We start from the raw sequence: 57,671 nt of genomic DNA, 5'->3' as shown, positions 1-57,671 counted from the left end.
GACAACGATCCGCAATCGGACGACATCCATTCCGAATTCACCACCGACATCGATGTCGGCGGCGCGGCCAAGGGCTGGTACTACGGACTGGATGGGCGCACGCCAAAAGGCCAAACCAATTTCCTCGACGTCGTCACCCACGAAATCGGGCACGGCCTGGGTTTTGCAGGCAACAGCGCGACCGACCGCGCAGCCGCCGACCCCAGCAACATCTACAATCGCTTTGTCCGCAGCGCTGGCGGCGCCGACTGGATTGCGATGAGCAACGCCGAACGGGCCGCAGCCCGGATTGGCGACCATCTGGTGTGGACCGGCCCTCAGGTTACCGCCGAGGTGCCGATCAAGCTGAAACCCGAACCGGCCTTTCAGATAACGGCGCCGGCAGCGGCGGCCGGCTATAGCGCATTCGTCATCGCCGATTTCGGTTCGCCGGCAACCGCCGCCGCCTTCACTGGCGCTGTGGTGCAGGCTGTCTACACGGACGCCGGCAATGTAGTGCATACCGACGGCTGCCAGCCCTTCACCAACGCCGCCGCGCTGACGCAGCGGATAGCGCTGATTGATCGCGGCTCATGCAATTTTTCGCAAAAAGCCCTGTATGCCCAGCAAGCCGGCGCAGTGGCGGCGATCATCGCCGACAACGGCGGCTCGACTGTCGGCCTGATGGGCACCGGCAATGGCTCGGACCAGGTCACCATCCCTTCGATACTGGTGCCGCAGGCGTTCGGCAAGCAGCTCCGCGCCAACCTGCAAGGCTTGGCGGCCAGCGGCATCGGCCCTTATGCGGACCGCCATCTGGCCGGCGTACTTGCGGACGGCGTGGATCCTGCCGGCGCGGCGATCCGGCGCGCCAAGATCAATGCGCCGCCAGGATTCCTGCCGGGATCGACCTTCTCGCATTTCGATCAGAATCTCTTGCCGACGCCGTTGATGGCGCCGAGCGCCAGTTCCACCGTGATCGCCCAAGCCGACCTCGACCTGACGCCCGCACTGTTCATGGATATCGGCTGGGGCGTCAACCGCGGCAACCTGAGCCTGCTGGACTGCAATACCAGCGTACCGGTCTCCTCTCCGGGCGGCCTGATCCCCGGCGCCAACGCGGTGACCAATCTCAAACTGTGCGCCAAGACCTCAGCTACCGTCGGCGATTACCGCGACTGCACCGGCCGCTACATACAGTCGCGGTTGGAAGCCAAGCTGTTCAAGCCGGCGCAGGCACAGAGCCTGAAGATGTGCCTGGTCGGCAGCAAGGCTGATGCACAGTATGCGGCCTGGCACTAAACCGTTCTAATCCTTCACCTTAGCTTAGGGAATCTTGATGAAGAATAACCGCACTAGAGTTGGCGTACTCCCCCTTTCTGTGTTGCAAATGAGCCTGTGCATCGCGGCACTTGGCTGGCTGCCGGCGGGAGCCGGCGCGCAAGCCGTACCGTCCTACTTTGACGCCAGCGGCTTGAAGGACGGCACCGATAATGCCAAGGCCACCGGCGTCGATGCCGTAGCGGCCGGCAACGCCAGCGTGGCTTCAGGCGCGCAAGCCACGGCCTTGGGCAGCGGCACTCTGGCCATTGACCAGAACACCACTGCGGTAGGCGCCTATGCCGCAGCCGCCAAGGCCAATGCCTCGGCCGTCGGCGCCAACAGCTTTGCCGGCGAGGCCGGCAGCACCGCAGTCGGCGCGAATGCCAATGCGTTCAGCGTCAACGCTACGGTAGTGGGCGAATCGGCGCTGGTCAACGGCAAGAACAGCACCGCGCTGGGGCGGCTGAGCCGCGCCACCACCGACAACAGCGTGGCGCTAGGCGCCAACTCGGTGGCTGACCGCGCCAACAGCGTATCCGTCGGCAGCGTGCAAAGCGTGACCGACAGCGACGGCAATGTCACGACGCCATTCCAGCGCCAGATCATCAATGTCGCCGCCGGTACGCAGGACAACGACGTCACCAACCTTGCCCAATACCGCAACCTGGCGACGGCGCTGGGCGGCAATGCCTCGGTCAACGCAGCCGGCGCGCTGGTGGCGCCGTCCTATGTGATCCAGGGCGTCAGCTCTGCCAAGGTCGGCGATGCATTCTCAGCCGTGGATATCTGGATGACCGGCATGCGTTCCTCGCTCACCAGCCTGGATACGCGCGTGGTCGGCATCGACGCCCGCGCCGCCAAGCTGGAACAGACCGCTGGAACCAGCACGACCACGACGACCGCCAGCGCCAGCAACTCGGCCCAGTACGGCAATGGCGGCAAGGCGCTGGTGCTGAACGCCAACAACGGCGCCGGCACCGTCATCAACAATGTGGCGGCCGGCATTGCTGCTACCGATGCCGCCAATGTGGGGCAGCTGACGGAGATGCAAAAAGCCCTGGTCTCGCTGTTCAACAGCGGCGCCTGCAAGATCGGCGCCAGCGGCAGCGTGGCTTGCGGCAACGGCGTCTCGGCCAAGGGCGCGAACGCCATCGCCCAGGGCACCAACGCCAGCGCCAATGGCGACAACACGGTGGCATTGGGCGCGGGCGCAACGGCAAGCTTCAACGGATCGGTGGCGATAGGCGCCGGTGCGCAAGCGGTTGCCGACCCGGCCACGGCCATCGGCAACAATGCGATCGCCAGCGGCAATAACTCGGTAGCCGTGGGCGCCAATGCGGTGGCCTCGGCCTCCAATTCGGTGGCGCTGGGACAAGGTTCGGTGGCGACGCGCGCCAATACCGTATCGGTCGGTTATACCGGCGGCGAACGGCAGATCGCCAATGTCGCTCCCGGCACGGCTGGCACCGATGCCGTCAACCTGAACCAGATGCAGGCGTCGGCACAGGATACGCTGAACCAGAGCAAGAGCTACGCAGCCCGCGCCACCGCCCAGGCGATGGCGATTCCGCACGTGTATATCGCGCGCGGCGACAGCAGCGGCGTGGCGTTGGGCACGGCCAGCTACGGCGGCTACGGCGCGCTCGGCATCGCTTTCGCTTCCAGCATTTCCCAGCATACCCAGCTGGCTTTTGGCGCCAGCGCCGCCAACGGCGGTCAGGTGGCGATCCAGGGCAGCGGCAGCTTCTCCTGGTAGCTGCAATAAAAAATGGAAGCCATTGGCAACTGGCTTCCATTCTTTATCCTGCGCGATACTTCCTTGCGCTCAGAAAGCGATGCGTCCCTGCACGTACACCATGCGCGGCGCGCCCACCAGCTTGCCGATATTCGAATCGGTGGTGCGGGTGAAATAGCGCTTGTCGCTCAGGTTGTTGACGCCGGCCAGCAGCTCGGTTCCCTTCAGGCCCGGCACCTTCCAGCTGGCTTGCGCATTCCAGGTGCGGAAACCGGGGATCTCGCCGTTGCCGCCATTCGCGCTTTCGGCGATGGTGTTGGCATTGTCGGCGAACTGCCGGCTTTGATGCGTAGTCGACAGATCGAAGCCCCAGGCGCCTACGGCGTAGCGGGCGCCGATGGTGTCGGTATTGCGCGAGTAGAACGGCACGTCGAGGCCGGCGGTCGGGCCGGATTTCTGCAACGCACGGGTGTAGGTGTAGTTGGCGTAGACGTTCAGGCCCGCCAGCACGCCGGCCTTGTCGAAGGCATAGTCGATCGCCGTCTCGATGCCGTCATGGCGGGTGGCGCCGATATTCTGGAACACCGCCGGCGAGCTGCCTGCCACCTGCTGGATCTGGTTGTCGAAACGGATGTCGAAAGCGGTGATCTCAGCCGACAGCTGACGGCTCTTCCAGCGCGCGCCGATTTCGGCAGTCTTGGCCACTTCCGGCACCAGCGGGTTGCCGGCGATCGCCGCATTCAGCTGGGTATTCTGGACCGGGCCGAACGAAGTGCTGTAATTGCTGAACAGCGTCAGGTTTGGGTTCAGCAGATAAGCCACGCTGAGCGATGGCAAGGCCTTGTTGTTAGCTACCGGGAATACCGGACCGTTGAGAACGTCGGTGCGGGTCGAACGGATATGCTCGTAGCGGATGCCAGGCGTAATGCGCCAGTCTCCTAGCGCAATCTTGTCGTCGATGTAGACCGCATGGGCGCCGGTGAAATTGTCGAAAGAGCTGGATGGCGGCGTCGCCATGCCAGTTGCTACCGATGTGTTGTACACCAGGTCATTGCCGGTTTCGCGGATATAGCGATAGCCGACCGTGACATCGTTGATGCTGCCGCCAATGTTGAAGCGCTGCGTATAGCGCGGCTCGATTCCCAGCGTCTGGTAAGTGCGCGGCTGATGGCCGAGGACTTTGCCGCTGATCAGCGTGCTCTGGCGGAAACTCTCGTTGTAGTAGGTGCGGATCTCGAATTCCTGGGTGTCGGAAATCGTATTCAGGTAGCCGATGTCGGCGCCCTTGCGCGTGCCGCTCCAGAAATCGGTGGGCCGGGTGTTCTGGAACGGATTGGCGGCATACTGCGCCGCAGTCAGGCCGCCCGGCGTCTGCGAGCGCACATCGTAGTACGACAGCTTGCCGTAGATCTCCGAACTCGGGGTCATCTGGTAGCGGTATTTCAAGGCAAAATCATTGACCGTCTCGCCGCTGTCGGCGCGCCAGCCGGAGCCGTCGACGCCAGAATACAGCAGCGCCAGGCCGAGGCCGTTATCGAGCTGGCTGCCGACAAAGGCGCTGTACTGGCGGTTGGCGCCGCCGGCCTCAGTGTAGTTATTGGTGCGCACGCTGGCGTCGCCGTTGAAGCCCGGCTCGGCCGGAATCGAGCGGGTCTTGAAATTGATGATGCCGCCGACGTTCTGCGGGCCGAAGCGGACCGAACCGGCGCCGCGCACGACGTCTATAGCTTCGATGTTGTTGAGGCTGACCGGCGCAAACGACAGTTGCGGCTGGCCGTACGGCGCGACCGCCAGCGGGATGCCGTCGAGCAGCACGGTGGAGCGCGGCGAGAAGCGCCCGGCCAGGCCGCGCACGCCAATATTCAGCGACACCGAGCTGCCGGCGGAACTGGAGTTGTCGCTCACCTGCACGCCGGGAATGCGGCGCATGACGTCGCCGATGCTGGCGGCGCCAGAATTTTCGATATCCTCTTTCTTGACCACCGTGCGCGCGCCGGGATAGCGCTTGACGCTGTTTTGCAGGCCGCTGCCGAGCCAGTCGCCGCTGACCTGGATCGATTCCAGCGCATGTTCTTCAGCAGCAGCGCTAGAGTCAGCCTGCTGTGCATGCAACGTCGCCGGCAAGGTCAGCACTGCCAGCGCCAGGGTGACGGCAGCGGAGCACTTCAAGCGCGGGGTGTTCAGAATCTGAGGAAGTTCGAGGGCGGCCATGCGGTTTATTCTCCTGATACGCGTCATATTCGCACTGGCTGCTCTATTGCTACGCGACGTGGTCGGGAACGGGAGATACTGGCTGGCGGTGGATTTGCAAAAGTCGAAACAATAATGATTCTCATTATATGTGTCAATGCAAACCCGGAAAATGTTGTTTTTCAGTTTCGCCGATGCCGCTCGTTACCGAACGGCATCGGCAGTACGGCTGCATTGCAAATAGCCGCCGCAACCCCTATGATCTGAACGTATCGGAACGGCATGCATCCATCTGCGCGACCTAAGGAAATTTAATCCAGGGGGAAACGGAAAATGAAAACCATATTGGCGCTAGCCGCAGTGCTGCTGATGAACGCAGCCCCTACTTTCGCCGCCGAGCCGCAAGCAGAAATCATCAAGCAAGCCGAAACCGCAGCCAAGGCATGGATCGCGCTGACCGATGCCGGCAAGTACGGCGAGAGCTGGGAACGCGCCGGCACGTTTTTCAAGACGGGCATTTCCAAGAGCACTTGGGAAACCGGCGTGCGTTCATTGCGGGCGCCGCTTGGCAGCGTCAAGGCGCGCGAACTCAAAAGCACGGAATATGCGACGACCCTGCCCGGCGCGCCTGACGGTGAATACGTGGTGATCCAGTACGAGACCCAGTTCGAAAACAAAAAGTCCGCGCTCGAAACGATCACGCCCATGCGTGAAAAAGATGGCAGCTGGAAAGTCTCAGGCTATTTCATCCGCTGATGGCAAGAGCAAACGCAGGCGAAAAACAGAGAGTGGAAAAAGGAGTATAAAAGCAAGGATATAAGCCGGAGTACAGGCAAGACGCGGCGCGCAGCGCAGGTAACAATGGAGGTGCGGACTGGGGATTAACCTAACCCCAGGATCCGAAAGCCACCTTGTGAGGGCCTCGAAATCTCTAAAAACAGGGCGCCTTGTGAGCAAATCTGGACATAACCAGAAATCTTCAACTCCGCCGGCGGCAAAACTGGCACATCGGCCGGAGCAATCATTGAACCGTGGTTCAATCAAAAAATCCATATGACAAACGTTGATTGCTGTGGTGCACAACAACATTTTCAGTGCACACAGTGTTACAAGAATGGAATATCATGTCCACTCACAAATTCGTATGTGCCATAGCTGTTTGTTATAGCGGTCGCTGCCGCTGTTTCCAACGGTTTTTGTTGCGGCGCTTATTGCCTAACGGGGCCTTAGCAGCTCCATGCACTCACGAGACCGCACTCTTGCATTGAAACTACATCATGATTCGTTTCCGCCAAATCGAAGCTTTCCGTTCACTGATGATCTCCGGCACCAGCGTCTCCGCCGCCCGCCGCATGCACGTCACCCAGCCCGCCATCAGCCGCCTGATCGCCGACCTCGAAGCCGATCTCGGCTTCCGCCTGTTCAACCGCGCCAAGGGCCGGCTCGAGCCGACCAACGCCGGGGTGCGCTTCTACAAGGCGGTGGAGGAAAACTTCCTGGGCCTGGAGCGGCTGATGCAAGTGGCCGGCAACATCCGCCATGAAGCGCCGGAAGGCTTGACCATCGCCTGCCTGCCGGTACTGTCCACCACCCTGCTGCCGGAAGTGCTGCAACGCTTCTTCAAGCAGCATCCGGATGTCTCGGTCAAGATCGACAGCTGCACCGTACCGGAAATCCTGGTCAGCCTGCAGGATCTCAAGGTCGACATGGCGCTCAGCCTGGCGTTCCCGCCGTTCGCCGGCATCGAGGTCGAACCGATCATGGAAGCCACCGTGCTGTGCGCGATGCTGGCCACCCATCCCCTGGCGCAAAAGGACATCATCCTGCCGGAAGACCTGGACGGCGAAAACGTCATCGGCTGGATGCCCAACAGCGCGCAATCCTACGACCGCGAACTGTCGACCCTGAATTCGGCGGCGATCCGCCCCAACTACACGATCCAGACGCACACCTCGCACACCCGCTATGCGATGGTGGCCAACGGTTTCGGCGTCGCCATCGTGGAACCGTTCGCAGCCAAGATCTGGCGCCCGCACGGCGTCGTCACGCGGCCGTTCAAGGCCGACATCAACTACAAGTATGTGCTGGCCTACCCGAGCGGCGGCATCCGCTCGGAGCTTGCCCACGATCTGCGCGAAGCCGCGCTGCACGTGGCGAAAAACTATTCCTTCGGCCTGTAAAAAAGGAAACCGCATGTACACGCCTGCCAGACTGATCCGGCATTTAAGCGCTTATCTTGCAGAACTGGAGCAGCTCATTGCAGCAGGCGATCAAAGTACTGCCGCTGAAAAAAGCGGCCCGCATGCCGAAGCGCTCAACATAAAAAATTACCTGGGAACGCTAAGCGCGCTGCCCGAGCATCACCACCTGGCCGCCAGCCATATCCAGCATGGCCTGGCGCTGGAAGCCCATCCGGAAGGCGGCTTCTATCGCGAGTTCATCCGCAACCAGGCATATACGGTGATTTTTTATTTATTGCCGAAACAGGCGATTTCCAGCTGGCACAGCCTGCAAGACACCAAAGAGAAATTCAAGCTGATTTCGGGCGACTCGCTGATCATTCCCAAAATCAGCGGCGACGGCATCTGGAAATCGGCGGAAGCGGTGACTTACGACAATGATGTCGTCATAGAGAAAAATGACAGCGGCTTTGGCGACTGGTTCGGCGCTTATCCGAGCGGAGAATATGGGCTGGTCACCTGCGAATGCAGAGGACCGTTTGAATTCGCCAAATTCAAGATCGCCGACCAGGAAGACTTAAGCGCGTTCCAGCGCAACAATCCAGAGCATGCGCAGGTCATCGGCAGGCTCGCCCCCAAGGGCGGCTAACATCCAAGCCGGCAACGGCAATCCCGATCAGGTCTGAGGCAAGACAATGGTCGCGACCAGGCCGCCGTCCGGGTGATTGCGCAATAACAGTTCGCCGCCATGCGCCTGCACGATATTGCGTGCAATCCCCAGCCCCAGCCCCATGCCGCTGGCATTCTGGTCGCGCCCGTGCTCCAGCCGCGTGTAGGGATCGAACAGGCTGAGCAAGGCTTCTTCCGGCACGCCGGGGCCATGGTCGCGGATCTGGATCTGGATATTGGCGCCGGACTCATTGATCAGGCTGGCCACCGAGACTTCCACCTTATGGCCGTAATGCAAGGCATTATCGAACAGGTTGCCGATGGCGCGCTTGAGCGCCAGCGGCTTGGCCATCACTGTCAGCCCGGTTTCACTGAACGCCACCTCGTGCCCGGCCATGCGGGCGTCGCGGATCATGCGCAGTATCAGCGCATCGAGCCGCACCTCGGTGCGGTTTTCATGGATATCGCTATCCTTGACTGACTGCAAGGCGCCCTTGACCATCATGTCGAGCTCGTCCAGGTCCTCGTGGAACTCGCCGCGCAACTCTTCGTCGTCCAGCAGTTCGGTGCGCAGTTTCAAGCGCGTGATCGGCGTCCGCAGATCATGCGAAATCGAGACGAACAGCCGCTCGCGGTCATCCAGGTAGCGCTTGATGCGCTCGCGCATGGCGCGGAAGGCGCGCGCCGTCTTGATGAATTCGCGGCTGCCGGTTTCCGGCAGTTCCGGCGGCGCTTCGCCCTTACCAAAGGCGTCGGCGGCATCCGACAGCGCCGCCAGCGGCCGCGTAGTCCAGCGCACCACCAGGATCGACAGCAGCAGCACGGTCGCCAGCGACACGCCCTGCAGCAGCAGGCGTTCGGCCGACAGCGGGTTATCGCTGTCGAGGAAATACGGATTCGGCATCAGGGCCGCCAGATACAGCCAGTTGCCGGGTTCCAGCTCGGTCTGGATCACCAGCACCGGCGCCGGATTGGGCTTGATCAGCAAGGTATGCTGGACCCAGCTGTCCGGCAAGTCCGCCACTTTCAGGCCGTCGGTCGATACCGTCAGGTCGTCGGGCCAGGCAAACGCCAGGCGGAAGCCGGGCAGGAAGGGCAGATCGGTTTTCAGGGTGGCGCCGATCTCGCCCAGCGCCATGTTGGCGAGCGAATTGTCGGCGATCTTGTGGATGGTGACCGGACCGTCGTTGGTGTTGACGAAAAAGCGCGTGCCGCCCATTTCGCGCAGCTGCTGGATCAGGATAGGCCGGTAGTTGGCCGGCAGGCTCATGAAGAAGCGGATGGCGCTGGCGGCGCTGTGGGCCAGATGCTGGGACGCGGTCCTGGTCTCGACTTCAGCCTTGCTGCGCAGCTGCGCCGACCAGATCAAGCCGCCGGCCAGCTGCGTCACCAGCACGCCGAACACCATCACCACCGACAGCCGGCCCAGCAGCGTGTGCGGCAGCAGCCAGGACAGCAGCCGGTTGTAGCCGGCCGACCAGCTCGCTCTGGTCATGACGTCAGCTATGCGCGGCCGCCACGTCGGCCGAGAACACATAGCCGACGCCGCGCACGGTCTTGATCAGATGCGGATCCTTGCCGCCGTCGTTGAGGCGCAGGCGCAGCTTGCTGATCTGCACATCCAGCGAACGATCCAGCGGGCCGACATCGCGGCCGCGGGTTTCCTCGCACAAGACACCGCGGTCGAGCACGTCGCCCGGATGCTCGACAAAATACTTCAGCAACTGGTAATCGAGGCCGGTCAGCGCCACCAGCTGGCCGTCCGGGTCGCTCAGGGTGCGTTCCACCGTATCTAGGGTAAAGCCGACGAAACGGTAGTAGCGCGGCGCCACCGCGCTGTCGATGCCGCTGCGGCGGTGGATGGCCTTGATGCGCGCCAGCAGCTCGCGCGGACTGTAGGGCTTAGCGATATAGTCGTCGGCGCCCAGCTCCAGGCCGACCACGCGGTCGGTCTCGTCGGAACTGGCAGTGAGCATGATGATCGGCACATTCGACTTGCGCCGCACCGTCTTGCACAGGGCGAAGCCGTCTGTATCCGGCAGCATCACGTCCAGGATCACCAGCGACAGTTCTTCCGAGTAGCGCTGGAACTCGGCCAGGAAAGCTTCGCCGTTGTGCGCCAGGCGCACTTCGTACTGGTTCTTTTCCAGGTAGGCTTTCAGCAGCGTCCGGGTTTTCTGGTCATCGTCGACTATGAGTATCTTGCGCATTATTCCAACTTTCCTGTTTTCGTCACGGTCCGCGCAATGCTGGCGAGCTTGCGCTGGACATCGCTCTCGGACATCTTGTCGTCGATGAAGTAACGATGCACTTCGGCGACGATGGCGTCCTTCGCGGTTTCGTCGGCGGCCATGCGGTGCACCAGGCTCGGCGCCTGGTAGGCGCTGCCTTTGCTGAACACGGCCCATGAGGCACGCGCGCAGCTGTCCATCTTCGACAGATCCGGCGCACGCCACACCGGGATCGCGCCCTTGACCTGATTGTATGCGGTTTGCACCGGCGGCGACATGATGATCTGCGCCAGCTTTTCCTGCGCCGGCTGGTGCGAATAGTCGCCGGCGAACATGGCCAGGGTATCGACACTATACAGGTGGTAGTCGGCGGTGCCCGGCACTGTGCCGCAGGCAAAGTCCTGGTCGGTGTTCAGGCCCCAGGCCAGCAGCTCGCCCTTGGCCCAGTCGCCCATCACGAACATGGCGGCCTCGCCGTTGGCCAGCTGGCGCGTCATCTCGGGCCAGGGCCGTTCCCTGAGCGGCGCCGGCATCCATTCCTTGAGCGCGCGCAAGCGTTTCAGCGCGTGGGTCATGCGCTGGTCGCCAAAGGCCAGCGGATTGAGATCGACGAACAAGGAGCGGTAATAAGCCGGGCCGCTTTCCGCCAGCACCAGCGTCTCAAACAAGGTAGCCACCTGCCAGGCTTCGCTGCTCTGCGCCAGCGGCGTAATGCCGGCTTGCCTGAGCTTGTCGGCGACGCGGCCGAAGTCGGCCCAGGTCTTCGGTGGCGTTAAATTCAGGCGGTCGAAGATCTTCTTGTTATAGAACAGGTTGTTGATGCGGTGAATTCCCAGCGGCGCGGCCACCACATGGCCGCGGTTGAGCACCAGCGACCAGACGGTAGGGAACAGCAGCTTTTGCCAGTTGCCGGGCGTAGCGACATCGTCCAGCTCGAGCAGCAAGCCGAGATCGGCCCACTCGCCGAACACGATGCCGTTGAGCTGGGTCGCTTCCGGCGCTTTACCGGCCAACACCATGCTCTTCAGCACCTTGCTGGCGCCGAGGCCGGCGCCGCCGGGAATAGCGGCGTCACGCCACTGGATGTTTTCTTCCGCCAGCTTGCCGGCGAGGACATCGACCGCCTTACGCTCGCCGGCCGAGGTCCACCAGTGCAGCACCTGCAAGGACGCCGGCGGCTGATTGGCATTGACGACGGGCGCCAGGCTGGCTGCGCCTGCCGCGCCGATCGCGCAGTTAAGCAGAAAGCCAAACACCAGCAGCGCCATCCGGTTGCGATATGCTGCCAGCCACCTTCCCCTGTCGTCCTTGCATCGCCCCGAGAGCCGTTCCGGGAGTCGCTTATCAATCATGTATGCCTTGTTGATATTTTTTATGAACTCATACAAACACTAGCCTGGTCTCCCCACAACGCGTGTGACTATAGCGCAAGTCCCGCACGCAACGTTAGCGCTCTTCTCGTTTTGTAAAGAAACGTAAATTTTCGTAAAGTTATCTTTTTAAACAATATCGCCTTAACGCAAGTATTCTGGATAATTGCCGTATGAGAGCATAAAATTTCATTGGCCATACTGTAAAGATATGTAATCGCCAAAACCTGCCAACTTCGCCTTTCATCAATAAAATCAATAGCTTATGAAAATAATGTGGCCGATTAATGCGAAAGATGGCGGCACAAATTTTATGGTGCTAATGTCTGTTCGCGGCGGTTTGCTCTGCATAGAGGGCCGCAAAATCCAATCCGATAAAAATCCAAGAGGAGACTTAGATGCAAACGGTCAACCGAATTCGCACTATCCGCAACGCCGTACTGATCGCCCTGGCGGCCTGCGGCACGGCGCAAGCCGGTACGCTGACCATCGAAAGCTGGCGCGTCGACGACAAGACCCTGTGGGAAACCGTGCTGATCCCGGCTTTCCAGAAAAAGAATCCTGGCATCGAAGTCAAGTTTGCCCCTACCGCTCCGACCGAATACGACTCCAGCCTGTCCGCGCGGCTGGCCGGCGGCACTGCCGGCGACCTGATCGCCTGCCGTCCGTTCGACGTCTCGCTGTCCCTGTACAAGAAGGGCAATCTAGAAAAGCTGGACGGCAAGCCAGGCATGGAACACTTCCCTGCTTCCGCCAAGACCGCCTGGCAGAGCGATGACGGCAAAGACTCCTTCTGCATGCCAATCGCTTCCGTGATCCACGGCTTCCTGTACAACCAGAAGATTTTCAAAGACCTGAACCTGCAACCGCCGAAGACCGAAGCTGAATTCTTCAAGGTGCTCGACACCATCAAGAGCAACGGCAAGTACGCACCGCTGGCGCTTGGCACCAATGATCAGTGGGAATCCAGCCAGATCATCTTTACCGGCCTGGGTCCTAACTACTGGAAGGGCGAAGAAGGCCGCAAGGCGCTGATCGCCGGCAAGGAAAAATTCACCGATCCTAACTTCGTCAACGCTTTTGAATACGAAGCCAGGCTGGGCAAGTACCTGAACAAGGGCGCCAGCTCGCAAACCTACGGCGACAGCCAGAACCAGTTCGCCCTGGGCAAGGCAGCGATCTATCCTGCCGGTTCCTGGGATATCGCCTATTTCAACGACAACTCCAAGATCTCGATGGGCGCCTTCCCGCCGCCAGTGCCTAAGGCCGGCGACAAGTGCTACATCTCGGATCACAACGATATCGGCATGGGCGTCAACAAGAAGTCCAAGAACAAGGAAGATGCATACAAGTTCCTGGCCTGGCTCGGTTCGCAAGAGTTTGCCGACATCTACACCAACAAGGTCACCGGCTTCTTCTCGCTATCGGATCACCTGATCTCGGTCAAGGATCCGGTCGCCAAGCAGATGATCGACTGGCGCAAATCCTGCTCCTCGACCATCCGCCTGAATGCGCAGATTCTGAACCGCGGCGAACCGAGCATGGAAAACCAGCTGTGGAACGTCAATGCGCAAGTGTTGAACGGCAAACTGGCGCCTAAGGAAGCTGCAGCGCAGATACAGACCGGTTTCGCCAAATGGTACAAGCCGCAGCAATAAGCTTTTATTGCATTAATGCTATCGTCTGGCGAAGGGTGGGATTAAGATTGCCCCATCCTGTGCCGACAAGCCAGCTAGCGTAGCGCTTCGCCAGAAACACTACTCCAGAAGTACTACACTAGCATCCAAGGCTTGCCAGCAGCGGGCTGTAACAGCTGAATCGAGAGCGAAGGGCGCGTATCCAACGCGCAGGGCAAGGCGCACAGCGGAGCAATAGCGAGACTATTGCGAGCATGTGCAACGCCGCCATGCGTGTCGGATACGTGACAGGCGCTCTTGATTCAGCTGTTACAGCCCGCTAGGGCCAGCCCGTGAAGAACGGCATCCGCTCGATAATAAGCCGCCATCACGTCCGTATTTCAGAGTTCGCTCAGCGGGCCGGAGTCGTCTTCACGATCTCCCCCGTGAGATTGCTGCGCCTGCGAGTGAACTTGCATTCAAAGAAAACCAGAATGAATCTTCAAAAAAAGACCTTCCCCTGGCACATCGTGGTGTTCCTGGCGCCTGCGGTCATCATCTATTCCATGTTCAGCGCCCTGCCTTTGCTGGACACTCTGCGCCTCGGCTTCTATACCAGCAACGATGCCGGCGTCCACAGCTTCGTCGGCCTCGCCAATTACCATACTATCCTGTTCGATTCGGACTGGTCCAAGGCGTTCTGGAACGCCATGCTGAACAACCTGAAATTCTTCGCCATCCACATGCTGCTGCAGAATCCGATCGGCTTGCTGCTAGCCACCCTGTTCAGCCTCAAGGGGCTGCGTGGCGCGCGCACCTACCGTACCCTGATTTTCCTGCCTACGCTGCTGTCGGTGGTGATCATCGGCTTTATCTGGCAGCTGATCCTGTCGCCCTTGTGGGGCGTCGGCGAAGGCTTGATGCAGCACATCGGTCTGGGCGACTATTTTGCACCATGGCTGGGCCAGGAAAGCACCGCCTTGCTGACGCTCGGCCTGATCTCGGTCTGGCAATACGTCGGCATCCCGATGATGCTGATCTATGCGGCGCTGCTGGCGGTGCCGGAAGAAGTGCTGGAAGCCGCCTATGCGGAAGGGGCTAGCTCGTTCCGCATCTTCTGGCAAATCAAGCTGCCGCTGATCCTGCCGACACTGGGCCTGGTCACCATCCTGACCTTCGTCGCCAATTTCAATGCCTTCGACCTGATCTATTCGGTCAAGGGCGCGCTGGCCGGACCGAACTACACCACCGATATCCTGGGTACTTTCTTCTACCGTACCTTCTTCGGCTACCAGGCGCAGATCGGCAGCCCGACCATGGGGGCGGCGGTCGCCACCCTGATGTTCCTGGTGATCTTGCTCGGCGTCGCCAGCTATTTCTACTTCGTGCAGCGCAAGCTGACACGCTACGAACTGTAACGAGGACTTATCATGACATCCATCTCCTCGCTCTTTTCCACCGCGGCCTCGGCCCCGGCGCCTGTGGTCGCGCGCAGCCGCTTTGCTAACCTGGGCCGCATCTGGGTCCACGTGGTGCTGTGCGCCTATGCCGTGATCGCGCTGTTCCCGATTGCCCTGATCCTGATCAATTCAGTGAAGTCGCGCGACGCCATCTTCGACAACCCGCTGGCGTTTCCGACGCCGGATTCGTTCTCGCTGATCGGCTTTGAAAAGGTGCTGCATAACACCAACTTCATGCTCTACTTCGGCAACAGCCTGGTGGTCACGCTCGGCTCCCTGGTCCTCATCGTGCTGTTCGGCGCCATGGCCGGCTGGGCGCTGTCGGAATACAAATTCCGCGGCAACCGCCTGATGGCGCTGTACCTGGCGCTCGGCATCATGATCCCGATCCGGCTCGGCACCGTCTCCATCCTGCAGCTGGTGGTCAGCCTCGACCTGATCAACACCCGGACCGCGCTGATCCTGGTCTACACCGCGCAGGGACTGCCGCTGGCGGTGATGATCCTGTCCGAATTCATCCGCCAGATCCCCAAGGAACTGAAGGATGCGGCGCGCTGCGACGGCGTCGGCGAATTCAAGATCTTCTTCCAGATCATCCTGCCGCTGATCCGGCCGGCCATCGCGACGGTGGCGGTGTTCACCATGATCCCGGCCTGGAACGATCTCTGGTTCCCCCTGATCCTGGCGCCTTCGGATGAAACCAAGACCGTCACGCTCGGCGTGCAGCAGTTCATCGGCCAGTATGTGACTGACTGGAATTCGGTGCTGGCGGCGCTCTCGCTGGCGGTGATCCCGATCCTGATCATGTACGTCATATTCTCCCGGCAACTGATACGCGGCCTGACTTCCGGCGCGGTCAAGTAATAGACAAAGCAGAAACGAGACCTCCAATGGCAAATGTAAGCGTCAAGCAACTCACCAAATCCTACGACGGCAAGCAGAACGTGCTGGCCGATCTCAACCTAGAAATCAAGGACGGCGAATTCGTCGTGCTGGTCGGCCCTTCCGGTTGCGGCAAATCGACCCTGCTGCGCATGCTGTGCGGCCTGGAATCGATCACCAGCGGCGAGCTGTCTATCGGCGACCGCGTGGTCAACCACCTGCCGCCGGCCGAACGCGGCATCGCCATGGTGTTCCAGAGCTACGCCTTGTATCCGCATATGACGGTGTACAAGAACATGGCTTTCGGCCTGAAGATCGCCGGCGCCGACAAGGCCGCCATCGACCAGCGCATCCGCCATGCCGCCGGCATCCTGAAAATCGACCATCTGCTGGAGCGCCTGCCGCGCGAGCTTTCAGGCGGCCAGCGCCAGCGGGTCGCCATCGGCCGCGCCATCGTGCGCAAGCCGAAACTGTTCCTGTTCGATGAACCGCTGTCTAACCTGGACGCCGCCTTGCGGGTGCAGACCCGGCTGGAAATCGCCAAGCTGCACAAGCAGCTGGAAGCCACCATCGTCTACGTCACCCACGACCAGGTGGAAGCCATGACCCTGGGCGACAAGATCGTGGTGATGAACGACGGCTTCATCCAGCAGGCCGGCTCGCCGCTGGAGCTGTACCAGCGTCCGAAAAACCTGTTTGTCGCGACCTTTATCGGCTCGCCGAAGATGAACCTGTTCACTGGCGTGGTCAGCGCGGTGGAAGCCGACTGCCTGCGCATCAAGCTCGGCAACGGCCAGGAAGTCCGCGCGGACGTCGCCGCCGGCGCCGCCAAAGCCGGCGATGCGGTCACAGTTGGCCTGCGCCCTGAACATATCCTGGAAAACGCGCATAGTGGTGAAGTATTCAGCGGCAAGGTCAGCATCGTCGAGCACCTGGGCGAAGCCAACTTCATCTATGTCACCCTGCAGGACGGCCAGGACCTGCTGGTGCGCGGCGACGGCAACAATCCGGTGCATATCGGCGACAGCGTCACCCTGTCGGCGCCGAGCAGCGCGTTTCACGTGTTCGATGCCCAAGGCCTGGCTCTGGAAAGATTGAAACCTGGAAACATGATTTCTTCCAAGCAATAAAACCTGTTCACGATCTGTAGCCTCAGCAAACTACGCTGACATCGCCGTCAGCTGGTGCTAAACGGCGCGGAAAAACCGGAGTGTACTGCAAGTACACGAGGATTTTGAGCACCGTTTAGTGCCAGATCACGGGGGCGCAGTAAGATCGTGAACAGGCTCCAAGACCTGAACCTGCGAAATAGATACACTATGCGCCTGCAAAAAGGCGTGGGAGTTGAGTTGAAAACAGCATTCGAATATCTGATCGGGGTCGATGGCGGCGGCACCAAGACCGTGGTCCGGGTGGAACGCCCGGACGGCAGCCATGTCGCCGATGGCAGCAGCGGGCCATCGGCTCTGATGCATGGCACCAGCAAGTCCTGGTGCGCCATCGTCACGGCACTGGACAACGCCTTCCTGGCGGCCGGCATCGCGCGGCCGCCGTATGCGGCGATCGCCGCCGGCTGCGGCTTGTCCGGGGTTAATAATCCGCAGTGGGCGCAACAGTTCACCGAGCAGAATCCGGGCTTCGGTGCGCTGGCCATCGGCACCGACGCCTTCACCACCCTGCTCGGCGCCCACCTGGGCCAGCCCGGCGTGGTGGTGGCGATCGGCACCGGCAGCGTCGGCGAAGTCTTGCTGGCCGACGGCAGCCGCCTTGAAGTCGGCGGCTGGGGCTTCCAGACCGGCGACGAAGCCAGCGGCGGCTGGATCGGCCTGCGCGCCGCCAACCATGTCGAACGGGCGCTGGACGGCCGCGCCATCGCCGGCCCGTTAGCGCGAGCTATCGTCCGCTTCTGCGGCGGCGCCGACGACTTCAGCAACAGCCAGAACCGGGAACGGGTGATTGCCTGGGTCAACAGCGCCAACCAGAGCATCTTCGCGCAGCTGGCGCCGCTGGTGGTGGCCCATGCCGGCGAGGACCAGGCGGCGCAGACCATCTTGCGCAAGGCCGGCGTCGAAATCGACCAGATCGCGCTGGCGCTGGACCCGTCGCAGCAGCTGCCGATCGCGCTGTGCGGCGGCCTGGCCGCTCCGCTCCAGGCCTATCTGCCGGAACCATTGAAATCGCGCGCGATCACGCCGCGCGCCGGCGCCGCAGCCGGCTCACTGCTGCTGCTGCGCCGCCAACTCGCAACCGTCGCCGCCGAACCCGCAGGAGAACAAGCATGAATACCAGTAGCAACCTGACGCAACTGCATGGCAATGTCCTGACCACCGAGGGCTGGGTCGCCGGCAGCATCGGTTTCAGCGACATGATCGCCGAGATCAGCGGCGAGGCGCTGGAACAGCCGCCAGAGCAAGGCGACTATATCCTGCCCGGATTTATCGACCTGCACGTGCATGGCGGCGGCGGCAAGGACATCATGGAAGCCGGCGACGCCGTCCATGTGGTCTCGCGCCTGCATGCCCAGCATGGCACCACCAGCATGCTGGCCACCACCATGACGGCGCCGCTGGAAGAGCTGGAAGCAGCGCTGGGCGCGATCGGCAAGGCTTGCCGCGGCCGCCGCGCCGGCAGCGCGCGGGTGCTGGGGGCGCATCTGGAAGGCCCCTACATCAATCCGGGCAAGCTCGGCGCCCAGCCTGACTTCGCGATTGCCGCAACGGTCGAGCAGATCGACTGGCTGCGCAGCTTCGCGCCCTTGAAGCTGATCACCATCGCACCGGAAATCAACGGCCACATGGCGCTGGTCAAGACGCTCTCGAAACTGGGCATGCGGGTGCAGATCGGCCATACCCTGGGTACTTATGAAGACGGCGTCGCCGCCCTCAAAAACGGCGCCGCCGGCTTCACCCATCTGTTCAATGCGATGAGCTCCTTCCATCACCGGCAACCGGGCATGGCGGGCGCCGCCCTGGCGCATGCCGAATATGCCGAGCTGATCCCGGACCTGCTGCACGTCCATCCGGGCGCCATCAAGACCGCGCTACGGGCGATCCCACGCCTGTTTTGCGTCACCGATTCGACCGCCGCCTCCGGCATGCCGGACGGCGACTACATGCTGGGCCGCCAGGTGGTGCACAAATGCCTGGGCGGTGTGCGGCTGGACAACGGCACCCTGGCCGGCAGCACGCTGACCATGGACCAGGCGCTGCGCAACCTGGTGTCGCTGGGACTGGAAATCGCCGAAGCCTCGCTGCGCGTCTCCACCTATCCGGCCGACTACCTCGGCATGCAAGAACGCGGACGCCTGAAAGAAGGCTGTTTCGCCGATATCCTGGTGCTCGACCGCCAGCTCAAACTCAAAGCCGTCTATGTAGAAGGAGAAAGAATTGACCTCGTTGATGCTTAAAGAAGCCCGCTCGGCGGCAGAACATGTCGCCTTGCAGCTCAGCCAGGACCGCGAGCGCTATGCCGAACTCGGCCAGCGCCTGCGCGCCGCGCCGCCGTCCAGCATCCTGACCGTGGCGCGCGGCAGTTCCGACCATGCCGCCAATTACTGCGCCTACCTGATCATGGCACGCCTCGGCCGCATCGTCGCTTCGCTGCCGCTCTCGCTGGTGACGCTCAACAAGGCGCCGCTGATCGCCCGCGATGCGCTCGCCATTGCGATTTCGCAATCGGGCCAGAGCCCGGACGTAATCGAGCCTATTCGCTATTTCCGCGACAGCGGCGCCACTACGGTAGCGCTGGTGAATGACGTCGCGTCACCGCTAGCTAACGCTGCCGAATGGGCGCTGCCCTTGCATGCCGGCGCGGAACTGAGCGTGGCCGCCACCAAAAGCTTTATCACCAGCCTGGTGGCTGCCGCCCGCCTGACTGCGCACTGGCAGGACGACGCTGCCTTCCTGGCCGCCATCGAAGCCCTGCCGCAAGCTTTGACCGCCGCCACCGAGCTCGACTGGAGCCCGGCGATCGAGGTGCTGGCGCCCTCCTCCCGCATCATGGTGGTTGGCCGCGGCATCAGCTTGCCGCTGGCGCTGGAATCGGCATTGAAATTCAAGGAAACCTCGGCGATCCAGGCGGAAGCCTTCAGCGGCGCCGAAATCAAGCATGGCCCGATGGCCTTGATCGACGAAGGCTATCCGCTGCTGATCTTCGCCACCCGCGGACCGACCCAGGCCGGCTTGCTCAAGCTGGCCGAGGAAATGCGCGGCCGCGGCGCCAAGGTGCTGCTGGCGGCGCCGGACGATGTGGCGGCGCGCGACCTGACTTTGCCTGTGGCTGCTACGCCGGACCTTGATCCGATCGTGGCGATCCAGGCTTTCTATGTGATGGCGGCTCAATTGTCGGTAGCACGCGGCATGGATCCGGATCAGCCGCGGCATTTGAGTAAAGTGACTAAAACGCAGTAAAGCATCTTGTACTCGGTTTTCGTCACGCTTAAGACATATAGCTAACTGGGGTCGGAGTGAACTTTCTGCGTGCTTTTTGCAGAAACTTCACTCCGACCCCACTTAGCGGGCTACGGAGTACATACCTCGGTGTTGGAAAATAAAACCAAGTAGTGCGCCGAATCTTTCTCCGAATCCGTCATGTGGGGTCAGAGTCGACTTTCGCGATAAAGCACCGCGAAAGTCGACTCTGACCCCAGATGACTCATAAAACACGATAAAACCGTCACCTGGTTTTCGTCGCACCTGATACACGTAGCTAACTGGGGTCGGAGTGAACTTTCTGCGCGCTTTTTGCAGAAACTTCACTCCGACCCCACTTAGCGGGCCATGGAGTGTATGCCTCATCGTTAGAGAAAAAATCGCGAATGCGCACCGTCTTTCTCCGAATCCGTCATGTGGGGTCGGAGTCGAGTTTCGCGATAAAGCGCCGCGAAAGTCGACTCCGACCCCAGATGACTACGCCCGGGGCGGCAACTTAAAACACGTGCCGCATCCCCACCCGTAACAGGCTCTGCGTACTATTGCTGGACGGTGCAAACGAATTGCCGATGACGCCATTCACCCCGCGCGACGCGCGCCGGTAATCCGCTGACACATACAGATCGCTGCGCTTGGACAAGTGGTAATCCAGCCCCAGCGAAATCTGGTTCGCCTTGGTGCCTTCGAAATGCATGCGCTGATAGCCCAGCGTACCGTCCAGCGCCGCACTGAGATGGTAGCGGCCGCCGATTTCCAGCAGGCGCAGATCCGATGCCTGGCCATAGCCGCGGAACTCGATATCCGCAAAATTCGCCATGGCGGTCAGGTTCCCTATTTCATAGGCGGCGCCGATGGCGAAGATCTTCTGGCTGTCGATAGCCATGTTCTTGAACGGAACGCGCTCGCCGCTTTCGGCATCGATGACAAAGGTCGGCTGACCGAGGAAATGCGTCAGGCCCAGGCTTGGATAAGGTCCGATCGCCTGGGTGCCGCGCGGCGTGTTCAGCCGCATGTAGGCAGCGCCGGCGGAAAACGGGCCGCGTGCATAGCGGGCGCCGATATTCCAGGCCGTGCCGCTGCCGGCGCCTTCGCTGTCATTTTCGTCCGGATGCAAGCTCTTGTCGGCAAATGAATACAGCGCGCCAAAGGTCAGTCCCTTGAAATCGGCGCTGGCGAGCTTGATCGAGCGCTGGATGGCATTGCCGGCAATGCGGTCGAAATTCCCCTGGTGCGCGGCGTAGCCGCTGGCGCCGGCGCTGATGTTGAAAGGCGTGACATAGTCGTTGATCAGATCGTACTGGGTGCCAAAGGTTATTTGCCCGTAGCGGTTAGCGAGGCCGACCATCGCCACCCGGTCGAACATCGTGCCTGGCGAGGACAAGGAACCATCGTCCAGGTTGAAGCTACTCTCCAACTGGAACACGACACTCAGCCCTCCGCCCAGGTCTTCCACGCCCTTGACACCCCAGCGGTTCGGTTCCATCACACCGGTGTCCAGCTTGGTATTGCCGTGCCCGCCTTCATTATTGACGAAGGTGACGCCGGCATCCAGCACGCCATAAAACACTACGGAGCTTGGTGCAGCGGCTTTCTTTTCGCTGACAGGAATCTCGGTTTGCGCCTGGACTACAGGAGAAAACGCCAATGCGCAGCTGCCGCCTATGATGCTCAATAAAACTTTCATAATATATTCCGATAATTTGTTCCACAGTTTTCAGATGTCGCAAGCCGGCTGCCGAGCGTATTGCTGCCGGCAGCGGCTTGCAGTTTGACTAGGTGTTAATGCCGGTTCAGAACCACTGCCCGTAACGGCGGATATAGATGGTCTTCACAGTTTGCGCCAGGATCATGTAGCCGACCATGGTGGCGATCAGCCAGTAGAAGTACGATGTGTCCAGCGCCACGAAGCCGATAGATGCCGCCAGCGGCGAGAACGGCAGGTAGCAGCCGATGCCGATGGCAATCGCGGTCGACAGCAATACCGGCAATGCCGCCGTGCTCTGGATGAACGGAATCTTACGGGTGCGCAGCATATGCACCACCAGCGTCTGCGACACCAGGCCTTCGATGAACCAGCCGGAATTCATGATGCTCTGGCCGGCACTGCCGCCATCTGCCGCGTACATCGCGCCGGCGCCGAACACGGTCCACATCAGGATATAAGTGGTGATATCGAATACCGACGAAGTCGGGCCGATCCAGATCATGAAGCGGCGGATATTGCCGGCATCCCATTTGCGCGGCTTCTTGAGGAAGTCTTCATCCATCTTGTCCCATGGCAGCATCATCTGCGAGATGTCATAGATCAGATTCTGGATCAGCAAGTGCACCGCCAGCATCGGTTCCCACGGCAGCCAGGCGGAAGCCACCAGCACCGAAAACACATTGCCGAAGTTGGAACTGGCCGTCATGTTCAGGTACTTGAGGATATTGCCGAAGGTCTCGCGGCCCTTGACCACGCCTTCTTCCAGCACCATCAGGCTCTTTTCCAGCAAGATGATGTCGGCGGTTTCCTTGGCGATATCGGCGCCGCTGTCGACCGAAATGCCGACGTCGGCGTCGCGCAAGGCCGGCGCGTCGTTGATGCCGTCGCCGAGGAAGCCGACGGTGTGGCCATTGGCCTGCAGCGCCTTGACCACGCGCGATTTCTGCAGCGGCGTCAGTTTGGCGAACACGGTGGTGTACTTGACTGCCTCGTTCAGCTGCTGCTCGGACATGGCCTCGATTTCCTGGCCGACCAGCGGCGTGCCGGGATCGAGACCGACATCGCGGCAGACCTTGAGCGTGACGATGGCGTTATCGCCGGTCAGCACCTTGACTGCCACACCGTATTCCTGCAGGGCGCGGATGGCCGGCGCCGCTGAATCCTTGGGCGGATCGAAGAAAGTGAGGAAGCCACGCACCACCAGGTTGGCTTCATCTTCGGTCTTGTACTGCACCTTGGCGTGAGCGGCATCGATCTGGCGCGTGGCGACGATCAATACCCGATAACCCTCTTCATTGTATTCGCGCGCCTGTTCCAGCAGTGCGGTACGGGCCTTAGCGTCCAGCGGGCGTACCTCGCTGCCTTCTTGCGCGTGGCTGCATACCGCCAGCATTTCTTCGACGGCGCCCTTGGACACCATCAACTGCGCACCGGCCTGGTCCTCGACGATCACCGACAAACGGCGCCGCACGAAGTCGAAGGGCATCTCGTCGATCTTGCTGTATTGCAGCAGCTTGGCGGCCGGACCGCGCTCGTCGGCATGGCTGACGATGGCGATATCCATCAGGTTCTTTTGCCCGCTCTGGTGAAAACTGTTCAGCCACGCCAGCTGCAGGATGCTTTCATCCTTGTTGCCGCTGATGTCAAGGTGGCGCTCCAGGATGATCTTGTCCTGGGTCAGGGTGCCGGTCTTGTCGGTGCACAGCACATCCATGGCGCCGAAGTTCTGCACCGAATTCAAGCGCTTCACCACCACCTTACGGCGCGCCATCGCCATCGCCCCTTTGGCCAGGTTGGCCGAGACGATCATCGGCAGCATTTCCGGCGTCAGCCCGACCGCCACCGCCAGCGCGAAGGTCAGCGCCGACATCCAGTCGCCCTTGGTGACGCCATTGATCATGAAGACGATGGGAACCATCACCAGCATGAAACGGATCAGCAGCCAGGAAACGCTGCTGACGCCACGGTCAAAACTGGTTTCGATGCGCTTGTGGCTGACCACATTCTCGGCCAGCGAGCCGAAATAGGTATTAGCGCCGGTGGCTACCACCACCGCAGTGGCGGTGCCGCTGACGACATTGGTCCCCATGAAGCAGATATCGGACAGGTCGAGCAGGTCGGCCTTGCTATCTAGCGCAGGATTGGCGTCGGCGGATTTCTGCGCCACCGCGCCCAGCGTGTCGTATTTCTCCACCGGCAGCGCTTCACCGGTGAGCACCGCCTGGCTGATGAACAGATCGCGTGAGGCAAACAGGCGGATATCGGCCGGGATCATGTCGCCGGCCTGCAGGCTGACGATATCGCCCACCACCAGTTCGCGCATCGGAATTTCCTGGCGCTGGGGATTGGCGGCGTCATTGGTCCGGCGCAGCACGGTGGCGGTGGTGCGCACCATCGATTTCAGCCGCTCGGCAGCCTTGTTCGAACGATATTCCTGGAAGAAGCGCAGCAGGCTGCTGATGGTCACCATCGTCACCAGGATGATCACGCCCTTCCAGCTGCGCTCGTCCGGCACGGCCAGGTGGACATCGAGGATGTAGCTGATGGTGGCCAGTATCAGCAGCACGATCACGAAGGGATTCTTGAAAGACAGGGCCAGCTGCACCAGGGCGTGCGGCGCCTTGTCGTGCGCTACCTCATTAGGGCCGGAGCGCTGCAGGCGTTCGGCGGCGTCATGGTTGAACAGGCCGAAAGGCGAGGTTTTGGTACGGTTGAAAGTCGATTGAATAGGCTTGCCGGACTCTTCGACGACGCGCATCGAGATTTTCTGTTCCGGCGCAGAGGATCCGGAGATGAATCCTTTCTGCTTCTGCTTGGGCTTGCCCGCTTTGGTTTTGGGTGTCTGGTTCATGTGATTTTCCTGTGCTGCATGGACGGCACGGGAAAATCCTGTCTTCATTCAGACAATACTATCCCCTGCCGCGCCACGGCTAAGCGTGTTCGGTTGGTAGAAAAACTGGGACGAGGGTCGCCCGCTGTGGTTATCGCGCTGACTATCCAAGCGGGCGGCCTATCGCCACCTTCGCTGTCGTCTTCCATGTGTATCCTTGCAATGGCTAGGGGTTGGTTGGATGCTCCCGTAACGGGCCGGGAGCTGGCTTTTACTGCGGCATGAAGATGGGCGCCACGTAGGCATGCGACCGGCTGTGCGCCGCCAGCGGCGACAACAGGTTCAGCAGGATGAACAACCAGGCCAGCGCTGCAAGCAGCGCCAGCAGCACGGCGCTTCTTGCGCTCAGAAATTGATGATGCATGCCGATCCCTTAGCGGCCGCTTATCAGCGTGCCGTACATGCCATAGCTCTGGGCCGGTTGGCGGTGTTGCCGGGAGTGCGCATCACTGTTATGGCGTGCATGGCTGGCGGCCTGGGCAGAAGTCCAGCCGAAAGTCCAGCCCTTGGATGGCGTTCCTGCGATGCGCTGTTGCTGAGCGTTGATGAATGATTTGATAGTCATGATTGGCCTCGACAGACGTGTTTGCATAGCGGTTCTCCCTGAGGAAAACCGTGATCGAAGGCAGAGGCGGCGGACTAGAGCCGTTGACTATGCAACAGGCTGGAAATGGAAGCTTTGCGCGCCCTGCTTGCGTATTAAAGATGTTTTACGTAAGGGACAACTGGGGGGACAGTCCATGTCAACATTCCTTTATAAACGCACTGGAGCGGCAGCAAAAGCAGCCGGCAGCTGGTGGGCGGAGTGGACGAGCGACAGCGCTCATGCAGCGTAGGGCGGCAACGGCGTGCCTGGAAAAATGAACCATGCCAATCTCCTCGAACCGGGATCCGGCAACGCAGGGACGCGATCAGTCAGCGCGGACACAGCCGCAAACGCGGGGGCGCGAAGAATCTCGTCACTGCACGGCAGAAACGTCGGAATAACCGGAACAAACGGATTAAATGACTGGATGGGGATTTAAAGTGCGGTCTTGCTGATCGCATCTACAACTCGGCGTACGCAGAGTCGTAGCGGAGGGAGGTCTGCTACTGCTGTGCGTGCTGTGCCGGGCTGATCGCCCATCCACTTCTACTATTAGAACCAGAGTCCACAATGGACCTCCATATAATGCAATGCCCGAAGTTTATCGATGAAGGAATAGCCATGTCAAGCATAAATCCAGCTATTTCCAAAATTGCTCGCTGCCTGAAACATGGCTCCGGCTGTGGCAATCCAGCCCATTGCACGAAAAATCCGGCAGTCGGATAAACTGTGCCGTTGTACCCTACTCCCGAAATCATCATGCAAAACATCCAAGCTGTAGAACTGGCCAAAGCCTATCGCCTGCTGAACCACGGCCCTACCACCATCGTCACCAGCGCCCATGCCGGAGCCAGCAATGTAATGGCGGCGGCGTGGGCCATGGCGCTGGATTTCGATCCGCCCAAAGTGCTGGTGGTGATCGACAAAAGTACGCTGACGCGTGAACTGGTGGAAGCCTCGGGCGAGTTTGCGCTGAACATTCCTACCCGCGCGCAGGCCGAACAGACATTGGCGGTAGGCTCCAGCTCCGGGCGCGACGGCGACAAGTTCGCGGCGCTGGATATCGCCACATTTCCATCGCAGAAAATCGGCGCACCGCTGATGTCCGGCTGCCTGGCATGGCTGGAATGCAAGATCATCCCGGAGCCGCATAATCAGCAGCGCTACGACCTGTTCATCGCCGAGGTGGTGGCCGCCTGGGCCGATGCCGCGGCGTTCTCTGAAGGCCGCTGGCACTTCCCCAGCGCAGACCAGCATTCCGTGCATTACCTGTCCGGCGGCGCCTTCTTCGCCACCGGCGAAGCGTTCAATGTGCAGCTGAAGTCGTAGCGAGGACTCAGTTCACAACAAACCTGCCGGCGCTTAGCCGCGGCCGATGAACGGCATATTGGTCGCCATCACTGTCATGAACTGAACGTTCGCATCCAGCGGCAGGCTGGCCATGTAGAGCACCGCATTGGCGACATTTTCCACCGCCATGGTCGGCTCCACCGCCACCTGGCCATTGGCTTGCAGGATGCCCTGCTCCATCCGTTCCGTCATGTCGGTGGCGGCATTGCCGATATCGATCTGGCCGCAGGCTATATTGTATTTGCGGCCATCCAGCGAAGTCGACTTGGTCAGGCCCGTAATCGCGTGCTTGGTGGCGGTATAGGCCACCGAATTCGGCCGCGGCACATGCGCGGCGATCGAGCCATTGTTGATGATGCGGCCGCCGCCCGGCGTTTGCGCCTTCATGATCTTGAACGCTTCCTGCGTGCACAGGAAGGCGCCAGTCAGGTTGACGTCGACCGATGCCTTCCACTGGGCGAAATCAACCTCCTCCAATGACGCCGATTTAGTGAAGATGCCGGCATTGTTGAACAGCAGATCCAGGCGGCCGAACTGTTCGCTGACCTTGGCAAACAGCATCTTCACAGACGCCGGGTCGCTGACATCGGCCGGCACCGCCAAGGCATGCGCCGCCAGCATGCCGGCGGCCGCCATGGTTTCTTCCAGGGCGGCGCTGCGGCGTCCCGCCAGCACCACGGTGTAATCGTTGCGCAGCAGCGCCAGGGCGATGTGCTTGCCGATGCCGGAACCGGCGCCGGTGACTAATGCGACTTTCTTGCTGACTGCCATTTCCATGCTCCTGGGTGGTTATTTTCCTTATTCTAACGATGTTTCGCCTCAAGCCTGTCGCTCACCCCGGCATCGCTTGCAAACTTGTAATAATCAAATGCGACTTTGGTCGTTCACTCAGTGATTTTGTTTTGTTAATCTGCCCTGCATGGCGCTCGATTTTTCGAACGGCCTGAACAATGGAAACAAACGGGAACATCTACCAGGGACCAAAACAATATGAAATCAACTGCCATCTTATTCGCCGGCCTGACGCTGCTGTCCGGCCTGGCCCATGCCGACAAACTGGACGACATCAAGAAAGCCGGCGTGCTGCGCGTGGCCACCTTCGACGGCAATCCGCCGTTCGGCTTTGTCGACCAGAAGACCAACAAGATCATCGGCCTGGATGTCGATTACGCCAATGCCGTCGCCAGGAAACTCGGCGTCAAGGTCGCACTGGTGCCGACCAATCCGGCCAACCGGATTCCCTTGCTGACATCGGGCAAAGTCGACCTGGTGTTCGCCAATTTCACCATCAATCCCGAGCGCGCCCAGGTGATCGATTTCAGCATCCCCTACTTCGCTTCCGGCCAGCAGTTCCTGACCAGGAAAGGCGTGCTGAAAACGGCTTCCCAGATCCCTGAGCTGCGTATAGGCACCGACAAAGGCACCACCATGGAAACCACCTTGCGCGAAAAATATCCGGCCGCCAAGGTCGTGCTGTACGACGATACGCCGTTCGCCCTGGCCGCCCTGCGCAATGGCAATGTGCAGGCGATCACCCAGGATGGCTCCAAGCTGATTGCGCTACTGGCCAATATTCCGGACAAGGAAAAATATGAAATCCCGGCTTTCGCCATTTCCGAGGAATACGAAGGCGTCGGCGTGCCCAAGGGCGAAACCCGGCTGGTGAATACGCTCAACGACACCCTGCGTGAATTTGAAAAGGATGGCACCGCCCTCAAGATCTACGACAAATGGTTCGGCCCCAACAGCAAATCCCCGCTACCGCGCCTGTTCAAGATCGGCGATACCAAGCTGAGCCAGAACTGATCTTTCTTCTGCAATTTTCTCCTGATGTCTGTCTTGCACTGGCCGTCTTTGCCGATTGCCAGTGTTTTTTTATTCCTGGCCGTTAAGGGCCGGTAGTTGGTTGCAAAGTAAAAATGACCGAGTTTCAATCGTTGCTGGGGCAGGCGCTGCCCCCCAAATACCTGGGCTGGCTGATGGATGGCTTGTGGATGACGCTGCATATTTCTGCCGTGATCGCCCTGCTCTCCACCTTGCTCGGCATCGTGATCGCCGCTGCGCGTTCAAACCACCGCCGCTGGCTGGCGCTGCCTGCTGCCGCTTTTCTTGCCTTGTTCCGCAATACGCCGCTGCTGGTGCAATTGTTTTTCTGGTACTTCGGCGTCTCCAGCCTGCTACCGGAGAGTTCGGTAGAGTGGCTCAATACCGTGCATAGCCTGGCGCTCGGCAGCTATCTGGCGCTGAACTGGCCATCCTTCGAACTGCTGTGCGCCGTGATTGGCCTGAGCCTGTATTCCGCCGCCTATATAAGCGAAGAAATCCGCGCCGGCATGCGTGGCGTCGCCGCGGCCCAGCAACTGGCCGGCGCCGCGCTCGGCCTGACGCGCTGGCAGGTGCTGCGCTATGTGATCCTGCCGCAAGCAGTGTGGATTGCCCTGCCGCCGTTGCTGGGACAGTACATGAATATCATCAAGAACACCTCGCTGACCATGGCGATCGGCCTGGCCGAGCTGTCCTATACCTCGCGCCAGGTGGAGGCGCAAACCTTCAAGACTTTCCAGGCTTTCGGTGTCGCGACCTTGTTTTATATCGCGGTGATCGCTGCGCTGGAAATGGCCGGGCAATTGCTGCAGCGGCGCCGGCGCCTGGCCGTGACTGGAAGCGCGCGGCGATGAGCATGCAATTCAGCGTATTGACGGACAACCTGCCTTACCTGCTGTGGGGCGCTTATCCCGACGGGCCGCTGGGCGGCGCTGCCTTGACCGTATTGCTAAGCCTGGGCTCGGCGCTGGCGTCGGCAGTGCTGGGGTTGTTGCTGGGCATCGGCTTGTCGATGTCGCGCGGCTTTCTTAATTTTCTGCTGGCGGCGGTGATCGGCTTCTTCCGGGCGATTCCGGTGCTGATGCTGATTTTCTGGACTTATTTCCTGTTGCCGGTTGTATTTCACGTCGACGTGCCGGGGGTGTTGTCGGTGATGTGCGCCTTGGCGCTGGTCGGCGGCGCTTATCTGGCGCATTCGGTGCATGCGGGGATCAGCGGCGTCGGCGGCGGTCAGTGGGATGCGGGGTTGTCGCTGGGGATGACGCGGGTGGCGGTGCTGCGGCATATCGTGCTGCCGCAGGCTTTGCAGATGATGCTGCCGTCTTTCGTTAACCAATGGGTGACCTTGATCAAGGATAGCTCTCTGGCGTATATCGTCGGGGTGGGCGAGTTGTCGTTCGTGGCGGCGCAGGTCAACAGCCGGGTGATGATTTATCCGGCGGAGATATTCATGTTTATCGGCTTGATTTATTTTCTGCTGTGTTCGGGGTTGGGGTGGTTTGCGCATTTGGTGGCTGGCTATTTCCGCCCGGCGCGGGATAGCCAGATAACTCAGGCTGCCGCTATCTGATTGTGACTGTGGCCTGGCCAGTATTCAGTCCGATATTTTCACCACGATTATTTGCCGCCGCGATCTACGGCCCTTGCGTGATTTTCGTTTTATTTCCTCTTCGCTTAGTTAATTAGGGTCAGAGTTTTTTTCGCAGCCTTTTGCGAAAATTACTCTGACCCTAATTAACGGGCTACGGAGTATATGTCTTGGCATGCTAAGAACGTTCTGTGCATTGCTAAAACGGTTACTACTCCGTAGAAGCAAGCCGGGGGCGGCCCGGCAGCCGCTCACTTTCTTTTGCTTGCCTGCGCGGCCCGGCCAAAAGAAAGTAAGCAAAGAAAAGGCGACCGCAAAGCCGTTGCCCTCCCTTCGGTCGGGCCCCCAAATCCGGCGCGCGCCAGCCGGGTGAGGGGCAAAACTCGCCTTCGGCTCAAACATGCCCCTCACAATTCCCGGCTGACACGCGCCGGATTTGGCAACGTCTCAATGCGGAACACGTCAACTGCAACTTCAAAAGCAACAGCAAAACCAACACCACAGCCTTGGCTAAGCTAGGCGAGCACTGGAGTTGCCTCCCCGGCAACAAAACGCAAGGACAGACAACACCATCACCCGCAAACAGAATGAAACATTGACCGAATTGACTAAACTCAGATTGAATTTATACTGTACATACATACAGTATAATATATTCTCTCTTAAGTTTTGCCCTATTTCCATTTCGTCATGTCTCTCTCTGCCAGCGCCTCATCCAGCCTCACCGCTGCGGTTCAGTCGGTTGTTTCGACCTTGCCGCATGCCTTGTGGCGGGCGGACCAGATGGGGAGTTACCAGGGGGCGGTCACGGCTTCCGGTTATCCGGCGCTGGATAGGGAGTTGCCGAACGGCGGCTGGCCGCATTCGGCGTTGATTGAACTGCTGCTGCATCAGAGCGGCTGCGGCGAGATGCGGCTGCTGCAGCCAGCCCTGCTGCAGATTGCGCAGCAGCGGCGGATCGTGCTGCTGCAGCCGCCGCACCTGCCGCAGCTGGCAGCCTGGGAAGCCGCCGGGCTGGCTAGCGAGAAATTGCTTTGGATTAAGACCGGGCGCAGCACCGATGCGCTGTGGTCGGCGGAACAGGTTTTGCGCAACGGCAGCTGCGGCGCGCTGCTGATGTGGCAGCCGCATATCCGCGGCGAAGCCTTGCGCCGCCTGCATCTGGCGGCACAGGCCAGCGATACCATGTTGTGGATGATCCGTCCGCTCAGCGCCGCCCACGAATCGTCGCCCTCGCCCTTGCGCCTGTCCTTGCAGCCGGCCCGCAATGGCGTCGAGATCCAACTGCTCAAGCGCAAAGGGCCGCAACATGAACATGCTTTCTACCTGCCGCTGCCGGCCACCGTTCCCGAGACTGAGACTGAGACCGATCTGGTCGCGCCTCCCTTCACTTTATTAAACCCTGCGGCAACACCCCACCATGGCACTCTGGATAGGCATACATCTCCCGCTGTTGGCGCTGGAAACCTTGCGCCCGCGCTGGTCTAAGCCCTGCATGTTCGCGGTCCTGGAACATGAGCAGGTGCTGGCCATGAGCGCCAGCGCGGCAGCCGCCAGCGTGCGGCCGGGCATGCGCCGCGGCGGCGTGCTGGCGCTGGCGCCGGAAACGCTGCTGTGCGAACGCGAAACAACGCGCGAACAAGGGGCGCGCGACGATATCGCGCTGACCCTGTTGCAGTACACGCCGGAGGTCACGCATGCCGAAGAAGATTCGCTGCTGCTCGATGTCAGCGCCAGCCTGAGCGCTTTCGGCGGCCGCTTGGCGCTGTGCCGCCGCATCCGCGACAGCGTCCAGGCACTCGGCTTCAGCCTCCAGCTCAGCATGGCGCCGACCGCCCAAGGGGCATGGCTGCTGGCGCGCTTTCGACGGCGCCATCGCAACCCTCCCTTGCCGCGGCAACGGCGTAGCCTAGGCATGGCCAGCATGCAGCGCCGGCTGGACGCGCTGCCGTTCGTGATCCTGCCTGCGGCGCGCCCTTACCAGGAATGGCTGACTGGCATCGGCTGCCAGACCTTGGCCGATCTGCGCAAGCTGCCGCGCGCCGGCCTGCAGCGGCGCAGCGACCAGCAGCTGTTGGCAAGCATGGACCGCGCCTACGGCACGGCGCCGGAAATCTTCGACTGGGTGCAGCCGCCGCCGACTTTTTCCGCCTGGCTGGAACTGCCGGACCGCATCGAGCATGCCGAGGCGGTGCTGTTTGCCGCGCGCCGCCTGATCCTGCAGATGACTGGCTGGCTGGTGGCGCAGCAGCTGGCGGTCTCCTGTTTCCTGCTGTCGCTGGAACATGAACGCGGCCGCCAGGCGATTACGCCGACGCCGCTGGAAATTTCGCTGGCCGAAGCCGCCTGGCATGAAGAACACCTGCTGCGCCTGCTGAAAGAACGGCTGGGCCGATTGCAGCTTGAGGCGCCGGTGATTGCCTTGCGCCTGCAAGCCACCCAGGTGGCGCCGATGTTGCCGCCGACCGCCTCGCTGTTTCCCGAACCGGGCGGCACGCCGGGCGCCTATGCCCGCTTGCTGGAACTGTTAAGCGCGCGGCTGGGCAACGAGAATGTGCTGCAGCCGGCGGCGCGCGCCGATCACCGGCCGGAAATCGCAAATAACTGGCAAGCCGCTACCGCCGCTGGCCGCCAGCCGCCTGACGAGAGCAAGCGCGAAGTCCAGCCGCCGCGCCCGTTCTGGCTGTTGCAGGCGCCGCTGGCCTTGACGATACGCAATCACCGCCCCTTCTACAGCTCGCCCTTGCGGCTGCTGGCCGGCCCTGAACGCATCGAATGCAGCTGGTGGGACGGCGTGGCGGCGGTGCGCGATTATTTCATCGCGGAAGGCGAAGACGCCGCCTGCTACTGGATCTACCGGCAGCGCAGCAGCGATGAAATCCACTGGTTCCTGCATGGCTTGTTCGCCTGACAGCAAGGAATAAGCCATGGATGAGATCAAGCCCAATCCCTCGCTCTCGGATATTCTACCGGGCTCGTTGCCGGAATACGCCGAGCTGCAATGCGTTTCCAATTTCAGTTTCCTGCGCGGCGCCTCGCATCCCGAGGAACTGGTGGAACGCGCGGCCCAGCTCGATTACCACGCGCTGGCGCTGACCGATGAATGCTCGCTGGCCGGCGTGGTGCGCGCCCATGTGGCAGCCAAAGCGCATCAACTGCAGCTGCTGATCGGCAGCCAGTTCCAGCTGCACGAAGCCGACGGCAGCCCGGCCTTTTCATTGATTGCACTGGCGCAGAACCGCGAAGGCTACGGCAACCTGTCGGAACTGATCACGCTGGCGCGCAGCCGCGCCGGCAAAGGGCACTACCTGCTGACGCCGCAGGACCTGGACAATCCCGGCGCCGACAACGCCCACCTGCGCCAGCTGCCCGACTGCCTGCTGATCCTGCTGCCCGCGCATGGCATAGCCAGCGCCACGCTGATGCAGCAGGCAGCCTGGCTGCGCGCCAATTTCCCGGGCCGCGGCTGGATCGGCCTGACCTTGCTGCACCAGGCCGGCGACCAGCAGCAACGCGCCGTCATCGAACAAGTGGCGCAGACGCAAGGCTTGCCGGTGGTAGCTACCGGCGATGTCTGCATGCACAGGCGCTCGCGCAAGCCGCTGCAGGATACGATGACGGCGATCCGCATCGGCAAGCCGGTCGCCGCCTGCGGCTATGCGCTCGCGCCCAACGCCGAGCAGCACCTGCGCGCCCGGCTGCGGCTGGCCAACCTGTATCCGGCAGCGGCGCTGGCGGCCAGCGTGGAGATTGCCGCCATGTGCAACTTCTCGCTGGATGAACTGCGCTATGAATATCCTGATGAAGTGGTGCCGGCCGGCCATAGCGCTGCCAGTTACTTGCGCCAGCAAACTTATATCGGCGCACGGCGGCGCTATGCCGATGAGATTCCAGCGGCGGTGCAGAACCAGCTGGAAGACGAGCTCGATATCATCCATGCGCTGAATTACGAATCCTATTTCCTGACGGTGTACGACATCGTCCAATTCGCCCGCAGCAAGGAGATCCTGTGCCAGGGCCGCGGCTCGGCCGCCAATTCAGCAGTCTGCTACTGCCTCGGCATCACCGAGGTCGATCCCTCGCGCAGCACCTTGCTATTCGGCCGCTTCATCAGCAAGGAACGCGACGAGCCGCCTGACATCGATGTCGATTTCGAGCATCAGCGGCGCGAAGAAGTGATCCAGTATATCTATGGAAAATACGGCCGCCGCCGCGCCGCCCTGACCGCCGTGGTGATCAGCTACCGGCCGCGCAGCGTGTTGCGCGATGTCGGCAAGGCGCTCGGGGTCGATCCCAGCCTGGTCGACCAAGTCGCCAAATCGCAGCGCTGGTGGGACGACAAGCAGCAGCTGCAGCAGAATTTCAGCGAACTCGGCATCGCCCCCGATACCCCGATTGCCGAGCACTGGGCAGAACTGTCGCATACCTTGATGGGTTTTCCGCGCCACCTGTCGCAGCACCCGGGCGGCTTCGTGATCTCGCGCGGCAAGCTGTCGCGGCTGGTGCCTATCGAGAACGCGGCGATGCCGAACCGCAGCGTGGTGCAATGGGACAAGGACGACCTCGATGCGCTGCGCATCCTCAAGGTCGACGTACTGGCGCTGGGCATGCTGTCGATGCTGCAGCGGGCGCTGGCGATGGTTTCCCGCCAGCGCGGCGCCTGCTTTGAAATGCAGGATATCCCGCGTGAAGATCCTGCCACCTATCAGATGATCCGCAAGGCCGATACGATAGGCGTGTTCCAGATCGAAAGCCGGGCCCAGATGAGCATGCTGCCGCGCCTCAAGCCCAAGGAATTCTATGATCTGGTGATCCAGGTCGCCATCGTCCGGCCCGGGCCGATCCAGGGCGGCATGGTGCATCCCTACTTGCAAAACCGGAAAAAGAAGCCGGAAGAAATCGATTACCCCAGCGAGGAATTAAAAATAGCATTGAAGCGCACCTTGGGAATCCCGATTTTCCAAGAGCAAGTCATGCAAATCGCCGTCATCGCCGCCGGCTTCACCCAGGGCGAAGCGGATGAATTGCGCCGCTCGATGGCGGCCTGGAAGCGCAAAGGCGGCCTGGAAAAATTCGAACGCAAGCTGATCGACGGCATGGTCGCAAAAGATTATAAAAAAGATTTCGCCGAAGCCATCTTCAAGCAGATCCAGGGCTTCGGCGAATACGGCTTCCCGGAAAGCCATGCCGCCAGCTTCGCCCTGCTGGCCTACGCCAGCTCCTGGCTCAAATGCCACGAACCGGAAGCCTTCCTGGCGGCGCTGCTGAACAGCCAGCCGATGGGATTTTATTCGCCTTCGCAGCTGGTGCAGGATGCGCGCCGGCATGGCGTCGACGTGCTGCCGGTGGACATCAACCGCAGCAACTGGGAAGCCGCGCTGGAGTCCACTGCAGGATCGACACGGCCAGCGGTCAGGCTGGGGCTAAGCCTGGTGCGCGGCCTGAGTTTCGACAATGCCGAAGAAATCGAAGCAGCGCGCGCCGTGCGCCCTTTCAGCGACCTCCAGGACATGGCTTTGCGCACCGGCCTCAGGCGCGACCAGCTGCAGGCGCTGGCTGCCGCCGGCTCGCTGGCGCCGCTCTCCGGCAACCGCCGCCAAGCCTTGTGGCAGGCCTTGGTCAGCGCCCCCGAAAAAGGCTTGCTCAGGCCAGCCCAGGTCAACGAGGAAGAACTGTTGCTGGCGCCGCCGGGAGAAGCGGAGAACATCCTGCACGATTACCACACGCTGGGCCTGACCCTGGGCCGCCATCCGCTGGCGCTGCTGCGGACAACCCTGAGCGCCAGGCGCTTCCTGCCGGCCGATGTGCTGAACACCTTTGCCGACGGCCAGCTGGCGCGCGGCTGCGGCATCGTCACGGTGCGTCAGCGCCCCGGCACGGCCAAGGGCGTGGTGTTCGTCACCCTGGAAGATGAAACCGGCACCGTCAACGTGATCGTCTGGCCCGACCTGGTGGATCGCCAGCGCAAGGAATTGCGGGGCGCGTCCCTGATGGGCGTGTATGGGGTCTGGCAAACCCATGACGGCGTCAGCCACCTGGTGGCAAAACGGCTGGTGGATCTGTCGCCGCTGCTGGGCAGGCTGAATACCAGCAGCCGCGACTTTCATTGAAGCGAAAGCATCCTATTTTTGCTGCGGCATGTGCATATGGTCGGGATGCGCATCAAGCATCAGGTCGATGCCGGCGCCGGGATCTTCGCTGCCGTCTTCCTGCACTGCTACCGCGCGCTGCAAGCCTTCCTCATGCGCCAGGTCGCGCTTGCGCTGCCAGTTGACCGCCACCAGCCCGCCCACGCCCAGCACCGCCAGGCAGGCCGCCGGCACCAGCATCGGCGTCACATTGCTGTTGGTCAGCTTGCCTACATAGGGCATCAGGTTCTGGCCGAAGAAACCGCCCAGGTTGCCGATCGAATTGATGGCGGCGATGCTGGCTGCCGCGCGCGCGCCCTGGAAGAACTTGGGCGGCAAGGACCAGAAGCAGGGATATAGCAAGGTGATGCAGGCGCCACCGACCACCAGCGCGCCGAAGCGCAGCACATTGGAATCCAGCAGCGCGCTGGAGGCGAAGCACACCAGACCCAGTAAGCCAATCACCGCGATCGCCTGGTACACCACGCGGTCATGCCGCAATTTCCCCGGCAGCCACAGCAGCAGCAAGACCGCCAGACCCCACGGCATCATGTTGAGCAAACCGTTGATGGTGGAACTGACGCCGAAGCCCTTGACCAGCGTCGGCAGCCAGTAAGTGACGCCGTACAGCGAAGTCGACATCAGCATGTAGGTGGCGGCAAACATCAGCACGCGCAGATCCCACAAGGCCGCCAGCGGATTGCCGCGGGTGACGTTGGCCGGCGTGTCGCGCCGCATCATGTCGTTCAGCTTGATTTTCTGCGCCGCCGACAGGAACTTGGCTTCATCGATGGAACCCGGCAGGTAGCCCATCACCACCAGCGTCAGCAGCACCGCCGGCGCGCCGGTGGCGATGAATACCCATTGCCAGCCCGCCAGCCCAAGCGTGCCGTTCAGGTTCAGCAGCAAGCCGCCAACCAGCGCCCCCAGCATGTTGGCCAGCGCGCTGCCGAGCGTAAACACGCCCAGCACCCGGGTCCGGTATACCTGTGGAAACCAGAGCGTGAGGTAATAGATCACGCCAGGATAGAAGCCGGCTTCGGCCACGCCCAGCATGAAGCGCAGCACGTAGAACATCGGCAGCGAAGTGGTGAAGCCGAGCAAGATCGTCACCGCGCCCCAGGTGAACATGATGCGCGCCAGCCAGACCCGGGCGCCGTATTTGTGCAAAGCCAGCGTGCTGGGGATTTCAAACAGCAGGTAGCCGATGAAAAACAGGGAGGCGCCCAGGCCGTAGGCGGCCTCGCTCATGTGCAAGGCATGCACCATGTCCAGCTTGGCGAAGCCGACGTTCTGGCGGTCGATGAAGGACACCAGGAACATCACGATCAGCAATGGCATCAGGCGCCAAGCTACTTTCTTCATCAACTGGTCTTCAGACAGTTCGGTATTTGACTGCACGATGGGTCTCCGTTTTTTTGTGGGAATCCGTCGTCTGTGGCGACGGATGAGGTGCTGCAAAAATCTGCTGCGAAATCAGCCAGGCCAGTGACGCTGCCATATGGGCGCCACCTTGGGATGGGTTTCTATATTTTCGAGCAGCGCCAGGAAATCCGGCCGGGCTTTTCCCAGGTATCCCCGTGCGCCCGACCATTTGCTCACCACAGCCGCCAGCAGGTCGAGCGCGCCGGGCTCGGCGCCGTTCAGGAATGGGCTTGCTGCATAAGTATAAGTATCGGCAAAAATTTCCCAATAGCGGTACAGGCGCTCGCGCGCGCCTTGCCGGATCTGCTCCTTGATCGCCTCGTCGGCGTTGATGCACCAGCGCTCCGGATAATCGATCACGCCGATGGCGGCATAGCAGTTAGCCGCGATGAACACCAGGCCGCGGATGGCCTGGGCACGCTGCATTTCGTTGTCAGGTAACAATCGGGCGGAGGGTTGGGTTAATCCGAGATGCAGCAGGATCGCGGCGCTTTCGGTGAGCACGCTGCCATCCGGCAGTTGCAAAGTGGGGATTTGCCTGAGGGGGTTGCATTGCCGCAGCTCGTCGACTGCCGAACCCGGTTCCCAAGAGGCCGCGTCAACCAGCCGGTAGCTCTGCCCGGCCAACACCAGCGCGATTTCCACCACGGCAGAGCCGCAGCCCTTGAAGCCATAGAGTGTGTACATGCGACCCCGCCGTTCTATCTTTTGGAAGATAAATTCTAACAGGGAGTGAAGCCGTCATGTCGCCGGGATTGCAGCCGGCCGCGGAACCTCCAGGCCCAGCGCATGCCGCACCCGCCCGCAAAACTCCTCCGGCGAACGGGAAATGATTTCTTCCGGCACGCTGAATTTCTTGATCAGCCGCTTGTGGCTCTCAAAACCGTAGGACACCATGAAAGGGTGCATGCCGGAGCCGATCGCCGCCAGGTAATCCTTGTGCTCGTCGCCGCAGATGTAGCCGCGCGCCGGGTTGATATCCATGCGTTCCCGGATCGAACGGAATTCCTGCATTTTTTCCAGGTGCAGCGGCACGTGGGCAAAAAAATCGAAGCTGTCGATATCGATATCGTGACGCCGGAACAGCAGCCGCAGCGTGTGCTCCGGGTCGTTGGTCATATTCCGCGTCACCAGGCCGACTGCGATGTCGGGCGCGTTGATCAGGCTTTGCACCAGTTCGGCGATGCCGGGATAGAGCCGGGCTTCTTCCCGGTAGACCTCGGTCAGGGTAGCGATCAGCTGCTTGCGGTTCTGCTTGCCGATCTGCTTTTTCAGATTGGCCGGAAATTCTTTCAAGCCGCCCAGGTATTTGAACAGGCGGCGCCGCTTCTGGAATCTTTCTTCATCGCCGATCTCCATGCCGTGGCGGGAAAAGGTCTTGTCGATGGCGCTGTAGGCGTCGATGGTGGTGCCGTCTGCATCGAGAATGATTAATCGCTTGCTGTTTTTGTACATTGTCTATCCGTCAGGGGGAGGCAGCAGTTCTTGACGTCAACATATAGCAGTCGTATGACAGGACGATGACTTCGGCCGCCCACCTGTCAGGTATGATAGCGGCTCACCAATCCAGCCATCTCCGACCATGAGCGCCATCACCGATCTCGACACCCTGCTCGGCTCCATGAGCCCGATCGCCAGCGACGGCCGGTTCGTCTTTTGCTGCATTGCCGACGGCCGCTACGGCGTGCATGCGGACCTGGCGCCGCTCGCCTCGTTCCAGGAGAAGGAAGGTTTGACACTGATCCTGCCGCAGCCAGCCGCCGACCGCGCCGGACTGGCCTACGAAGGAGTGTTCGCCATGATTACGCTGAGCGTCCATTCCAGCCTGGCGGCGGTTGGGCTCACCGCTGCGGTGGCGGCTGAACTGACCAAGGCTGGCATCAGCGCCAATGTGCTGGCTGCCTTTTTTCACGATCACATCTTCGTGCCGGCCGCGCGCACCAGCGAGGCCGTGGCGGCATTGAGCGCACTGGCGCAGCGCCATGGCGGCAACGGCGCGGGCTAGCACAAGCGGATAGCGAGCCGCGTCAGGAGCTCCGCAGCGCCCGTTCTTTCTGCAACAGGCGCACGCTATGCACCGCGGTCAGCGCCACCGCGCACCAGATCGGAATATAAGTCAGCAACTGGCCCGGCGCCAAAGCTTCGCCCAGGAACAGCAGCGCAACAGCGACCAGCAGCACCGGTTCGACATAGCCGAGGATGCCGAACAAGGCCATCGGCAGCAGCCGGCTGGCGCCCAGGTAGGCGCCCAGCGCTACCGTGCTGAGCAAACCCAGGCCGGGCAGCAGCAACAGCCACATGTCGGGCCGCTGCGCAATCACTGGCAAGGAATCGCGCGCATACAGCATGGCTGCCGCAAACGGCAACAGCAAGGCGATCTCCAGCGCGAACGCCACTACCGGATCGGCATTGATCTTGCGCCGCAGGATAAAGTAAGGGGGATAGCCGAGCGCCACCACCAGCGTCGGCCAGGCAAAGCTGCGCGTCATCCACAGCTCATGCAGCACGCCGACCAAGGCGCAGGCGACCGCCAGCCATTGGAAGATATCCAGCCGTTCGTGATAATAGAAGCGGCCGACCAGCACCATGGTCAAGGGCAGCAGGAAATAGCCGAGCGACACTTCCAGTGCGCGCCCGTGCAGCGGCGCCCACAGGAAAATCCAGAGTTGCACCCCGAGCAGGGACGCCACCACCAGCAGCATCAGGCAAGTCAGCGGTTCGCGCCGCAGGCGCTGCAGCAGCTCGCGCGCCTGCGGCCAGCGCCGCCGCAGGAACAGCAGCGCCAGCGCGCCGGGCAGCGTCCACACCACGCGCCAGGCAAAGATATCCAGGCCGTCGAGCGGCGCCAGCAGCTTGGTATAGCCGGACAGCAGGGCGAACAGCATCGAGGCGCCAACCGAGAGGCTGATGCCGCGCCCTATTTCATGCTGGCTCATGGCGTCCGGCCCAACACGGCCGGGTTGGCCGCTGCGTTCAATCGGCCAACGCTTCTTTGGCAGCTTGTTCCGGCGTCAAGCCGTCATAAAACTGGTCGGTGAACCACTCCACCTGCTCTTCGATATGCTCCTGCGCCTGCTCCAGCGTAGCGCCGCCGGCGACCAGGAAGCCTTCTACTTCGATGCACCAGTTGATCAGAGCCAACGTTTCCGGATCCAGCTCTTCATTCTTCTTTGCCATTATTTTTCCAGTCAAAACCATCATGTTGTAGCAGTCTGACAACAAACCCGCCCGCGACCAGGCGCCGGCGGCAAGTTCTCTGCCGCCGGTATTTTACTCGCCTCCGGGCTAGTGGACTGTAATCGCCGAATCGAGAGTGAAAGGCGCGTATCCGGCACGCAGGGCAAGGCGCACAGCGGAGCAATAGTGGGGCTATTGCGAGCATGTGCAACGCCGCCATGCGTGTCGGATATGTGACAGGCACTCTTGATTCGGCGGTTACAGTCCACTAATGCTTCAGGATGGACTTCGGCAGGGCTGCTCACGCAAATATCGCTCGGTCGAGGCAGGACGGCGCGCCAGCATGGCCGGCGGCCGGATCGGACGGGCGACGAAATTACCGCCGCAATTCGGGCATACGCCCTTGAACACCTGGCCGGCGCAATCCACGCAGAACGTGCATTCAAAGCTGCAGATGCGCGCGTCCGCCGAGTCCGGCGGCAGGTCGCGGTCGCAGCATTCGCAATTCGGTTTCAACAACAGCATGGCCATCCCCTTTCTTGAATGCTTGAATTTCACCCGGCTTGATGGCTCCAGCTGCCCTGGATCGTGATCTCGCTCTTGACAGACCTGGCCAGGAAACATTCTTCATGCGCCTTGTGGTGCAGATGTTCCAGCACCGCGTCGCCCGGCACTTTGGCGCCGCCGAAAGTCACGGCCGGCAGCAGCTCCACCAGCGCCACCCAGCTCTTGCCGTCGGCGCCGCGCCGCATATGGCCCTGGGCATTGTCGACATAACGCTCGACCAGGTAGCCGGCGCTCCTGGCGATATCCAGGAACCACAGCATATGACAGCTGGAGAGTGCGGCGACATACGCTTCTTCAGGATCGACATTGGCCGGATCCGACAAAGGCACCCTGACAACGTGCGGCGAACTGGAGGCCGGCACCACCGCGCCGCCGTCGAAGCGCCACTGATGGGCGCGGCTGTAGCGGTTGTCGACAAAGGCTGCGGCGCCGCGTTCCCATGCGACGGTGGCGATATGCGTGGACATGAATTCTCCTTGGATCTGGATAGTCTGGAAATTTATTGCGGGACACTGTAGTGTGTCTGGGCGGCCCCCGAATGATATATCTTTACAGCAATTCTTGAAAATATTTTCCTCGTCAGAAATGACAAACAAGGACTCGCCATGCAACGTAAAATGCTTTTCTCTCGCTGTTTGTCCGGAGTGATCCTCGGCATCGCTCTGCTCGCCGGCAATGCCTCGGCAGAACAGATCAACGTCATGAATTCCGGCGGCTTCAGCGCCGCCTATAAGGTGCTCGCACCCGGCTTCGAACAAGCCAGCGGCGACAGCCTGAACACGGCTTGGGGCCCGTCCATGGGCGCCGCGCCCGAGGCGATTCCCAACCGCCTGCAGCGCGGCGAAGCGGCCGACGTGGTGATCATGGTCGGCTATGCCCTGGATGACCTGATCCGACAAGGAAAAGTAAACGCCGACAGCCGCCAGGACCTGGCGGATTCACGGATCGGGATGGTGGTCAAGAGCGGCGCCGCAAAGCCGGACATCAGCACCATGGACGGCTTGCGCCAGGCCTTGCTGAACGCAAAATCGATCGCCTATTCGGACAGCGCCAGCGGCGTCTACATAGAAAGCAAGCTGTTCAAGCTGCTCGGCATCGAAGACCAGGTCAAGGGTAAGGGACACATGATTCAAAAAACCCCGGTCGCCAGCCTGGTGGCCAAGGGAGAATATGAGCTGGGATTCCAGCAGGTCAGCGAATTGCTGCCGGTGAGCGGCGTCGATTTTGCCGGCAAGATTCCGGAGCAGGCGCAAAGCGTCACCACCTTTGCCGCCGGCATTCCCAGCAACGCCCTGCATCCCGAGGCCGGCAGAAAGCTGATTCGCTACCTGGCTTCTCCGACAGCTCAGGACGCGATACGGGATAGCGGCCTGGACTCTCTGTCTTCATCGCACCGGTAAAGCAGGTCGGCGACGTCGCCGGCGCGCGCCCTGCTATTGCTGGCGCCAATAAACACTGCCGCCGTCGGCGCCCGGATACAGCTTGGTGTGATTCACATGGTTGAACGCCAGCGGAACCTGGACGGTATCGTAATGCAGCATGAACTGGCGGGCATGCAAGGTGGCGATCAAATCGGCAAGGCTGATTTTCGCCGGCGCATAGCCGCGTAAAATGTAGCACTGCATTTGCCACACCTGGGCCCAGGCCCAGTTGTCGTGCCAGGCAAAATCACGTTCCGACCATACCGATACGTGCGCCTCGGAACGAACATTCTCGACCGAATTCTGAATCGCCGCCTCAGGCAAGACCACTACCGTGTAAGCAGAGTGATAGGTAAGGAAATTCAGCAAATCCAGGCCAGCCGATTTCGGCAAATGCTCGATGCAGTCGCCGATAATGGTCAAATCGAACATTTCATCGGTCATCGTAGAAGGAATGTCGACCGCGCTCATCACATGCAGCGGCGAGTAAATATCCTGCAAGCCGAATCTCTCTACGTAGCTGCGCTCTATTTCCACGCCTTCCACTATCGCTTGCGGCAAAACCTGTTTCGCCAGGCGGCCGTATTTACCCTCGCCGCAACCGATATCCAGGATGCGCTCCGGCGCAAGCGCGCCAAGCAGTGCACCGGTAACTTCGTCAAAAGAACTCGCGGAAAACGGCATGATCAATATCCTGACTAAAAAAATTAATTATCGGAATGCGTAACATTGCGCCGCAAATACATTGCGGCAGCTCAGCGCAAGACTGAGGAAACACTAGCCTGCACCTGCTCGACATCGGCTGCCGCCAGCCAGTGGCAGTAGCCGGCGAGCGTATTGCGGTCGATTTCGCCAAGCGGAATATGGTCATATTTGCCGGCACGGAAATCGCGCTTGGACCAATACTCTTCGGTATGCCATGCATGGATATGCAAGACATCGCTGCCCAATGCACGGCCCGCATGCGGGAAGTGATCGAGAAAGCCCTGCGAACAGCGCTGAGGATAAGTACGGCGCAGCGCCAGCTCTCCGGCGTACATGGTCAGGACGTTCTTGCACCAGCCGGGCCACGTGCCCTCGAAGTCGCGGAATTCCTCGTCCAGAAGTTTCTGGCAATAGTCCATCTGGGCGACAACGAAATTGCACACGAATTCGCTTGGCCCAAGCAGCGAAGCGCCGACGTTATGCAAACCGGAATGCGGGAAACCCCAGCGCTGGCTGCATTCAACCAATTTCTTGCGGACTTCTTCGGTATAGGCGTAAGCGCCAAATCCAAAACACAAGCCGCTCGGACGGAAATCAGCCATTGCGCGGGTAACGAAGGTGTCGCAGTCGGTCTTCAGTATGTATTGATATTTTCTGCACAGATCGAGGACTTCCGGCTGGCACAAATTTGCAACCGAATTGATGTAACCATACCCGGCCCATTCGCTATGGCTGTCCGCATAGGGTGCGCTTGGCAGCAGCTTGATTCGCGCATCTGCCGGCAGCGCGCTTACGGCGTCCGGATGGCACACAGCGATAATCTCTGCGCGGGCAAACAGATTGGAATAAATCATGCTTTTGTAGAGCCAATGAAATTCCTCTATCGTTTCTTCCCTGTTGTCGACATACACCAGCACACCTAAATCCATCGCACATCCCTCAATTAAAAATACAGAATCGACAACAAACCAGCATCCGACGATGCCAGACACTGAACGAATACATATTAATTGATTTCAATAGCAACAACGCGAGCGCACAGGTTTATATGAGGCGGAGCTGGATGTGATGACCGGCTAACAGTGAAAGCAGTGAAAGCATTGCGCGTCCGGTCAAAGAATCGATTGCGGATTCGTCAATATACTTGAAACGGCGTTGCCGATAGCGCCAAAGACAGCGCCGATGGCAGCACAGCAGGACGGCAGGCCATGCCTACCGCCCCGCAGCGAGGAGAGTTAGTTATAGATCGGCATTGCCAGGAACAGCTTGATCACGATCGCATTGGCGATGTCGATGAAGAACGCGCTCACCATCGGCACCACCAGGAACGCCAGCGGCGACGGCCCGAAGCGGTCGGTCACCGCCTGCATGTTGGCGATCGCGGTCGGCGTCGCCCCTAGGCCGAAACCGCAATGGCCTGCCGCCAGCACCGCGGCGTCGTAGTTCTTGCCCATCACGCGGAACGTCACGAATACCGCATAAGCTGCCATCGCCGCCGCCTGCACCGCCAGGATCAGCAGCACCGGCAAGGCCAGCGACGCCAGGTCCCACAGACGCAAGCTCATCAGCGCCATCGCCAGGAACAGCGACAGGCTCACATTGCCCAGCAGCAGGATGGCGCGCTCGAAAATCTTGTAGCCGACCAGCAGCGACAAGCCATTGCTCAGCACCACACCGACAAACAGGACGCAGACAAAGGTCGGCAATTCAAACGCCGTGCCGTTCAACTGGTTGGCGATCAGGGTGCCGACCGACAGGCTGACAGCGATCAGGGCCAGCGCTTCGATGAAGGCTTGTGGCGTAATCAGCTGCTCCGCCTTGGGCTGCTCGAAACTCAACGGCGGGTGGTCAGCCGGCGCTGCCTGGGCGCCCGGCAATTTGACGCGCTTGACCAGGAAGCCGGCCACCGGGCCGCCGATCAGGCCGCCCAGGATCAGGCCGAAGGTAGCGCAAGCGATCGCAATTTCAGTGGCCGCCGCCAGGCCGTGGCGCTCGGAAAACACCCGGCCCCAGGCGGCGCCGGTGCCATGCCCGCCCGACAAGGAAATCGACGCGCCCAGCAAGCCGATCAAAGGATCGAGTCCCATCATCTTCGCCATGCCGATGCCGATGGTGTCCTGCAAGATCAGCAAACCCACCACCACGCCCAGGAACAAAGCCAGGGTCCTGCCGCCGGCTTTGAGGCTGGCGAGATTGGCATTCAAGCCGATGGTGGCGAAGAAAGCCAGCATCAGCGGCCCTTGCAGGGTGTTATCGAACTGCACCTGGACATTGGAAAAACTGCGCAAGCCGAACAGCAGCAAAGCCACCAGCAAGCCGCCCACCACCGGCTCGGGAATGCTGTAGGTTCTCAGCAGCGAGGAAGAAGACACCAGCTTGCGTCCCAGCAGCAATACCAGCGATGCGGCGACTAATGTTTCCAGGGTGTCCAAGTTAATCATCTATTTCCTTTCGTTTCTAAACATGTGTCGATACCGGCAGCGTCGCTTACCGGGAACGGTTTCGCTCCGGAGCAGGATGCAAGACAGGCAGCATCTGCAGTCATGCTTGCGCTCTCTCGGCATGGGAGAAAGATCTCTTTGAATTCAGCACACAATTTCCCCTTGGCAATTATCGAGAATAACGCATTGCCGTTTGCATTGCTTACACCGCAGATTATTTCAGCGCTGGACCGCGTCGGAGGGCAGGCAGGAATGCCTGGCTAGGTTGCTGACAAGAATTAATGAAATATACCGAACGCTGGGTTCGGCGGCGACAAAAAAATGCCGGGCCAATGCTGTCATAAAATCATTGACAAGGCAACATCAAATTCAATGTGCAGCGCGCCGGCAAGGGTCGCCCGCCGTCAATTTTTGCGTCTTGCCAATCTCTCTTAAGGACCGGCAAATTTAGCCAGCGCAGCTTAGACTCCTCTGGCACTGCGATGTAACCTGGGAAAGTTTTGACAAGAAATTGACACAGAGTGATGTTGGTTTGCATTACTCGGAGATTTGCTTCAGTACAGCTGTCGATCAATCACAAGGGAATATAAGTAATCACCACATCATTGCCACGAATCGCACTACGCATTTCGTACTTAGCCGATACCCAGTCAATGTGAAAACGGCGCCTCATGTCGATCAACTTGAATGGGAAAACGAAGCGTTTGATCCAGCGCTGGTGATTGAGGTCTAAAGATGACTCTAAAAATATTTCTCGACACGGAATTCACAGATTTCATTCGCCCACATTTGATCAGCATCGGGATGGTCGCAGATTTCGGGGAAGAGTTTTATGCGGAAATTCCGTATCCAGACAGCGAGTGCAGCGATTTTGTGCGGGAAACGGTTATCCCGCTACTCGGGCGTTTTCCAGACGCAATATGTTCCAAGGAAAATTTGCCCGTCAGATTACGAATCTGGTTAGAGCTTGTTAGGGCTCAGCGGGACCATATTGAAATCTGTGTTGATTCTCAGACGGACTGGGATCTACTGATCAGCGCCTTGGAATACCAGGTGCCGAAGTGGTGCCGGCAGACGTTCATTGGAAATGAAATCGACGAGCTGCGCCGCTCCGATTTCCACAGGGAAAATGATTCGCCTGAGCATCATGCGCTCTATGACGCATGGGCAAATAAATATGCATTCAAAGAGAACCCTTCCTCCAACTAATGTCAACGGCGAAACGGGCTGCGACTCTGCCTTCAAGCGCTTCATTTCGGCTGTCGGAGATGCTAAAAAAGCCCACTCAAATATGAGCGAGCCTAAGTTGATGCTCGCATATAGAGGCTGTCTCGTGGAACTTCTCCACCTGCGCTATCTAATTGCTACCGCTTCGGATTCCTGAGGTTGCCAACCTCCACCAAGCGCCTTGAATGCCGCGACCGCCGCGCGGGCGGATTCAGTTTGCGCTTGCGCTCGCATATCGGAGGCACGTAGCAGGTTCTCATCTGCTTGCAAGACTTCGATAAGGCTGACGACCCCTTTCTGGTATGCCGCAAGCGAGGCCCCTCTCGCCCGACTGAGCGAATCCACACCCTGACCGAGTATGTCGGCCTGATCCTCGCGTTTTACCAGGGCCGAGAACGCGTTTTCCACGTCTTCGGTAGCACGCAGCACCGCGAGGCGATAACCGGCTAGCGCCTCGGCTTCCTGGCCTTTGGCAAGGTCAATCTGCGCGTTGATGCGGCCGAAGTCGAACAGACGCCAGCGAAGGCCCAGCACGCCGGTGGCTTGACTTGCGCCGCTGGTGAACAGGTTGCCGCTAGATAAAGATGTCGCGCTGCCGATCAGTCCGCTAAAGGAGAGCTTGGGGTAATACTCGGCGATTGCCATGCCGATACGCGCGTTCGACGCAGCCAGACGGCGTTCGGCCACGATCAGATCGGGTCGACGTCTGAGCAAATCACCTGGCGATCCGGTTGATGCGATCTGTGGAGCGACCGGAATAACGCTAGTATTCGCCAGCTCCTTCCTGTGTGTACCGGGCGGTGTGCCCAGCATCACGTCCAGCGCATTCATGGCTGTATCCAGCCCTGTTTCGAGGACCGGTACCGATGCCCGCACCTGGGCGAGCGCACCCTCGACCTGCCGCACTTGAAGTTCGGCTGCCAATCCCTTGCCATAAAGCAGATTGATGGTTGAAAGTAGTTCCTTTTGCGTCTGTACCTGCCTGCGGGCAACGTCAAGGCGAGTTTGCAGTCCACGTATACTGATGTAGATGTCAGCGGTCTGCGCCGCCACCGCCAATCGTGTCGCCGCCGCGCCAGCCTCCGAAGCCTGATACTCGGCCAGTGCTGCCTCCCGTCCGCGACGCACGCCACCGAATACGTCCAGCTCCCAGCTTGCGCCGAGGTTGGCCTCATAGGCGTTGCCGTAACGATCGAAATTGGGTCTTGAATTCAAGACTTGCCCTAATGGCGTTTCAACCGACTGGTAGGCTCGTGCCCCCTGGGCATTGATGTTGCCGGAAGGCAGCAGCGCGGCATTCGCGGCTCCGAGTCCTGCGCGCGCCTGAGCGACGCGAGCGGATGCTTGCGCAAGATCCAAATTCTGCTCCAGCGCAAGCGTTACGAAGTGGGTCAATTGTGGATCGCCAAAGCTTCCCCACCACACAGTGAAATCGGCAGTGGCTTTGGCATGTCGTTGCTCAACTGCCGTTTGACCTAGGTAGCGATCTGGCATGGGCGTGTCGGGCCGAATGTAATCTGGCCCGACAGCGCAACCCGCTGAAAGACTGGCGACGACTAACATGAAGAGAGTGCGTTTAAGTAACATGGGTATCTTCCGCGACGTGAAAGGGAAAAATCATGAAGTGACTATATCATGAAATAGTCACTCGTTGTGCAAATCGAGTAGAAGAGGTAAGCTGTCTAATATGAGCAAAACAACCACTTCTCCGGGCTCAGCCCGAGGCCCAGTCGATCACGAGGTGCGAGATCAAATCGTTGTCGCGGCTACCGAGCACTTCCGCCTGTACGGCTACGAAAAGACCACCGTCTCTGATCTTGCCAAGGCTATTGGCTTTTCTAAAGCCTATATTTACAAGTTCTTTGAGTCCAAGCAGGCCATTGGCGAACTGATTTGCGCAAATTGCCTGCACGAGATCGAAACGGATGTCAGAGCAGCCGTTGACGGAGTCGACCGTCCGCCAGAGAAACTACGGCGCATGTTCAAAACAGGCGTCGAGTCATGCCTTCGCCTGTTTTTTGAAGATCGCAAGCTCTATGACATTGCAGCCTCAGCTGCCACGGAACATTGGGAGGCAGTACGCGCCTTTGAGGAGCGCATCAAGGCAATGCTGCAGGACATCCTGCGTCAGGGACGCGAGACAGAGGAGTTTGAGCGCAAGACGCCGCTCGATGAGACGGCGACGGCGATTTACTTGGTCATTCGACCCTATCTCAATCCGCTGCTTTTGCAGCAAAGCTTCGATTCTGCGGATGATGCGCCGGCGCAACTATCTAATCTGGTGTTGCGTAGCTTATCGCCATAAGTGCTGAATATTGATGTGACCATTGACTTAATTGGTCACTAGTCTCAAAATAGAAATCCTGTTTAGCTCTTTATGGGATTTCTATGCTCCGCCGCCTCGTTTTCTCTGCTGCCATATCTATATTGCCGTTTGCGCTGGTCGCTTGTGGCGAAAAACCGCAAGCCGATCCACGTACCGAAGCGCCGTTAGTACGTGCGGCTACGATTCAGGGGGCAGTCGCTGCATCACGTACATTCACCGGAACCGTAGCTGCTCGGGTACAAAGCGATCTTGGTTTCCGGGTCTCTGGCAAGGTGTTGGAGCGACTTGTGGACGCGGGGCAAACCGTTAAGCGTGGGCAACCGCTCATGCGCATCGACCCTGTCGATCTGAAGCTTGCCGCGCATGCTCAGCAGGAAGCGGTCGCCGCAGCCCGGGCACGGGCCCAGCAAACGGCGGACGATGAAGCCCGCTACCGCGACCTGCGCGGAACCGGCGCGATATCGGCTTCAGCCTACGACCAAGTCAAGGCTGCGGCAGATACTGCCAAAGCCCAGCTCAATGCAACCGAAGCCCAAGCCGAAGTTGCTCGCAACGCGAGCCGATACACGGAGCTGGTGGCAGATTCCGATGGCATCATCATGGAAACGCTAGTCGAACCCGGCCAAGTCGTCAACGCGGGCCAAGTCGTGGTGCGTGTGGCCCATGCTGGACACCGCGAGGCCATCATCCAATTGCCGGAAACCTTGCGCCCTGCCATCGGTTCAGTCGGCCAAGCCACGCTCTTTGGCAAAGAGGGCGTTACCGTTCCAACCAAACTCAGGCAGCTCTCGGATGCCGCAGACCGACTAACCCGCACCTTCGAGGCGCGGTATGTGCTGGACGGGGAGATGTCCAGCGCCCCATTAGGTACAACAGTCACCGTTCAGATCCCGGACGCACATCCCGCTGAGCAAGGCGGCTTGTGGGTACCGATTGGCTCGCTGTTCGACGCGGGCAAGGGGGCGGGAGTCTGGGTCATCGAAGGCAAGCCAGCAAAGGTTTCCTGGCGGGCGGTCACGGTCCAGCGACTGGACGACGACGGTGCGCGCATTGCAGGCCAACTCAAGCCAGGTGACCGGATAGTCGCACTCGGCACTCACCTGCTGCACGAAGGCGAGCAGGTCCGGGTGGCTGACCAGGCCGCCGCCGCAACCGTGGGAGTGCGGCCATGAGCGAAGGTCGCTTCAACCTGTCGGCGCTCGCCGTGCGCGAGCGCTCCGTCACCCTGTTTCTGATCTGCCTGATCTCGCTGGCCGGGTTCATCTCCTTCTTCAAACTTGGCCGGGCGGAAGACCCCGCGTTCACGGTCAAAGTGATGACCATCGTTACTGCCTGGCCAGGCGCCACCGCACAGGAAATGCAGGACCAGGTCGCCGAGAAAATCGAAAAGCGCATGCAGGAGCTGCGCTGGTATGAACGTACCGAGACCTACACAAGACCTGGTTTAGCCTTCACCACCTTGACCTTGCTCGACAGTACGCCACCTTCGGAGGTCCAGGGAGAGTTTTACCAAGCCCGAAAGAAAGTCAGCGATGAGGTAAACAACCTTCCGCCTGGCGTGATCGGACCGATGGTCAACGACGAATACGCGGACGTCACCTTTGCCCTATTCGCACTCAAGGCCAAGGGCGAACCACAGCGCCTGCTTGTACGCGATGCGGAGACGTTGCGCCAGCGCCTGCTGCACGTGCCCGGTGTAAAGAAGGTCAACATCGTTGGCGAGCAGCCTGAGCGCATTTATGTCGAGTTTTCGCATGAGCGACTGGCAACGTTGGGCGTCAGCCCACAGGAAGTATTCGCCGCACTCAATAATCAGAACGTGCTAACGCCGGCTGGCTCCGTGGAAACCAAGGGACCGCAGGTGTTTATTCGCCTGGACGGCGCTTTCGATCAATTACAAAAGATCCGCGATACGCCGGTCGTGGCGCAAGGTCGCACATTGAAACTGTCGGACATCGCCACGATCAAGCGTGGCTATGAGGATCCGGCGACTTTCATGATCCGCAACGGCGGCGAACCCGCGCTGCTGCTCGGCATCGTCATGCGCGACGGTTGGAACGGGCTCGATCTGGGCAAGGCGCTGGATAAGGAGGTTGGTGCGATCAACGCCGATATGCCGCAGGGTATGGGCCTGACCAAGGTCACAGACCAAGCCGTCAATATCAGCTCGGCGGTCGATGAGTTCATGGTCAAGTTCTTTGTCGCGCTGCTGGTGGTCATGCTGGTGTGTTTCGTGAGTATGGGTTGGCGTGTGGGTATCGTCGTTGCTGCGGCTGTGCCGCTGACGCTGGCGGCAGTCTTCATCGTGATGGCCGCGACCGGAAAGAACTTCGACCGCATCACGCTGGGCTCGCTGATCCTGGGCCTGGGCCTGCTTGTGGACGACGCCATCATCGCCATCGAAATGATGGTGGTAAAGATGGAGGAAGGCTACGACCGTATTGCCGCGTCTGCCTATGCGTGGAGCCACACTGCCGCGCCAATGCTCTCGGGCACGCTGGTGACGGCCGTCGGCTTCATGCCCAATGGCTTCGCCCGCTCCACCGCCGGTGAATACACCAGCAATATGTTCTGGATTGTCGGCATCGCACTGATCGCGTCTTGGGTGGTCGCCGTGGTATTTACACCTTACCTTGGTGTCAAGCTGCTACCCGATCTCAAAAAAGTCGAAGGCGGCCACGACGCACTCTACGATACACCACGCTATAACCGCTTCCGCCAAGTGTTGGAGCGCGTTATCGCACGCAAGTGGCTGGTCGCCGGTACTGTAGTGGGTCTTTTTGTTGTAGCCGTGCTCGGAATGGCGGTGGTCAAGAAGCAATTCTTCCCGATCTCCGACCGCCCCGAAGTGCTGGTCGAGGTGCAGATGCCCTATGGCACTTCGATCGGCCAGACCAGCGCCGCCACAGAGAAGGTGGAAGCATGGTTGGCTAAACAGCCGGAAGCGAAGATCGTCACGGCCTATGTTGGTCAAGGCGCGCCACGCTTCTACCTGGCAATGGGACCAGAATTGCCTGATCCGTCGTTTGCCAAGATCGTGATCCGCACAGACAACCAGGATGAGCGCGAGGTATTGAAAAACCGGTTACGCAAGGCAATCGCCGACGGCCTCGCTTCTGAGGCGCGCGTGCGCGTCACCCAACTGGTGTTTGGTCCCTATTCGCCGTTCCCGGTCGCCTACCGGGTCACAGGACCGGACCAGGACAAGCTACGCAGTATCGCGACTGAAGTGCAGCGGGTCATGGATGCCAGTCCGATGATGCGTACGGTCAACACCGACTGGGGCACGCGCACGCCTATGCTGCACTTCACCTTGCAGCAAGACCGATTGCAGGCCGTCGGGCTGACCTCCAGCGCCGTGGCGCAGCAACTGCAATTCTTGCTAAGCGGTGTGCCTGTCACCGCCGTCCGTGAAGACATTCGCACGGTGCAAGTCACGGCCCGTTCGGCTGGCGACAGCCGGCTCGACCCGGCCAAGATCGCGGACTTCACGCTGGCTGGCGCCAATGGGCAACGTATCCCCCTGTCGCAGGTGGGTAAGGTCGACGTGCGCATGGAAGAACCAATCATGCGCCGTCGCGACCGGATGCCGACGATCACCGTCCGGGGCGACATCGCCGATGGCTTACAGCCGCCGGACGTGTCGGCAGCCATCACCCAGCAGCTCCAGCCCATCATGGACAAACTGCCTGACGGATACCGCATCGAGGAGGCAGGGTCCATCGAAGAATCGGGCAAAGCGACAAAAGCAATGTTGCCTCTCTTTCCAATCATGCTGGCGATAACCCTGCTCATGATCATTTTTCAGGTGCGCTCGATCTCCGCGATGGTCATGGTCTTCCTGACCAGCCCGCTTGGGCTGATCGGTGTGGTGCCAACGTTGATTCTGTTCCAGCAGCCATTTGGCATCAATGCGCTGGTCGGCCTGATTGCGCTGTCGGGTATCCTGATGCGCAACACACTGATTCTGATCGGGCAAATCCGCCACAACGAACAGGCGGGATTGAGCCCATTCCACGCGGTTGTCGAGGCAACCGTGCAGCGCTCTCGACCGGTGGTCTTGACCGCATTGGCGGCGATCCTGGCCTTCATCCCGCTTACCCATTCGGTGTTCTGGGGCACGCTCGCTTACACACTGATCGGCGGCACATTTGCAGGGACGATCCTGACCCTCGTGTTCTTGCCGGCGATGTATTCCATCTGGTTCAAGATCAGGCCAGCCCCATCGCAAAATTGATCTGCCGCTCATCCCAATTCACCCATACCAAAGGAACTGTCATGTCGAATTCTAAAGTCGTCGTTATTACCGGTGTGTCATCAGGCATCGGGCGTGCCGCCGCGGTGAAATTTGCCAAGCGTGGTTGTCGAGTATTCGGCACCGTACGCAATGCTACAAAAACACAGTCAATATCTGGTGTTGTGCTGGTCGAGATGGATGTCCGCGACGACGCTTCAGTTCAGCGTGGAATCCAGACCATCATCGCTCAGGCCGGGCGCATCGATGTACTTGTCAATAGTGCAGGCGTGACCCTGCACGGCTCGACGGAAGAAACGTCGATTGCCGAGGCTCAGTCGCTGTTCGATACCAACGTTTTTGGCATCTTGCGCACAACACAAGCGGTACTGCCGCACATGCGCGCGCAGCGTTCGGGAAGAATCGTCAACATCAGCTCAGTGCTGGGCTTCCTTCCGGCTCCATACATGGGGCTCTATTCAGCATCCAAGCATGCCGTTGAGGGGATGTCCGAGACTTTGGATCATGAGGTGCGCAAGTTCGGAGTCCGCGTGGTGCTTGTTGCGCCTTCCTACACCAAGACCAGTCTGGATATCAACGCGCCCCAGGCGGCGTCCAAAATCCCGGCCTATGACGATGAGCGCGACGGCGTGTTCCGCGCAATTGAAAAAAATGTTAAAGCCGCACCGGAACCCGATGGTGTCGCAACCACGATTATCGATGCCGCTTTGGGTGCATGGAAAATGCGGCGTACCCCCAAAGGCCAGGCCTCTCTTCTGAGCAAACTGCGCCGTTTCATGCCTGCTGGCCCCGTCGATGCAAGCCTGAGGAAAACATTTGGACTTGCCTGAAATCGGTTCCCTGCTTTCACGTCAAGGCCCGAACTCAACGGGCTTTGCTCTGCCGAACCTGGGATACCCTAGCGCGAATCTATTAATTGAGATTCCGCTATCGCGGCTGCAATGCTCGTAAACCGAGAAAATTAAAGAATAATTAAGTGTTTGGGCAACAAAAAATCCCAAAACCACTAATCAGAAGCAATGGACTGACTGATTTCGGTGCTGGACTCAGTGCTCAAATTGATTGGAATATGCAGGGTATTAGTGCCAAGGCTAATTTTGACTTTTCTTGCTCCCACTCCGTACCCACTGCGGAGCTCTTGTGACTCTTCAGTTTGCCATTGTAAATCTAGTGGAGAACCATAAATAAATCTGCAGATTAGCCCTGAAAGATCGCTATAACTTACTGGATTTCCCCCAACATAAGAATACGTATTCAATCCTGCCAACAATCCCATTGGATCACTTTGCAGTTATCGTCCCTGCTGCGGATCATAGTCCCGATTGATATTGTAGAAATTGTTGGTCTCTTTGTCACACAGCTGCCCCGGGAAACGCTGGTTGCACGTGAAGGCTCCCAGGCTGCTCGGGTTCTCATCCTGTGGTTGAAGTCCAAATGGATCTGTATTATCCCAGCGCCATACCATCTGGTTGCCTGCCGTCTGTGTGATCACCCGCGACGTGTTGATGTGGTCTGCATAGACGTAATAAACGTTGGTCACGGTGGCTTGGCTTGCTCCTGCACCCGTGGCCGTTTGTTTTAATACAGCTACCGGCAAACCTTCCAGATATACCGTCTCTTCAATGGCTTGCTGATTAGCGTCGTACTCACCAATCAAATGCCCCTGTTCGTCATACACATAGGTGTTGGTGTTGGTGCCGGTGGCGATGATGCTGGTCGGTCCTTGCTTCTGCCCCCTCTGATCGATACCGTTGTGGGTGTAGGTAGAGGCCGATCATCGACACTGGCGTTATATAGAGAACTACGCTCGAAGGAACATTTGTATGCCGAGAAAAAGTGATGCATTTTCCGTACGTAAACTCCCTCTCCAAAATTTCACCCGGTGCAAAACAAATCCATTTCCTCGCCGGTCCGCAGCAGCCATCACCAGCCAAAAGCAGCGCGCATGTCATGCGATCACTAATAAAAAAAACAATTAATATTTCGCACTCTTACGTATTTTTTGAGACCACAAGGTCGTTCTGTTTAGGAAAGCTCATGTATTTCGCCACTCCTCCTTCATTTCAAAAAAATAGCGACAAGTCCACCTGCAAAAACAACAGATCCTACAACTTGAATAAAAACTAATGCAAACAACGGTTTATGAGCTCATTTGAAAAACTGTAACAGAAGTGATATTTCTATATGGCAATACCACTTTAATACAGGTTGACAACCACTTTTCGGATCCCTAAAGTCCATCAACAAGACGTTTCCACATGGAAATTTCTCAGCCTTGCAAGCAAGCGCTGCGATCAGTGACAACCGGCATCCAGGCATTAATCGAACACTCAGCGAACATTCCGCTTCCCCACGATTGTTCGCTGCAGTTTTCGATCACGATTTCACACCGCGGCCGCTGGCAGAGCTACACCAGCCGCCCCACTCTACCCAGGAGAAGAAATTGAAACTGAACATGATAAAAGGCTTGGCAATCTGTCTTTCATACACCGCGCTGGCGGCGCATGGCGCCGGACTGCAGGCTTCTGCCAGCGGCAGTGCAGGCACCGCCCAAGCCGGGCAGAATGTGGCGCCGACAGCCAGTTGCCAGTACAGCAGCTGGACCGCTGGCGTCAATTACGCGATAGGCGCCATCGTCCAGTATCCCGCCAACGGCTTGCTCTACAAAGAGGTTAACGCCGGCAGCAACGGCAGCGACGGCACCGATCCGACCATCAGCACCTGGTACTGGCAGCCGACCACCTGCAGCGGTTCGCCGACGCCAGCGCCTGCAACTGGCCTGATCTACAGCCCCTATTTTTACTCCGGCGACACCAGCGGTGACCAGCTCAATACGGCCGTCACCGGCAGTTCGCAACCCTTGCTCAAGGCCATGCCCGCCAAGCTGACAGCGGTGACCTGGGCGTTCGCCACCGGTAGCTGCGGCAGCGAAAACTGGAATGGCGTATCGGCTGCGGCGTTTGCCAAGGCCAACGTGGCCAGCTTTGTCAGCGCCGGCAAGAAATACATCGTCTCGACCGGCGGCGCCGGCGCCAATTTCACCTGCGCCTCGGACGCCAATTTCGCCAAATTCATCAAGACCTACTACAGCGCAAACCTGCTCGGTATCGACTTCGATATCGAGAACACCCAGACCCAGAGCGACATCAACAACCTGGTCGCGCGGGTGGCTGCGGCGCAGGCGGCCTATCCCAACCTGCGCTACAGCTTCACGCTGGCGACCGACGGCGGCAATGAAAGCCAGAGCCTGGGCGACATGGGCGTGAAGGTGATGACGGCGATCCAGAATTACGGCCTGAAGAATTACACGGTCAACCTGATGACCATGGATTTCGCCAATTCCGGACAGGAAAATTCCGCGCTGTGCACGCTTAACAGCAGCGGCAAATGCGATATGGGCAAGTCAACCATCAGCGCTGCCGAAAGCTTGCACAATCACTGGAAAGTGCCGTACAGCCAGATCGAGGTCACGCCTATGATAGGCGGCAACGACAGCATAGCCGAAACCTTCACCCTGGCCGATGCCGTCACCGTCTCCAACTATGCCTTGTCGAAGAAACTGGGCGGCGTGCATTTCTGGGCTTTCGCGCGCGACCGCGACTGCGCTCCGGCGACATCGGACAACAACTCCTCCGACACCTGCAATAACTACGGCAAGGCAGGAACCCTGGGCTACACCAACAAATTCCTCTCCGCGCTCGGCTTCTAGGCAGCGCATTCATCGATAACACCAGCGTGTCCATTCCCGCCAGCAAGCCGGGAATGGCAAACCCTGTTTGCGCGCTGTTGCACGCAGCGCTTCTCTGATACTGAAGCACACTTTCGATTGGAATCATCTTGAAAACTCCCTCCGTCAAATATCTCACCATCAGCGCCGCCTTTTCCCTCGCCAATGCGGTAGCCCTGAGCAGCGGTAGCTGGGCGGCAGTGCAGGCAAACGCCGATGACAACGCCGCGCAAAAAACGCAGCTGAATCCAGCAGCGGCAAGCA

The 57,671-nt window shown here is 59.9% G+C and carries 49 protein-coding genes (2 of these 49 only partly in view); 28 read left to right on the top strand and 21 right to left on the bottom strand.

Annotated features, from left to right (window positions below; all coding sequences use genetic code 11):
• Together BCF11_RS21595 and BCF11_RS21590 are read left to right on the top strand one after the other, a co-directional pair.
• Positions 1-1,281, top strand: partial view of a PA domain-containing protein gene (locus BCF11_RS21595; protein WP_098496562.1) — the 3' portion only. It extends 393 nt beyond the left edge of the window; only the last 1,281 of its 1,674 coding nucleotides appear in the window; the start codon falls outside the window, past its left edge; it ends in the stop codon at positions 1,279-1,281.
• Positions 1,282-1,369: 88 nt separating this feature from the next.
• Entirely contained in the window at positions 1,370-3,058 is a 1,689-nt protein-coding gene (locus BCF11_RS21590) for an adhesin (RefSeq protein WP_158229253.1), read from the top strand.
• A 69-nt stretch (positions 3,059-3,127) separates the two neighbouring features.
• Here the strand turns inward: BCF11_RS21590 and BCF11_RS21585 are convergent, their stop codons facing one another.
• Positions 3,128-5,248 (bottom strand): TonB-dependent siderophore receptor, encoded by a 2,121-nt coding sequence (locus tag BCF11_RS21585; RefSeq protein WP_098496560.1) that lies wholly within the window; start codon positions 5,246-5,248, stop codon positions 3,128-3,130.
• A gap of 312 nt (positions 5,249-5,560) precedes the next feature.
• Between BCF11_RS21585 and BCF11_RS21580 the strand changes: the two genes are divergently transcribed.
• The 3 genes from BCF11_RS21580 (at position 5,561) to BCF11_RS21570 (ending at position 8,056) form a co-directional block, all read left to right on the top strand.
• Entirely contained in the window at positions 5,561-5,983 is a 423-nt protein-coding gene (locus BCF11_RS21580; protein WP_098496559.1) for a DUF4019 domain-containing protein, read from the top strand.
• Positions 5,984-6,504: 521 nt separating this feature from the next.
• The gene (locus tag BCF11_RS21575; protein ID WP_098496558.1) at positions 6,505-7,407 is read left to right on the top strand and encodes a LysR substrate-binding domain-containing protein; all 903 of its coding nucleotides are present in this window, start codon (positions 6,505-6,507) and stop codon (positions 7,405-7,407) included.
• Between the two features lie 13 nt (positions 7,408-7,420).
• Positions 7,421-8,056, top strand: coding sequence for a cupin domain-containing protein (locus BCF11_RS21570; RefSeq protein WP_158229252.1), 636 nt, complete (start codon positions 7,421-7,423; stop codon positions 8,054-8,056).
• 27 nt (positions 8,057-8,083) lie between these two features.
• Here BCF11_RS21570 and BCF11_RS21565 read toward each other — a convergent pair whose 3' ends face one another.
• From BCF11_RS21565 to BCF11_RS21555, 3 genes are read right to left on the bottom strand one after another with little or no spacing between them, the layout of a single operon-like run.
• Positions 8,084-9,571 (bottom strand): ATP-binding protein, encoded by a 1,488-nt coding sequence (locus tag BCF11_RS21565; RefSeq protein ID WP_098496556.1) that lies wholly within the window; start codon positions 9,569-9,571, stop codon positions 8,084-8,086.
• A 4-nt stretch (positions 9,572-9,575) separates the two neighbouring features.
• Positions 9,576-10,289: a response regulator gene (locus tag BCF11_RS21560; RefSeq protein WP_304441875.1), complete on the bottom strand. Its 714-nt coding sequence runs from the start codon at positions 10,287-10,289 to the stop codon at positions 9,576-9,578.
• Positions 10,286-11,659, bottom strand: a complete 1,374-nt coding sequence (locus tag BCF11_RS21555; RefSeq protein ID WP_233212584.1) for an ABC transporter substrate-binding protein — start codon at positions 11,657-11,659, stop codon at positions 10,286-10,288. Before BCF11_RS21555 ends, BCF11_RS21560 begins: the two co-directional genes overlap by 4 nt.
• Positions 11,660-12,075: 416 nt before the next feature.
• Here BCF11_RS21555 and BCF11_RS21550 point away from each other — a divergent pair, with 416 nt between their 5' ends.
• The 7 genes from BCF11_RS21550 (at position 12,076) to BCF11_RS21520 (ending at position 20,044) form a co-directional block, all read left to right on the top strand.
• Entirely contained in the window at positions 12,076-13,335 is a 1,260-nt protein-coding gene (locus tag BCF11_RS21550) for an ABC transporter substrate-binding protein (RefSeq protein ID WP_098496553.1), read from the top strand.
• A 452-nt stretch (positions 13,336-13,787) separates the two neighbouring features.
• A complete protein-coding gene (locus BCF11_RS21545; protein WP_098496552.1) occupies positions 13,788-14,711 on the top strand; it encodes a carbohydrate ABC transporter permease in 924 nt (307 codons plus the stop codon).
• 12 nt (positions 14,712-14,723) lie between these two features.
• Entirely contained in the window at positions 14,724-15,617 is an 894-nt protein-coding gene (locus BCF11_RS21540; protein ID WP_098496551.1) for a carbohydrate ABC transporter permease, read from the top strand.
• A gap of 26 nt (positions 15,618-15,643) precedes the next feature.
• On the top strand, positions 15,644-16,765 hold the full coding sequence (locus tag BCF11_RS21535) for an ABC transporter ATP-binding protein (protein ID WP_098496550.1): 1,122 nt from the start codon (positions 15,644-15,646) through the stop codon (positions 16,763-16,765).
• Between the two features lie 219 nt (positions 16,766-16,984).
• On the top strand, positions 16,985-17,917 hold the full coding sequence (locus tag BCF11_RS21530) for a BadF/BadG/BcrA/BcrD ATPase family protein (protein ID WP_369827809.1): 933 nt from the start codon (positions 16,985-16,987) through the stop codon (positions 17,915-17,917).
• Positions 17,914-19,041: an N-acetylglucosamine-6-phosphate deacetylase gene (nagA, locus tag BCF11_RS21525; RefSeq protein WP_098496548.1), complete on the top strand. Its 1,128-nt coding sequence runs from the start codon at positions 17,914-17,916 to the stop codon at positions 19,039-19,041. Before BCF11_RS21530 ends, nagA begins: the two co-directional genes overlap by 4 nt.
• Positions 19,022-20,044: an SIS domain-containing protein gene (locus tag BCF11_RS21520; RefSeq protein WP_233212583.1), complete on the top strand. Its 1,023-nt coding sequence runs from the start codon at positions 19,022-19,024 to the stop codon at positions 20,042-20,044. Before nagA ends, BCF11_RS21520 begins: the two co-directional genes overlap by 20 nt.
• 517 nt (positions 20,045-20,561) lie before the next feature.
• Here the strand turns inward: BCF11_RS21520 and BCF11_RS21515 are convergent.
• From BCF11_RS21515 to BCF11_RS21505, 4 genes are all read right to left on the bottom strand, one after another.
• Positions 20,562-21,749 carry a porin gene (locus BCF11_RS21515; RefSeq protein ID WP_098496547.1) on the bottom strand — a complete coding sequence of 396 codons (1,188 nt, stop codon included), beginning with the start codon at positions 21,747-21,749 and terminating at the stop codon, positions 20,562-20,564.
• Between the two features lie 106 nt (positions 21,750-21,855).
• Positions 21,856-24,621 carry a magnesium-translocating P-type ATPase gene (mgtA, locus tag BCF11_RS21510; protein ID WP_098496546.1) on the bottom strand — a complete coding sequence of 922 codons (2,766 nt, stop codon included), beginning with the start codon at positions 24,619-24,621 and terminating at the stop codon, positions 21,856-21,858.
• Between the two features lie 250 nt (positions 24,622-24,871).
• Positions 24,872-25,024 (bottom strand): hypothetical protein, encoded by a 153-nt coding sequence (locus BCF11_RS28065; RefSeq protein WP_158229251.1) that lies wholly within the window; start codon positions 25,022-25,024, stop codon positions 24,872-24,874.
• Positions 25,025-25,033: 9 nt separating this feature from the next.
• The gene (locus tag BCF11_RS21505) at positions 25,034-25,225 is read right to left on the bottom strand and encodes a hypothetical protein (protein ID WP_098496545.1); all 192 of its coding nucleotides are present in this window, start codon (positions 25,223-25,225) and stop codon (positions 25,034-25,036) included.
• A 780-nt stretch (positions 25,226-26,005) separates the two neighbouring features.
• On the opposite strand from BCF11_RS21505, the gene BCF11_RS21500 reads away from it, so the two are divergent.
• Complete coding sequence (locus BCF11_RS21500; RefSeq protein ID WP_098497633.1) at positions 26,006-26,575, top strand: flavin reductase family protein; 570 nt, start codon at positions 26,006-26,008, stop codon at positions 26,573-26,575.
• A 33-nt stretch (positions 26,576-26,608) separates the two neighbouring features.
• Here BCF11_RS21500 and BCF11_RS21495 read toward each other — a convergent pair whose 3' ends face one another.
• The gene (locus tag BCF11_RS21495) at positions 26,609-27,367 is read right to left on the bottom strand and encodes an SDR family oxidoreductase (protein ID WP_098497632.1); all 759 of its coding nucleotides are present in this window, start codon (positions 27,365-27,367) and stop codon (positions 26,609-26,611) included.
• Positions 27,368-27,586: 219 nt separating this feature from the next.
• Here BCF11_RS21495 and BCF11_RS21490 point away from each other — a divergent pair, with 219 nt between their 5' ends.
• From BCF11_RS21490 to BCF11_RS21465, 6 genes are all read left to right on the top strand, one after another.
• Positions 27,587-28,402, top strand: a complete 816-nt coding sequence (locus BCF11_RS21490; RefSeq protein WP_098496544.1) for an ABC transporter substrate-binding protein — start codon at positions 27,587-27,589, stop codon at positions 28,400-28,402.
• Between the two features lie 113 nt (positions 28,403-28,515).
• A complete protein-coding gene (locus BCF11_RS21485) occupies positions 28,516-29,274 on the top strand; it encodes an amino acid ABC transporter permease (RefSeq protein ID WP_098496543.1) in 759 nt (252 codons plus the stop codon).
• A 2-nt stretch (positions 29,275-29,276) separates the two neighbouring features.
• The gene (locus BCF11_RS21480; RefSeq protein ID WP_098497631.1) at positions 29,277-29,990 is read left to right on the top strand and encodes an amino acid ABC transporter permease; all 714 of its coding nucleotides are present in this window, start codon (positions 29,277-29,279) and stop codon (positions 29,988-29,990) included.
• Between the two features lie 708 nt (positions 29,991-30,698).
• Positions 30,699-31,496, top strand: coding sequence for a translesion DNA synthesis-associated protein ImuA (gene imuA, locus BCF11_RS21475; RefSeq protein ID WP_098496542.1), 798 nt, complete (start codon positions 30,699-30,701; stop codon positions 31,494-31,496).
• The gene (locus tag BCF11_RS21470) at positions 31,429-32,919 is read left to right on the top strand and encodes a DNA polymerase Y family protein (RefSeq protein WP_098496541.1); all 1,491 of its coding nucleotides are present in this window, start codon (positions 31,429-31,431) and stop codon (positions 32,917-32,919) included. The genes imuA and BCF11_RS21470 overlap by 68 nt, the downstream gene beginning before the upstream one ends.
• A gap of 16 nt (positions 32,920-32,935) precedes the next feature.
• Positions 32,936-36,118: an error-prone DNA polymerase gene (locus BCF11_RS21465; protein WP_098496540.1), complete on the top strand. Its 3,183-nt coding sequence runs from the start codon at positions 32,936-32,938 to the stop codon at positions 36,116-36,118.
• 12 nt (positions 36,119-36,130) lie between these two features.
• On the opposite strand, the gene BCF11_RS21460 is transcribed toward BCF11_RS21465, so the two are convergent.
• The 3 genes from BCF11_RS21460 to BCF11_RS21450 form a co-directional block, all read right to left on the bottom strand.
• A complete protein-coding gene (locus tag BCF11_RS21460) occupies positions 36,131-37,501 on the bottom strand; it encodes an MFS transporter (protein WP_098497630.1) in 1,371 nt (456 codons plus the stop codon).
• Between the two features lie 111 nt (positions 37,502-37,612).
• Entirely contained in the window at positions 37,613-38,248 is a 636-nt protein-coding gene (locus BCF11_RS21455) for a glutathione S-transferase family protein (protein ID WP_098496539.1), read from the bottom strand.
• Positions 38,249-38,302: 54 nt separating this feature from the next.
• Positions 38,303-39,016 carry an HAD family hydrolase gene (locus tag BCF11_RS21450; RefSeq protein ID WP_098496538.1) on the bottom strand — a complete coding sequence of 238 codons (714 nt, stop codon included), beginning with the start codon at positions 39,014-39,016 and terminating at the stop codon, positions 38,303-38,305.
• A gap of 127 nt (positions 39,017-39,143) precedes the next feature.
• Between BCF11_RS21450 and BCF11_RS21445 the strand changes: the two genes are divergently transcribed.
• Positions 39,144-39,566 (top strand): ACT domain-containing protein, encoded by a 423-nt coding sequence (locus tag BCF11_RS21445; RefSeq protein WP_098496537.1) that lies wholly within the window; start codon positions 39,144-39,146, stop codon positions 39,564-39,566.
• Positions 39,567-39,588: 22 nt separating this feature from the next.
• Here BCF11_RS21445 and rarD read toward each other — a convergent pair whose 3' ends face one another.
• From rarD to BCF11_RS21425, 4 genes are all read right to left on the bottom strand, one after another.
• Positions 39,589-40,497, bottom strand: coding sequence for an EamA family transporter RarD (gene rarD / locus BCF11_RS21440; RefSeq protein ID WP_098496536.1), 909 nt, complete (start codon positions 40,495-40,497; stop codon positions 39,589-39,591).
• 37 nt (positions 40,498-40,534) lie between these two features.
• Entirely contained in the window at positions 40,535-40,738 is a 204-nt protein-coding gene (locus BCF11_RS21435) for a hypothetical protein (protein ID WP_061941816.1), read from the bottom strand.
• A 276-nt stretch (positions 40,739-41,014) separates the two neighbouring features.
• Positions 41,015-41,263 (bottom strand): DUF1272 domain-containing protein, encoded by a 249-nt coding sequence (locus tag BCF11_RS21430; protein WP_098497629.1) that lies wholly within the window; start codon positions 41,261-41,263, stop codon positions 41,015-41,017.
• 29 nt (positions 41,264-41,292) lie between these two features.
• Complete coding sequence (locus BCF11_RS21425; protein ID WP_098496535.1) at positions 41,293-41,772, bottom strand: OsmC family protein; 480 nt, start codon at positions 41,770-41,772, stop codon at positions 41,293-41,295.
• Positions 41,773-41,922: 150 nt separating this feature from the next.
• Between BCF11_RS21425 and BCF11_RS21420 the strand changes: the two genes are divergently transcribed.
• Positions 41,923-42,705 (top strand): substrate-binding domain-containing protein, encoded by a 783-nt coding sequence (locus tag BCF11_RS21420; protein WP_233212582.1) that lies wholly within the window; start codon positions 41,923-41,925, stop codon positions 42,703-42,705.
• Positions 42,706-42,738: 33 nt separating this feature from the next.
• Here the strand turns inward: BCF11_RS21420 and BCF11_RS21415 are convergent, their stop codons facing one another.
• The 3 genes from BCF11_RS21415 to gltS all read right to left on the bottom strand — a co-directional run bounded on the left by BCF11_RS21415 (position 42,739) and on the right by gltS (position 45,872).
• Positions 42,739-43,410: a class I SAM-dependent methyltransferase gene (locus BCF11_RS21415; RefSeq protein WP_098496533.1), complete on the bottom strand. Its 672-nt coding sequence runs from the start codon at positions 43,408-43,410 to the stop codon at positions 42,739-42,741.
• Positions 43,411-43,481: 71 nt separating this feature from the next.
• Positions 43,482-44,360, bottom strand: coding sequence for a hypothetical protein (locus BCF11_RS21410; protein WP_098496532.1), 879 nt, complete (start codon positions 44,358-44,360; stop codon positions 43,482-43,484).
• A gap of 306 nt (positions 44,361-44,666) precedes the next feature.
• Positions 44,667-45,872: a sodium/glutamate symporter gene (gene gltS, locus BCF11_RS21405; RefSeq protein ID WP_098496531.1), complete on the bottom strand. Its 1,206-nt coding sequence runs from the start codon at positions 45,870-45,872 to the stop codon at positions 44,667-44,669.
• 735 nt (positions 45,873-46,607) lie between these two features.
• On the opposite strand from gltS, the gene BCF11_RS21400 reads away from it, so the two are divergent.
• Positions 46,608-47,081, top strand: a complete 474-nt coding sequence (locus BCF11_RS21400) for a 3'-5' exoribonuclease (RefSeq protein WP_098496530.1) — start codon at positions 46,608-46,610, stop codon at positions 47,079-47,081.
• A 144-nt stretch (positions 47,082-47,225) separates the two neighbouring features.
• On the opposite strand, the gene BCF11_RS21395 is transcribed toward BCF11_RS21400, so the two are convergent.
• Positions 47,226-48,686: an efflux transporter outer membrane subunit gene (locus tag BCF11_RS21395; RefSeq protein ID WP_098496529.1), complete on the bottom strand. Its 1,461-nt coding sequence runs from the start codon at positions 48,684-48,686 to the stop codon at positions 47,226-47,228.
• A gap of 100 nt (positions 48,687-48,786) precedes the next feature.
• Between BCF11_RS21395 and BCF11_RS21390 the strand changes: the two genes are divergently transcribed.
• The 4 genes from BCF11_RS21390 (at position 48,787) to BCF11_RS21375 (ending at position 54,510) form a co-directional block, all read left to right on the top strand.
• Entirely contained in the window at positions 48,787-49,404 is a 618-nt protein-coding gene (locus tag BCF11_RS21390) for a TetR/AcrR family transcriptional regulator (protein WP_098496528.1), read from the top strand.
• 83 nt (positions 49,405-49,487) lie between these two features.
• Positions 49,488-50,597: an efflux RND transporter periplasmic adaptor subunit gene (locus BCF11_RS21385; protein WP_098496527.1), complete on the top strand. Its 1,110-nt coding sequence runs from the start codon at positions 49,488-49,490 to the stop codon at positions 50,595-50,597.
• A complete protein-coding gene (locus tag BCF11_RS21380; RefSeq protein ID WP_098496526.1) occupies positions 50,594-53,662 on the top strand; it encodes an efflux RND transporter permease subunit in 3,069 nt (1,022 codons plus the stop codon). Before BCF11_RS21385 ends, BCF11_RS21380 begins: the two co-directional genes overlap by 4 nt.
• Positions 53,663-53,703: 41 nt before the next feature.
• Entirely contained in the window at positions 53,704-54,510 is an 807-nt protein-coding gene (locus BCF11_RS21375) for an oxidoreductase (RefSeq protein ID WP_098496525.1), read from the top strand.
• Positions 54,511-54,971: 461 nt separating this feature from the next.
• Here the strand turns inward: BCF11_RS21375 and BCF11_RS28060 are convergent, their stop codons facing one another.
• Positions 54,972-55,358 carry an RHS repeat protein gene (locus BCF11_RS28060; protein ID WP_098496524.1) on the bottom strand — a complete coding sequence of 129 codons (387 nt, stop codon included), beginning with the start codon at positions 55,356-55,358 and terminating at the stop codon, positions 54,972-54,974.
• 765 nt (positions 55,359-56,123) lie between these two features.
• Between BCF11_RS28060 and BCF11_RS21365 the strand changes: the two genes are divergently transcribed.
• Positions 56,124-57,389 (top strand): glycosyl hydrolase family 18 protein, encoded by a 1,266-nt coding sequence (locus BCF11_RS21365; RefSeq protein ID WP_233212581.1) that lies wholly within the window; start codon positions 56,124-56,126, stop codon positions 57,387-57,389.
• Positions 57,390-57,517: 128 nt separating this feature from the next.
• Positions 57,518-57,671 carry the beginning of an alginate lyase family protein gene (locus tag BCF11_RS21360; RefSeq protein WP_158229250.1) on the top strand. The gene runs 1,154 nt beyond the window's last position, so only the first 154 of its 1,308 coding nucleotides appear in the window; the start codon lies at positions 57,518-57,520; its stop codon lies beyond the right edge, outside the window.

The sequence above is a fragment of the Collimonas sp. PA-H2 genome (assembly GCF_002564105.1).
Taxonomy (GTDB): Bacteria; Pseudomonadota; Gammaproteobacteria; order Burkholderiales; family Burkholderiaceae_D; genus Collimonas.
The sequence above is the reverse complement of the archived record's forward strand: the minus strand, read 5'-3'. Positions and strand labels throughout refer to the sequence as shown.

Bases quoted from the DNA above. Each gene is read 5' to 3' on its own strand.
- BCF11_RS21550 (WP_098496553.1), top strand. From the start codon at position 12,076: ATGCAAACGGTCAACCGAATTCGCACTATCCGCAACGCCGTACTGATC.
- BCF11_RS21465 (WP_098496540.1), top strand. From the start codon at position 32,936: ATGGATGAGATCAAGCCCAATCCCTCGCTCTCGGATATTCTACCGGGC.
- BCF11_RS21515 (WP_098496547.1), bottom strand. From the start codon at position 21,749: ATGAAAGTTTTATTGAGCATCATAGGCGGCAGCTGCGCATTGGCGTTT.
- BCF11_RS21490 (WP_098496544.1), top strand. From the start codon at position 27,587: ATGAAATCAACTGCCATCTTATTCGCCGGCCTGACGCTGCTGTCCGGC.
- BCF11_RS21545 (WP_098496552.1), top strand. From the start codon at position 13,788: ATGAATCTTCAAAAAAAGACCTTCCCCTGGCACATCGTGGTGTTCCTG.
- BCF11_RS21390 (WP_098496528.1), top strand. From the start codon at position 48,787: ATGAGCAAAACAACCACTTCTCCGGGCTCAGCCCGAGGCCCAGTCGAT.
- BCF11_RS21450 (WP_098496538.1), bottom strand. From the start codon at position 39,016: ATGTACAAAAACAGCAAGCGATTAATCATTCTCGATGCAGACGGCACC.
- BCF11_RS21485 (WP_098496543.1), top strand. From the start codon at position 28,516: ATGACCGAGTTTCAATCGTTGCTGGGGCAGGCGCTGCCCCCCAAATAC.
- imuA (WP_098496542.1), top strand. From the start codon at position 30,699: ATGTCTCTCTCTGCCAGCGCCTCATCCAGCCTCACCGCTGCGGTTCAG.
- BCF11_RS21570 (WP_158229252.1), top strand. From the start codon at position 7,421: ATGTACACGCCTGCCAGACTGATCCGGCATTTAAGCGCTTATCTTGCA.
- gltS (WP_098496531.1), bottom strand. From the start codon at position 45,872: ATGATTAACTTGGACACCCTGGAAACATTAGTCGCCGCATCGCTGGTA.
- BCF11_RS21535 (WP_098496550.1), top strand. From the start codon at position 15,644: ATGGCAAATGTAAGCGTCAAGCAACTCACCAAATCCTACGACGGCAAG.
- BCF11_RS21575 (WP_098496558.1), top strand. From the start codon at position 6,505: ATGATTCGTTTCCGCCAAATCGAAGCTTTCCGTTCACTGATGATCTCC.
- BCF11_RS21375 (WP_098496525.1), top strand. From the start codon at position 53,704: ATGTCGAATTCTAAAGTCGTCGTTATTACCGGTGTGTCATCAGGCATC.
- BCF11_RS21400 (WP_098496530.1), top strand. From the start codon at position 46,608: ATGACTCTAAAAATATTTCTCGACACGGAATTCACAGATTTCATTCGC.
- BCF11_RS21410 (WP_098496532.1), bottom strand. From the start codon at position 44,360: ATGGATTTAGGTGTGCTGGTGTATGTCGACAACAGGGAAGAAACGATA.
- BCF11_RS21590 (WP_158229253.1), top strand. From the start codon at position 1,370: ATGAGCCTGTGCATCGCGGCACTTGGCTGGCTGCCGGCGGGAGCCGGC.
- BCF11_RS21395 (WP_098496529.1), bottom strand. From the start codon at position 48,686: ATGTTACTTAAACGCACTCTCTTCATGTTAGTCGTCGCCAGTCTTTCA.
- BCF11_RS21415 (WP_098496533.1), bottom strand. From the start codon at position 43,410: ATGCCGTTTTCCGCGAGTTCTTTTGACGAAGTTACCGGTGCACTGCTT.
- BCF11_RS21580 (WP_098496559.1), top strand. From the start codon at position 5,561: ATGAAAACCATATTGGCGCTAGCCGCAGTGCTGCTGATGAACGCAGCC.
- BCF11_RS21425 (WP_098496535.1), bottom strand. From the start codon at position 41,772: ATGTCCACGCATATCGCCACCGTCGCATGGGAACGCGGCGCCGCAGCC.
- BCF11_RS21480 (WP_098497631.1), top strand. From the start codon at position 29,277: ATGCAATTCAGCGTATTGACGGACAACCTGCCTTACCTGCTGTGGGGC.
- mgtA (WP_098496546.1), bottom strand. From the start codon at position 24,621: ATGAACCAGACACCCAAAACCAAAGCGGGCAAGCCCAAGCAGAAGCAG.
- BCF11_RS21460 (WP_098497630.1), bottom strand. From the start codon at position 37,501: ATGAAGAAAGTAGCTTGGCGCCTGATGCCATTGCTGATCGTGATGTTC.
- BCF11_RS21495 (WP_098497632.1), bottom strand. From the start codon at position 27,367: ATGGCAGTCAGCAAGAAAGTCGCATTAGTCACCGGCGCCGGTTCCGGC.
- BCF11_RS21420 (WP_233212582.1), top strand. From the start codon at position 41,923: ATGCTTTTCTCTCGCTGTTTGTCCGGAGTGATCCTCGGCATCGCTCTG.
- BCF11_RS21445 (WP_098496537.1), top strand. From the start codon at position 39,144: ATGAGCGCCATCACCGATCTCGACACCCTGCTCGGCTCCATGAGCCCG.
- BCF11_RS21500 (WP_098497633.1), top strand. From the start codon at position 26,006: ATGCAAAACATCCAAGCTGTAGAACTGGCCAAAGCCTATCGCCTGCTG.
- BCF11_RS21470 (WP_098496541.1), top strand. From the start codon at position 31,429: ATGGCACTCTGGATAGGCATACATCTCCCGCTGTTGGCGCTGGAAACC.
- BCF11_RS28065 (WP_158229251.1), bottom strand. From the start codon at position 25,024: ATGCATCATCAATTTCTGAGCGCAAGAAGCGCCGTGCTGCTGGCGCTG.
- BCF11_RS21430 (WP_098497629.1), bottom strand. From the start codon at position 41,263: ATGCTGTTGTTGAAACCGAATTGCGAATGCTGCGACCGCGACCTGCCG.
- BCF11_RS21385 (WP_098496527.1), top strand. From the start codon at position 49,488: ATGCTCCGCCGCCTCGTTTTCTCTGCTGCCATATCTATATTGCCGTTT.
- BCF11_RS21435 (WP_061941816.1), bottom strand. From the start codon at position 40,738: ATGGCAAAGAAGAATGAAGAGCTGGATCCGGAAACGTTGGCTCTGATC.
- BCF11_RS21585 (WP_098496560.1), bottom strand. From the start codon at position 5,248: ATGGCCGCCCTCGAACTTCCTCAGATTCTGAACACCCCGCGCTTGAAG.
- BCF11_RS21565 (WP_098496556.1), bottom strand. From the start codon at position 9,571: ATGACCAGAGCGAGCTGGTCGGCCGGCTACAACCGGCTGCTGTCCTGG.
- nagA (WP_098496548.1), top strand. From the start codon at position 17,914: ATGAATACCAGTAGCAACCTGACGCAACTGCATGGCAATGTCCTGACC.
- BCF11_RS21555 (WP_233212584.1), bottom strand. From the start codon at position 11,659: ATGATTGATAAGCGACTCCCGGAACGGCTCTCGGGGCGATGCAAGGAC.
- rarD (WP_098496536.1), bottom strand. From the start codon at position 40,497: ATGAGCCAGCATGAAATAGGGCGCGGCATCAGCCTCTCGGTTGGCGCC.
- BCF11_RS21455 (WP_098496539.1), bottom strand. From the start codon at position 38,248: ATGTACACACTCTATGGCTTCAAGGGCTGCGGCTCTGCCGTGGTGGAA.
- BCF11_RS21380 (WP_098496526.1), top strand. From the start codon at position 50,594: ATGAGCGAAGGTCGCTTCAACCTGTCGGCGCTCGCCGTGCGCGAGCGC.
- BCF11_RS21505 (WP_098496545.1), bottom strand. From the start codon at position 25,225: ATGACTATCAAATCATTCATCAACGCTCAGCAACAGCGCATCGCAGGA.
- BCF11_RS21540 (WP_098496551.1), top strand. From the start codon at position 14,724: ATGACATCCATCTCCTCGCTCTTTTCCACCGCGGCCTCGGCCCCGGCG.